Source organism: Pseudoalteromonas sp. SCSIO 43088, assembly GCF_023650795.1.
Taxonomy (GTDB): domain Bacteria; phylum Pseudomonadota; class Gammaproteobacteria; order Enterobacterales; family Alteromonadaceae; genus Pseudoalteromonas; species Pseudoalteromonas shioyasakiensis.
Map to the genome: position 1 here is coordinate 634,384 of NZ_CP072676.1, position 57,671 is coordinate 692,054.

50 protein-coding genes (2 of these 50 only partly in view) are annotated in these 57,671 nt (G+C 41.2%); 35 read left to right on the plus strand and 15 right to left on the minus strand.

Features of this window, described 5'->3' with window-relative positions; all coding sequences use genetic code 11:
* The 5 genes from J8Z28_RS20595 to J8Z28_RS20615 all read left to right on the plus strand — a co-directional run.
* Positions 1-1,987, plus strand: partial view of a tail fiber domain-containing protein gene (locus J8Z28_RS20595; RefSeq protein WP_250660514.1) — the final stretch only. The gene continues 7,013 nt to the left of window position 1, outside the view; only the last 1,987 of its 9,000 coding nucleotides appear in the window; its start codon lies beyond the left edge, outside the window; it ends in the stop codon at positions 1,985-1,987.
* Positions 1,987-3,258, plus strand: coding sequence for a hypothetical protein (locus J8Z28_RS20600; protein WP_250660515.1), 1,272 nt, complete (start codon positions 1,987-1,989; stop codon positions 3,256-3,258). Before J8Z28_RS20595 ends, J8Z28_RS20600 begins: the two co-directional genes overlap by 1 nt.
* Positions 3,259-3,338: 80 nt before the next feature.
* Complete coding sequence (locus tag J8Z28_RS20605) at positions 3,339-3,695, plus strand: hypothetical protein (RefSeq protein WP_250660516.1); 357 nt, start codon at positions 3,339-3,341, stop codon at positions 3,693-3,695.
* Entirely contained in the window at positions 3,695-3,898 is a 204-nt protein-coding gene (locus J8Z28_RS20610) for a hypothetical protein (RefSeq protein WP_250660517.1), read from the plus strand. Before J8Z28_RS20605 ends, J8Z28_RS20610 begins: the two co-directional genes overlap by 1 nt.
* Positions 3,899-4,175: 277 nt before the next feature.
* The gene (locus J8Z28_RS20615; RefSeq protein WP_250660518.1) at positions 4,176-5,363 is read left to right on the plus strand and encodes a tyrosine-type recombinase/integrase; all 1,188 of its coding nucleotides are present in this window, start codon (positions 4,176-4,178) and stop codon (positions 5,361-5,363) included.
* A 182-nt stretch (positions 5,364-5,545) separates the two neighbouring features.
* On the opposite strand, the gene J8Z28_RS20620 is transcribed toward J8Z28_RS20615, so the two are convergent.
* Genes J8Z28_RS20620 through J8Z28_RS20640 form a run of 5 tightly spaced genes read right to left on the minus strand, consistent with a single transcriptional unit; the run spans position 5,546 to position 11,053 of the window.
* Positions 5,546-6,376, minus strand: a complete 831-nt coding sequence (locus tag J8Z28_RS20620) for a hypothetical protein (RefSeq protein ID WP_250660519.1) — start codon at positions 6,374-6,376, stop codon at positions 5,546-5,548.
* A gap of 55 nt (positions 6,377-6,431) precedes the next feature.
* Positions 6,432-7,235: a DUF1338 domain-containing protein gene (locus J8Z28_RS20625; protein WP_130167631.1), complete on the minus strand. Its 804-nt coding sequence runs from the start codon at positions 7,233-7,235 to the stop codon at positions 6,432-6,434.
* A 40-nt stretch (positions 7,236-7,275) separates the two neighbouring features.
* The gene (gene astD, locus J8Z28_RS20630; protein ID WP_250660520.1) at positions 7,276-8,748 is read right to left on the minus strand and encodes a succinylglutamate-semialdehyde dehydrogenase; all 1,473 of its coding nucleotides are present in this window, start codon (positions 8,746-8,748) and stop codon (positions 7,276-7,278) included.
* A gap of 18 nt (positions 8,749-8,766) precedes the next feature.
* A complete protein-coding gene (astA, locus tag J8Z28_RS20635) occupies positions 8,767-9,801 on the minus strand; it encodes an arginine N-succinyltransferase (protein WP_062565696.1) in 1,035 nt (344 codons plus the stop codon).
* A gap of 46 nt (positions 9,802-9,847) precedes the next feature.
* On the minus strand, positions 9,848-11,053 hold the full coding sequence (locus J8Z28_RS20640; RefSeq protein WP_250660521.1) for an aspartate aminotransferase family protein: 1,206 nt from the start codon (positions 11,051-11,053) through the stop codon (positions 9,848-9,850).
* A 204-nt stretch (positions 11,054-11,257) separates the two neighbouring features.
* Between J8Z28_RS20640 and J8Z28_RS20645 the strand changes: the two genes are divergently transcribed.
* Both J8Z28_RS20645 and J8Z28_RS20650 read left to right on the plus strand, forming a co-directional pair.
* Positions 11,258-11,686 carry an Lrp/AsnC family transcriptional regulator gene (locus J8Z28_RS20645; protein WP_054554593.1) on the plus strand — a complete coding sequence of 143 codons (429 nt, stop codon included), beginning with the start codon at positions 11,258-11,260 and terminating at the stop codon, positions 11,684-11,686.
* A gap of 71 nt (positions 11,687-11,757) precedes the next feature.
* Positions 11,758-12,921 carry a transporter substrate-binding domain-containing protein gene (locus J8Z28_RS20650; RefSeq protein ID WP_250660522.1) on the plus strand — a complete coding sequence of 388 codons (1,164 nt, stop codon included), beginning with the start codon at positions 11,758-11,760 and terminating at the stop codon, positions 12,919-12,921.
* Here J8Z28_RS20650 and J8Z28_RS20655 read toward each other — a convergent pair.
* Both J8Z28_RS20655 and J8Z28_RS20660 read right to left on the minus strand, forming a co-directional pair.
* Positions 12,915-13,838 carry a hypothetical protein gene (locus tag J8Z28_RS20655; protein WP_250660523.1) on the minus strand — a complete coding sequence of 308 codons (924 nt, stop codon included), beginning with the start codon at positions 13,836-13,838 and terminating at the stop codon, positions 12,915-12,917. The genes J8Z28_RS20650 and J8Z28_RS20655 overlap by 7 nt on opposite strands.
* A gap of 42 nt (positions 13,839-13,880) precedes the next feature.
* Positions 13,881-15,704: a putative bifunctional diguanylate cyclase/phosphodiesterase gene (locus J8Z28_RS20660; RefSeq protein WP_420331606.1), complete on the minus strand. Its 1,824-nt coding sequence runs from the start codon at positions 15,702-15,704 to the stop codon at positions 13,881-13,883.
* A 1,306-nt stretch (positions 15,705-17,010) separates the two neighbouring features.
* Between J8Z28_RS20660 and J8Z28_RS20665 the strand changes: the two genes are divergently transcribed.
* From J8Z28_RS20665 to rluF, 11 genes are all read left to right on the plus strand, one after another.
* The gene (locus J8Z28_RS20665; RefSeq protein ID WP_054562386.1) at positions 17,011-17,310 is read left to right on the plus strand and encodes an isoamylase early set domain-containing protein; all 300 of its coding nucleotides are present in this window, start codon (positions 17,011-17,013) and stop codon (positions 17,308-17,310) included.
* An 8-nt stretch (positions 17,311-17,318) separates the two neighbouring features.
* Complete coding sequence (gene malQ, locus J8Z28_RS20670; protein WP_250660525.1) at positions 17,319-19,295, plus strand: 4-alpha-glucanotransferase; 1,977 nt, start codon at positions 17,319-17,321, stop codon at positions 19,293-19,295.
* Complete coding sequence (gene glgB / locus J8Z28_RS20675) at positions 19,295-21,532, plus strand: 1,4-alpha-glucan branching protein GlgB (RefSeq protein ID WP_250660526.1); 2,238 nt, start codon at positions 19,295-19,297, stop codon at positions 21,530-21,532. The genes malQ and glgB overlap by 1 nt, the downstream gene beginning before the upstream one ends.
* Positions 21,522-23,579, plus strand: a complete 2,058-nt coding sequence (glgX, locus tag J8Z28_RS20680; RefSeq protein ID WP_250660527.1) for a glycogen debranching protein GlgX — start codon at positions 21,522-21,524, stop codon at positions 23,577-23,579. The genes glgB and glgX overlap by 11 nt, the downstream gene beginning before the upstream one ends.
* Positions 23,572-26,094: a glycogen/starch/alpha-glucan phosphorylase gene (locus tag J8Z28_RS20685; RefSeq protein ID WP_250660528.1), complete on the plus strand. Its 2,523-nt coding sequence runs from the start codon at positions 23,572-23,574 to the stop codon at positions 26,092-26,094. The genes glgX and J8Z28_RS20685 overlap by 8 nt, the downstream gene beginning before the upstream one ends.
* Before the next feature lie 18 nt (positions 26,095-26,112).
* Positions 26,113-27,414 (plus strand): glucose-1-phosphate adenylyltransferase, encoded by a 1,302-nt coding sequence (gene glgC / locus J8Z28_RS20690; protein WP_054562381.1) that lies wholly within the window; start codon positions 26,113-26,115, stop codon positions 27,412-27,414.
* Between the two features lie 123 nt (positions 27,415-27,537).
* Positions 27,538-29,079, plus strand: coding sequence for a glycogen synthase (locus J8Z28_RS20695; RefSeq protein WP_250660529.1), 1,542 nt, complete (start codon positions 27,538-27,540; stop codon positions 29,077-29,079).
* Positions 29,080-29,170: 91 nt separating this feature from the next.
* On the plus strand, positions 29,171-30,385 hold the full coding sequence (locus J8Z28_RS20700) for an EAL and HDOD domain-containing protein (protein WP_054562379.1): 1,215 nt from the start codon (positions 29,171-29,173) through the stop codon (positions 30,383-30,385).
* 7 nt (positions 30,386-30,392) lie between these two features.
* The gene (locus J8Z28_RS20705; protein ID WP_250660530.1) at positions 30,393-31,475 is read left to right on the plus strand and encodes a DUF418 domain-containing protein; all 1,083 of its coding nucleotides are present in this window, start codon (positions 30,393-30,395) and stop codon (positions 31,473-31,475) included.
* Between the two features lie 43 nt (positions 31,476-31,518).
* Positions 31,519-32,610 carry an ABC transporter substrate-binding protein gene (locus tag J8Z28_RS20710; RefSeq protein WP_250660531.1) on the plus strand — a complete coding sequence of 364 codons (1,092 nt, stop codon included), beginning with the start codon at positions 31,519-31,521 and terminating at the stop codon, positions 32,608-32,610.
* Between the two features lie 89 nt (positions 32,611-32,699).
* Positions 32,700-33,644: a 23S rRNA pseudouridine(2604) synthase RluF gene (gene rluF, locus J8Z28_RS20715; protein WP_054551977.1), complete on the plus strand. Its 945-nt coding sequence runs from the start codon at positions 32,700-32,702 to the stop codon at positions 33,642-33,644.
* 73 nt (positions 33,645-33,717) lie between these two features.
* On the opposite strand, the gene J8Z28_RS20720 is transcribed toward rluF, so the two are convergent.
* The 4 genes from J8Z28_RS20720 to J8Z28_RS20735 form a co-directional block, all read right to left on the minus strand.
* Positions 33,718-34,095, minus strand: a complete 378-nt coding sequence (locus J8Z28_RS20720) for a hypothetical protein (protein WP_250660532.1) — start codon at positions 34,093-34,095, stop codon at positions 33,718-33,720.
* Positions 34,096-35,237: 1,142 nt separating this feature from the next.
* A complete protein-coding gene (locus tag J8Z28_RS20725) occupies positions 35,238-36,272 on the minus strand; it encodes an IS110 family RNA-guided transposase (protein ID WP_008113199.1) in 1,035 nt (344 codons plus the stop codon).
* Between the two features lie 492 nt (positions 36,273-36,764).
* Positions 36,765-39,836, minus strand: coding sequence for an efflux RND transporter permease subunit (locus tag J8Z28_RS20730; RefSeq protein WP_062565683.1), 3,072 nt, complete (start codon positions 39,834-39,836; stop codon positions 36,765-36,767).
* On the minus strand, positions 39,836-40,921 hold the full coding sequence (locus J8Z28_RS20735) for an efflux RND transporter periplasmic adaptor subunit (protein ID WP_250660533.1): 1,086 nt from the start codon (positions 40,919-40,921) through the stop codon (positions 39,836-39,838). The genes J8Z28_RS20730 and J8Z28_RS20735 overlap by 1 nt, the downstream gene beginning before the upstream one ends.
* Positions 40,922-41,038: 117 nt before the next feature.
* Between J8Z28_RS20735 and J8Z28_RS20740 the strand changes: the two genes are divergently transcribed.
* Together J8Z28_RS20740 and J8Z28_RS20745 are read left to right on the plus strand one after the other, a co-directional pair.
* Entirely contained in the window at positions 41,039-41,950 is a 912-nt protein-coding gene (locus tag J8Z28_RS20740; RefSeq protein WP_054562369.1) for a LysR family transcriptional regulator, read from the plus strand.
* Positions 41,934-42,242 carry an MGMT family protein gene (locus J8Z28_RS20745; protein ID WP_054562368.1) on the plus strand — a complete coding sequence of 103 codons (309 nt, stop codon included), beginning with the start codon at positions 41,934-41,936 and terminating at the stop codon, positions 42,240-42,242. The genes J8Z28_RS20740 and J8Z28_RS20745 overlap by 17 nt, the downstream gene beginning before the upstream one ends.
* Here the strand turns inward: J8Z28_RS20745 and trhA are convergent.
* On the minus strand, positions 42,239-42,868 hold the full coding sequence (gene trhA / locus J8Z28_RS20750; RefSeq protein WP_062565680.1) for a PAQR family membrane homeostasis protein TrhA: 630 nt from the start codon (positions 42,866-42,868) through the stop codon (positions 42,239-42,241). The genes J8Z28_RS20745 and trhA overlap by 4 nt on opposite strands.
* A 258-nt stretch (positions 42,869-43,126) precedes the next feature.
* On the opposite strand from trhA, the gene J8Z28_RS20755 reads away from it, so the two are divergent.
* The 15 genes from J8Z28_RS20755 (at position 43,127) to J8Z28_RS20825 (ending at position 54,339) form a co-directional block, all read left to right on the plus strand.
* The gene (locus J8Z28_RS20755; RefSeq protein WP_250660534.1) at positions 43,127-43,405 is read left to right on the plus strand and encodes a hypothetical protein; all 279 of its coding nucleotides are present in this window, start codon (positions 43,127-43,129) and stop codon (positions 43,403-43,405) included.
* A 220-nt stretch (positions 43,406-43,625) separates the two neighbouring features.
* On the plus strand, positions 43,626-44,204 hold the full coding sequence (locus tag J8Z28_RS20760) for an LON peptidase substrate-binding domain-containing protein (protein WP_130167624.1): 579 nt from the start codon (positions 43,626-43,628) through the stop codon (positions 44,202-44,204).
* Positions 44,205-44,266: 62 nt separating this feature from the next.
* A complete protein-coding gene (locus tag J8Z28_RS20765; RefSeq protein ID WP_054562364.1) occupies positions 44,267-44,890 on the plus strand; it encodes a sigma-70 family RNA polymerase sigma factor in 624 nt (207 codons plus the stop codon).
* Positions 44,883-45,533, plus strand: coding sequence for a ChrR family anti-sigma-E factor (locus J8Z28_RS20770; protein ID WP_250660535.1), 651 nt, complete (start codon positions 44,883-44,885; stop codon positions 45,531-45,533). The genes J8Z28_RS20765 and J8Z28_RS20770 overlap by 8 nt, the downstream gene beginning before the upstream one ends.
* A 10-nt stretch (positions 45,534-45,543) precedes the next feature.
* Positions 45,544-46,497: a YbgA family protein gene (locus J8Z28_RS20775; RefSeq protein WP_054551988.1), complete on the plus strand. Its 954-nt coding sequence runs from the start codon at positions 45,544-45,546 to the stop codon at positions 46,495-46,497.
* The gene (phrB, locus tag J8Z28_RS20780) at positions 46,497-47,888 is read left to right on the plus strand and encodes a deoxyribodipyrimidine photo-lyase (protein ID WP_250660536.1); all 1,392 of its coding nucleotides are present in this window, start codon (positions 46,497-46,499) and stop codon (positions 47,886-47,888) included. Before J8Z28_RS20775 ends, phrB begins: the two co-directional genes overlap by 1 nt.
* A gap of 1 nt (position 47,889) precedes the next feature.
* Positions 47,890-48,336, plus strand: coding sequence for a nuclear transport factor 2 family protein (locus tag J8Z28_RS20785; protein ID WP_105181833.1), 447 nt, complete (start codon positions 47,890-47,892; stop codon positions 48,334-48,336).
* A complete protein-coding gene (locus J8Z28_RS20790) occupies positions 48,336-49,046 on the plus strand; it encodes an SDR family NAD(P)-dependent oxidoreductase (RefSeq protein WP_054562359.1) in 711 nt (236 codons plus the stop codon). The genes J8Z28_RS20785 and J8Z28_RS20790 overlap by 1 nt, the downstream gene beginning before the upstream one ends.
* Entirely contained in the window at positions 49,043-50,299 is a 1,257-nt protein-coding gene (locus J8Z28_RS20795) for an NAD(P)/FAD-dependent oxidoreductase (RefSeq protein WP_062565676.1), read from the plus strand. Before J8Z28_RS20790 ends, J8Z28_RS20795 begins: the two co-directional genes overlap by 4 nt.
* Complete coding sequence (locus J8Z28_RS20800) at positions 50,292-51,041, plus strand: DUF1365 domain-containing protein (RefSeq protein WP_250660537.1); 750 nt, start codon at positions 50,292-50,294, stop codon at positions 51,039-51,041. Before J8Z28_RS20795 ends, J8Z28_RS20800 begins: the two co-directional genes overlap by 8 nt.
* A gap of 4 nt (positions 51,042-51,045) precedes the next feature.
* On the plus strand, positions 51,046-52,308 hold the full coding sequence (locus J8Z28_RS20805; RefSeq protein ID WP_250660538.1) for an SAM-dependent methyltransferase: 1,263 nt from the start codon (positions 51,046-51,048) through the stop codon (positions 52,306-52,308).
* A complete protein-coding gene (locus tag J8Z28_RS20810) occupies positions 52,286-52,780 on the plus strand; it encodes a DUF2878 family protein (RefSeq protein ID WP_250660539.1) in 495 nt (164 codons plus the stop codon). Before J8Z28_RS20805 ends, J8Z28_RS20810 begins: the two co-directional genes overlap by 23 nt.
* Before the next feature lie 55 nt (positions 52,781-52,835).
* Positions 52,836-53,333, plus strand: a complete 498-nt coding sequence (locus J8Z28_RS20815; protein WP_062565672.1) for a chalcone isomerase family protein — start codon at positions 52,836-52,838, stop codon at positions 53,331-53,333.
* Entirely contained in the window at positions 53,326-53,859 is a 534-nt protein-coding gene (locus tag J8Z28_RS20820; RefSeq protein WP_054562353.1) for a DUF3833 domain-containing protein, read from the plus strand. Before J8Z28_RS20815 ends, J8Z28_RS20820 begins: the two co-directional genes overlap by 8 nt.
* A 204-nt stretch (positions 53,860-54,063) precedes the next feature.
* Positions 54,064-54,339, plus strand: coding sequence for an HU family DNA-binding protein (locus tag J8Z28_RS20825; RefSeq protein ID WP_004586404.1), 276 nt, complete (start codon positions 54,064-54,066; stop codon positions 54,337-54,339).
* An 82-nt stretch (positions 54,340-54,421) separates the two neighbouring features.
* Here the strand turns inward: J8Z28_RS20825 and ilvN are convergent, their stop codons facing one another.
* The 3 genes from ilvN to J8Z28_RS20840 all read right to left on the minus strand — a co-directional run.
* Positions 54,422-54,919 (minus strand): acetolactate synthase small subunit, encoded by a 498-nt coding sequence (ilvN, locus tag J8Z28_RS20830; protein ID WP_054551998.1) that lies wholly within the window; start codon positions 54,917-54,919, stop codon positions 54,422-54,424.
* On the minus strand, positions 54,919-56,643 hold the full coding sequence (locus tag J8Z28_RS20835) for an acetolactate synthase 3 large subunit (RefSeq protein WP_166340826.1): 1,725 nt from the start codon (positions 56,641-56,643) through the stop codon (positions 54,919-54,921). Before J8Z28_RS20835 ends, ilvN begins: the two co-directional genes overlap by 1 nt.
* 784 nt (positions 56,644-57,427) lie before the next feature.
* On the minus strand, positions 57,428-57,671 hold the final stretch of the coding sequence (locus J8Z28_RS20840) for a transposase (RefSeq protein WP_062565670.1). The gene runs 731 nt beyond the window's last position; only the last 244 of its 975 coding nucleotides appear in the window; its start codon lies beyond the right edge, outside the window — the gene reads right to left on this strand; its stop codon occupies positions 57,428-57,430.

The following is a 57,671-nucleotide window of genomic DNA, read 5'->3' on the forward strand; positions in this document are numbered from 1 at the left end:
TGCCGACGCACGTTTCTTATTTAAGTCTGAGACAGCGAAGGCTGCTAGACTGGTAGAGTATGTCGGCACTGTCAAATACGGTCGAAGCGGTCTAACAGCAGCTAACGTTTCTGGTGCTGGCGGTAATGGCGCAGACGGGAATACACTAAACAACCCGACAAGTGATTGGTGGTATCACTTAACGCTTAACCATCAAAACAGCGCAGGCTACTACTTCGATATTGCTTGTTCGTTCCATAACAACGATATTCGCTTCAAACGTGTATCGGGGGGTGTCCACTCGTCATGGTACAAGATTTGGACGTCAGCAGACCAAGGCAGCGGCTCAGGCCTCGATGCTGACAAAGTTGATGGCGTACACCTGTCTGGTCTAGCGCGAATTGGCACTACGAGCGTGCCTGACAACTTCCTATATGTGCAGCGTTCGTCGAACGACAATGCAGCGGCTATGTATGTCAACCAGCGAGGCGACGGCGACATCGCACGATTCGTCAAAGGTACAACAACGACCGCTACTGACGGCGACTATGAAGTTGCGATCACATCGGATGCGTGGGTTGACGCTACTGGCGGTTTTAGGACGGTCGGGGCTATCCATGCCACGTCGCCGCTCAACACTAACGTACAAGTGGCACTTCAATGGAGCAAGACTTCTAACGAGCCTAGGCTTCGTGTCGGCGGCAGTGGCACTGGTGCAGATGCAGCGTTCAATATCCAAACTGTAGGTGATGCGAACTTCCTTCGTGTTGATGGCACAAACGCCTTCATTGGTCGCTCTAAGCACAGAGCTTGGCACACAGGTAACGACTCGACGCTTCGCGGCCTTAAACTCACTAACTATAAGAATATTACTGTCGGCGGCGACGCAAACACTTACTACCCTGTGTTGATCACAGGTAGCGCAAAGTTCATGTTCGGTCACTTCTCGATTAACCGAGGATACGGCGACGTTGCGCCTGACACTTGGAACACAGCGTCGCATAAAGGTGGCCTAACGTTCGACTTTTATTGGTCTGGTGATTCTGGCTGGGGTGGCAACGACCATGACCTTCGAGTTATCCAGTTCTCGGAAACATATTCTACGATGGTCGGCGGCATGGTGCTCGCTACAAGCGGTCTGGTCGTTTGGCTTCGTGGCGGTGGCGCTGTCTACAGGATTCACAGTGAAGCGGGCAATCAGCTCGACGTCACTGCCTATATCGGAACGTACACCGCATCGAACGGCTCAAACTTCCCGCCACGGACGAACACAAACAACGTGCGCGGAGAAATTTTCAGTCGTTGGCCTGTAAGGACAGACGGTAAACTTGCCGTCATCAAAGGTTTGTCAGTCGGCCTAGACAACGAAACTGTCATAAACGGCTCTGACACTTGGTATCGCGCGCATAACGACGAAGGCCTCTACTTCGCAACGTATGGCGGCGGTCTGCACATGACAGACAGCACGTGGATTCGAACTTACAACGGTCGTTCGTTCTACTGCTCTTCGAACATCAAAGCCGCGAAGATGATAGTGGACAGTCCGAACAATGAGGCGCACTTCGAGTTAATCCCGTCTAACAACCGCACGGCTAGATTGTTCTACCGTGGATCGGATGCGCACTTCGGCCTCTACATGCAGGACAATAACAACAACTGGGGCACTAGGGTTCGTTGGTCTGGCGATTCCCGCCGTTGGACGTTCTACGACACTGCGTATGCTCCAGATTTCATTGCAACTTCAGACCGACGTGTGAAAAGCAATATTAAGCCTATAGAGAACGCACTAGAAAAAGTGATGAAACTATCAGGCAACACGTACACGCGCGACGACCTAGACGGTGAAAAGTCGGCTGGTGTTATCGCTCAAGAAGTAGAAGAAGTGCTCCCTGAAGTAGTCAAGGAAAACGAAGGCCTTAAGCGTGTCGCACACAATGGCTTGATTGGCCTACTCGTTGAGGCCGTTAAAGAACTAACAGCAAAAGTAAAAGTATTGGAGGCAAGATAGTGGCAGACACCATCAAGATTCAAGCAAGTCGTGATGGGCTGGTTGATGTTCCGGACAACATCAAAGTAGAGAGAGGGACGAAAGTCCTTTTCTCTAGCACCAGCGCAAGCAGCTCAGTAAACATCACAGGCTTTGAGTCAACATACTGGACTAGTACGCGAAATGCCGTGCTTGAGTTAGGCAAGGATGACACGTACCACATCAAATCAAACGCACCGTACGGCAAAAGTACACTACAGGTAAATGACCCCGTAGACGGCTCAAAACACCCGTTTACGGTCGAGGTTGTCCCGTCAATTGACAAGCCAAACCCGTATTACTTAGGCCCGACTATAACTAGTAGCTACTCAGGCCTTAACGCGAATGAATTTGTCATCAGTCAGGTCTACCGTCTGCAAACGGAGTCGTACACAATAGTACACCTGAGAAGTGATGATCCAGAAGTACGCTTCAGGCTCGTTGAGTACGCGTCTAGCCACCATGAAGAAGACTTCTACGGCAACTGGGTTACAGATTTCTTTATGAACTCAACGTTCCGCAGAAATTTCCAGATAGCATTCCGAGCACCAACGGGATCACTAGAGAGCAAAACGTCTACTGTCCGTATAGGTTCAAGAGTCCACACCGTCACACTGAGCACTAGCACCGAGCTTGTGCCCGCAAACCATCATGTAATCAACTTCGGTCATACTTCTGGGGAGCTTAGCCTACTGGACGTTAAGGGTTTCTTCGGCGGTGCGGGTAATCTGCGTGACTACTTCAGAAAAGGGCGAAATGTACCCGACATGCCCGCCAACTCGGGCATTCCGACGTCAGGCAGTATAAGGCTTACGGACTTCCGAGGGGCAGCGACAGCGTTTTTTATAGCTCTACACCCGAGGGACAGAGACACAAGGCTAATGCTCACCCAGTATGGTGATCAAAGTACCGGTGTAGGCTGGAACATTTGGACGGGGGAGGCCGACGACTGGGACTTAGGTTACAGCAAGTTCATCAAGGACAATGCCGAGTTTAGATACACGCTCGACTACAAGTTCCACAGTGGCTACGGCACGACGAACCCCGTTCAAAAGCCAACACTCAGCTCTATTTCGGGTAGCCCTGGTACTTGGTCGAGTGCTAACAAGTCGGTGCATGTCACAGTGTACGGCAGGAAACGTGAAGAGTTCTTTGTCACATGCACAGTCACAATGTACGCTAGGCACAAGGACTTCCCAACAAAAACGCTGTCTACAAGCGCACAGGTAAAAGTTCGTTGCGTCGGCGTGTAACCAATTAACAGTAGCACTACTATTAATTGTAGTAGTGCCGCGTTATAATCTCAGCTCACAATAACAAAAAGGTAGCAGTAATGTTTACAACAGCATTTACAGACCCACAGGGTACAGCGCACGAAGCAGCAGTATTCCAAGTATTACGTTCAGAGTTCAGCGCGAACACTAGCGAGACATTCACGTACAGCGTTGATGAAGGCCACGGGACAACCCCTGCGGACAGCGCGAACTTCTCGTTGAATTACCGCATGGCTTACTGGCCTACACAAGAAGCGAAGGATTCTGGCAGTGCGCCATATATCCTAATCGACCCAGCTACGTACAGCATGGACTTCGCTGACTACACGTTACCAGTTGATGTGTATAAAGGCTTAACGGCAGAGCAGGCCGCAGAAGAACACTGCAAACGCGAAGTAATTAAGGTGGTTGAGTAATGCAGCAAGAAGTCCAACAGTTACAAGCACAAGTAACACAACTAAAAGCACGTGTTCTTGATTCAATGGACGCAACACGACAAGCAAATGAAGCACTGGGCGCTGTAGCTCAAGCGGTTAACTACCAAGGCCAAGACCTTGAAGGCTTAATCGCCGCAGTTAGCGCACTAGCCCCAAAGACGGAGAGCACTGAGAGTGAGTAAATTCGCAGCGTTCCTTCTTACTCGTTTCATGACGACTAAGTTCTTAACAAAGGTGTTCCTTCTTGCGTCAGAGTATTTGACGACTAAGACAGAGAACAAGTGGGATGACAAGTTACACAAGCTGGCTGAAGAAGCCCTGAAGTAATGCGTTGATCGTACTACAAAAACAAAACCCCCGCTCTTAATTGAACGGGGGCTTTTTTATGCCAATTTTATAGACACGCTGATCCCCGTACTTTAATCTAATAGTGGGGGGTGAATCACATCAGGAGCAACCATGAGTGATTTTGATTTACCCAAGGGTATAACAATGCACAGAGGAAAACTGCGCATCGCTTTTCGCCCACCAAATGAAAAGCAACAATGGAAACGGTCACTAGGAATACCACCAACTAAAGCGAACATCAAGGCCGCAGAGCAAATGCTTAACTCAATTAGGCGTGATATTAGCCTAGGCCAGTTCAATTTAGCTGATTATTTCCCAAATGATCCGAGTCTAAAGAAAGACGAGAAGATGCTATCACATATTTTGCAGAAGCACTTTCTGGACGCTAAAAAAGGCCTTGTAAAAGGCTCAACACACGCTACTTACACCGAAACTGTGTCCGCGCTTATGAACTCTATCGACGATGTAGAGATTGCAAACTTGGACGCCCGAAGATGCAAACTTTTCAGAGAGAAAATAATCAGCAGTTCCGATTCGAGCAAGAGCGTTAACAGCAGATTATGGATTGTCCGCACTGCGGTCACTAGAGCCATTAGTGAACTAGACCTAGACGAGAGTGCAAAAGATCTACTTATGTTCCTGCAACCCGTTGAGTCAAAGTCAAAGGCTATGCGCGTAGGTGAGGAAGATAGCGCTTTGTCGAACAGCAGCGTCTACACAATAGACGAGGCGGAACGAATAGTAAAAGCAACCACAAATGACAACTTAAAGCGATTGCTTGTCTTTATGTTCTGGTCTGGCCTTAGACCGGGGGAAGCAGCCGCACTTGAAAGGAGAGACATATGCCTACCATATATTTACGTGAGGCGAACGTTAACGCAGAGCAAACTGATAGAAACGCCGAAGACTGGCCGAGAGAGGAAGATTTACCTGCCATCTTTCGCGAGATCAGCCTTAGAACTGCAATTGCAAACGCACGATTTCGAGAGGGTTTGGATATCGACAAAGGGTGAGCCATTCACCAGCTCAACAATGTTTCACACATCAACTTGGAGAAGAATACTTGAGAGAGCAGGCGTAGAGTATAAAAAGTTCTACATCACGCGACATAGCTTTGCGAGCTGGATGCTCAAGGCTGGCGAACCTGAAGCCTCTGTCGCAGCACATTTAGGTCACAGCGACCTTTCAATGGTGCGTAAGGTTTATGGGAAATTCATTCCAGATTCTAAACCAGAATGGACCCTCGATGACCCCGCTAAGTTGGAGAAAGTAAAAAAATCAATGCTATCAGTCATTTAGGAGTGGCGGCTATCCAATACACTCTTGGATAGTTGCTCTATCGCCTTGCTACAAACAGAGTTTGTAATGTACTCGGATTGGCTATCATCAAGAAGCGGCGAGATAATAGATCTGCTTTTTTATTTGCGCAAGTATTTTTTAAATATTTTTTGAATTAATTTTGTACAGTAATTAATAGTCACTTAGTTACTGTTTTCAAAGCGTATTCCATAACTTTTTGAATAAATATCAAGCATGGCTTTTGCGTCATCAGGGTGATTACTTTGGCTGTGTAATTGCTGAATATAGGCTGCCATTTCTGCACTTTTCATATAATCATCGATAAGTGCAATGGCACGATAACCCGCCGTGGTCTTACTGCAGGTAAAAAAGCCATTAATAAATTCAGGGTATTCAGCAATACGTCTTGATGTGAGTTGGCTTAGCTCATGAGCAGGAATGTGCGCTTCAAGTGCTTGTTTGTAAGCAACAATGTAATCAATACGCTTATTGAGTAATAGTCGACTTAATTGTAAAAACGCATTTTCTCCATAAATTGCCGCAACGTTGTATTGTTTTTTAGCAAAAACATCATCGAGTTCACGGTAGCTGGTGGAGCCAATAATGCCAAAACTACCTTTGTTTTTGAGAAGCTTAGTGACAGAAATAGGCGCAGAACCTGACTTTAAGGTGCTCTTAAGTGCATAGACTTGACGCTGCATATGCATATAGGAGGGTATTTTAGAAAATACCATGGACTCTGCCCGTTCAGGGGTTTTGATTGCGTTAAAGGTGCAACTGGCCTCATTACTAGATAAGCGCTTCATTAAGCGCGCATGATTGGTAAAGTCGACGTCTATATTGAATTCATCAGCAAGGGCTGGATTGATAACCGCAGCAAGGTGGAGGTTAATACTGAGTTTATCTGCTTCGCTGGCAAAATATGCATGAGACAAAATTGTAAGCTTGGGTTTTTCTGTTGCCTTTGCTGTGTTTAGGGTAAATAGAATTACGATAAACGCAATTAGTCTCATACATTTCCTTGTGTACCAATTCGCTTATTGCGTTAAGCGAATTGGTATGTGCTAATTATCGAGCATTGGTGCTCTCAAAAATTTTGTCAGCTGATGCTGCCACAAAACCTGTGTATAGCTCGCCATCTGGTTTTGCGTAACGCAGAGCGAACTCATAAAAACAACTCGGTACGGCAACAACACCATCGCTAAATTCAACTTCGCTGTCATCAGCAAGGGTTGAAGATTGCTCAAGTAAAACCTCTGGTGAACCTTTGATTTCGCCGCCAGATGTATTTAGCGCAAAACCCGCATCTTTAAGTGCTTGGTTTACACTTTCGATATCATCAAATTTTGCTAATTCATTGATGCTCACAGTAAAGTGATTAGCACGGTAACCCCATGCTGACATCCATGCTGCGTATTCGCTTTCTGCTAGCAGCTTTTTGTAAGTGTCTGAACTTACTTGCCAGTGTGTACCTGAATATAGGAAATTATCCGCTGTTACAGCGTCTTCGTCAATCTGTTCAACCATGTCGTTAACGATAGCTTGTAATTCTTCTGAGCATTGCTCAACAAGTAATTCAGAAATGAAAACTTTAGGTTGCTTAGGATCTGAGTGTTCGAAGTGCTTTGCGTATAGTTTTTTCGCTTCGAAATGGTACTCGCCGCATTCTTTGTAGCCAACAGCTAAAAAGTGCGCAGCTAGTTTTTCTAAACCGATTTTTTCATGGTTAAAAGTACGTAAAGCAATGTGATCGTTGATCACGTCATCTTGTTGTGTAGAGCCAAGTAACTCATGTACTTTTACCGCCGATGGCGTAACTGATAAATAGTTGTCCCATAGGTTTTCAAATAGGGCGTTTACATCTGTGTGCATGTTTAATTCCTTCAATTAAGGCGGCGAGGCCGCCAATCAATTATTCAATAATTAAGCCCGGCGCAAGGGTCTGTGGTAAGTTAACTTTTTCGGCTTCAACAGAAGCAACAGGGTATGCACAGTAGTCAGCAGCGTAATAGGCACTTGCTCTGTGGTTACCACTGGCACCAATACCACCAAATGGTGCAGCGCTTGATGCGCCAGTAATTGGTCGGTTCCAGTTAACGATACCGGCACGAATACGTTTTAAGAAATGCTGGTAGTCATCACTATCATCACTTAATAAACCAGCAGATAAACCAAAAGAGGTGTTATTTGCTTCATTAATCGCACTATCGAAATCTGTATAACGGTAAACCTTGATAAGAGGACCAAAGTGCTCTTCATCAGGCATGTCTTTAACAGCGGTTACATCAATAATACCTGGGCTTACAAAACCTGTACCCGGCTCAAGATGCTTAAGTTCAACAAGAGAAGTTGCTCCCATATCAAGTAACTGCTGCTGAGCTGCAACCATACCTAGTGCTGCTTTTTCGCTGATCATTGCCCCCATAAATGGTTGATCTTCACTAAAGCTGTCGGCTACTTTGATGTTTTTTGTTGCAGCAATTAATTTTTCTAAAATTGCATCGCCATTTGCCGAGTTCTCAATGAATAAACGACGAGAACAGGTACAACGTTGGCCAGAAGTAATGAAACCAGACTGGATAATGTCGTGAACAGCCGCACTTACATCTGCGACATCTTTTACGATCAGTGGGTTATTACCGCCCATCTCTAGAGCTAAGATTTTACCTGGATGACCTGCAAATTGCTTATGTAATAGGTGACCTGTATTTGAGCTACCCGTAAAGAATAAGCCATCAATATCTTGGTGAGATGCAAGAGCAATACCTGTATCTACTTCACCTTGAACAAGGTTGATGACACCGGCTGGTAAGCCTGCTTTTAGCCAAAGCTTTAAAGTGAACTCAGCAACATGAGGCGTTAGTTCTGATGGCTTAAATACAACTGTATTACCCGCTAAAATAGCTGGCACAATATGGCCATTTGGTAAGTGACCCGGGAAGTTATAAGGACCAAACACCGCAACAACACCATGTGGCTTATGACGAATAAACGCTTTGGCGCCAGGCATTGGGTTTTCTGTGGTCCCAGTACGTTCGTGATAGGCTTTAATTGAAATGGCAATCTTACCTGTCATTGCGCCTACTTCGGTACGTGTTTCCCAAAGTGGTTTACCTGTTTCACGGGCGATAATCGTTGCAAACTCTTCGCTGTGCTCTTTAAGCTCTGCTGCAAAGTTTTCAAGAATAGCAATACGCTCTTCAAGGGCCATATCAGCCCAGCCAAGCTGAGCACTGCGAGCAGCTTTGATTGCATCAGCGACTTGTTCAGCAGTGGCTGTTTTACCTTGCCAAACAACCTCGCCATTACTTGGGTTGATTGAACTAAAATCATGACCAAGGCCTGCTTGCCATTGGTTAGCAATAAGTTGAGTTGTTACACTCATTTTAAACTCCTTAAGTGGTTACAAACGGAAGAACCGTGCTGCATCCCCTTGTTTTAATTTAAGTGCATCTGCCACTTCTTGGCTGACGATTAATGTGTGCTTAGCGTGGTTGTAATGAGCATGTTTGGTGAATGTGGCTCTAAAGTCATTCACGCCTTGGTTGCAAATAGCTAATGTATCTGAGCTTTGCTCATTGATATGTGCAAGCTCACCAATGCTGATAGGGCACACTTGTGACTCACGGACACTGCGAATATTGCCAAGCTTTGCTTCAACCGTTGGCCCTGCATCGAATAGGTCAACATAACCACGGTGCTCAAACCCTTCTTTTTCCAAAAGTTTAAGCGCAGGCTTGGTTTTTTCATGAACCTTACCAATCACAGCTTGGGCTTTTTTGCTCAGTAAGTTGGCATAAATAGGGTACTTAGGCATTAACTCGCTGATGAAGACTTTATCGCCTAAACCCACTAAGTGATCAGCTTGTGGGAACTCAATACTAAAAAAGTGCTCTTGTAACCACTGCCAGAAAGGCGAGTGACCGTCTTCATCACTCACACCACGCATTTCTGCGATAATGGTGTCAGCAAAACGTTCGCTGTGTTGGGCCATAAATAAAAAGCGAGAACGTGATAAAAAGCGACCTGTTAAGCCTTTGCGATTTTGCTCCCGTAAGAACAAGGTACAAATTTCAGAGCAACCTGTGTAGTCATTACACATACTCAGAATATCAACCGTGTTATATACGTTGAGAGTAGGTGAATGGTGAACAGTTTTACCTTGGTGGTAATGATACAAAGGAACCGACATACCCACGGCAGCTTCGATAGCCGTTGTGCCGATAACGTCACCCGTTTCACTGTCTTCTAATACAAATAAGTAGGTTTCGTCTTGTGGTTTATTAATATCTTTTGCAAAACTGCGTTCAGCGCGTTCAATTTTTTCTTGTAGTAAATTGTCATCAACCGGTAACGAGGTAAAACCATGACCAGATTCAACAGCAATTTGTTTTAACGCAGCAAAATCATTTGCTGTTATAGGACGTAATACTTGCATTAAGTGCACTCCAATGGCGCATGCTTTGAGCATGCGCCAACTAGGATTAACCGTTTACAACGTCTGCAACCGCTTTTTCAAAGCGAGCTAAACCTTCTTTGATATCCTCTAATGGAATAACTAAAGATGGCGTAAAGCGCACAACGTTTGTACCAGCAACAAGGCTCATTAAACCGTGTTTAGTGCTTGCTACTAGGAAGTCACGTGCACGGCCTTCGAATTTGCTGTTAAGAACCGCACCTAATAATAGACCTTTACCACGTACTTCACTAAATACGTCGTATTTTTCGTTGATTGCTGCAAAGCCATCGCGTAAAAGTTGTTCACGCTCTTTAACACCAGCAAGTACTTCTTCGCTATTCACAGTATCAAAAGCCGCTTCTGCTACAGCACATGCAAGTGGGTTACCACCGTAAGTTGAACCATGTGTGCCTACTTTTAAATGCTCTGCAATGCTAGTTGTTGTGATCATCGCGCCAATTGGGAAACCACCGCCTAACGCTTTTGCTGTAGTTAGGATGTCTGGCGTTACATCTAAACCTTGGTATGCGTATAAATCACCTGTACGGCCAACGCCTGTTTGTACTTCATCAAAAATAAGTAAAGCATTGTGTTTATCACATAATGCGCGAACACCTTTGATAAAATCGCTCGTTGGCGAAATGATGCCGCCTTCACCTTGTAGTGGCTCCATCATCACGGCACATGTGTTGTCGCTGATAAGCGCTTCAAACGCCGCTAAATCGTTATAGTCACAGTGATCGATTGCAGCAGGCTTAGGACCGAAACCATCTGAGTAAGCTGCTTGACCACCTACCGTAACAGTGAAGAATGTACGACCGTGGAATCCTTTGTTAAACGCGATGATTTGGTTCTTTTGTTCGCCGTGTACATCTAATGCCCAGCGACGCGCTAATTTTAATGCTGCTTCGTTAGCTTCTGCACCTGAGTTTGCAAAATATACTTTATCTGCAAATGTAGCGTCAGTTAACTTTTTAGCTAAGCGAAGTGCAGGCTCGTTTGTCATTACGTTTGATAAGTGCCAAATTTTTTCGCCTTGCTCTTTTAGGGCATTGACAAGAGCTGGGTGACAATGGCCTAAACAATTAACGGCAATACCACCTGCAAAATCGATAAATTCTTTACCGTTTTGATCCCAAACACGTGAGCCTTCACCGCGAACAGGAATCACCTCTGATGGGTTGTAGTTTGGTACCATTACGTCGTTAAAAAGTTCTCTTGTTACTTGCATTTGTTGCACCTAAATCTGGCTTAGTATGAAAAAAGTTAAATTGCAAAAAATAGGTCAGTTAAGCCGTTCCTGCCTAATTAAGCACGATGAGATTATTTTTCTTATCTATTTTTCTTATTATCTGGGTTAGGGACTTAAATTTGCAGTGCTATTTTGTGAAAAATGACTAAAATAAAAAGCAAATTAACGAATAGAGTAGTCAAAGTGATAACTTCACAAGATGAAAAACTATTAGCTATCTTAAGAACCAACGCGCGTGCGAGTATTTCTGACCTAGCGAGAGCGCTTAATTTATCGCGCTCAACTGTTCAAAGCAGAATGTTGAAATTAGAAGAAACAGGTGTGATCAAAGGCTACAGCGTAGACTATGGTGACGCCTATTTGAGCCAAATGGTATCGGCCCACGTTTCGATTAAAGTGAAACAAAAACTGACCACCAAAACGAATCTTGAACTAAAGCAGATTGATGCTATTTCACAGCTCTATGCAATTAGTGGTGAATTTGATTTGATTGCTGTTGTGCAAGCGCAAAACCTTGAAAAGTTAAGTCACCTATTAGATGACATAGGTAACTTAGATGGCGTAGAGCGAACAACGTCGTCTGTGATTTTAGAGACAAAGTTTAAGCGTTAACCCTTAATCAGGTAAAACCGCTTCTTTTGTCTATAATAACTGTTACTCGTTAGTTATTTAGGCTTGTATTGATGCTTGCTTCATTATTGCTGTCACTCACTGTAGCTCAGCCTTTTCAGTTAGGTACTAACTTACCAATTAACGCACCACACAACGCAATTACGCATGTTGAATGTATTTTCAAGCAAATCAATGTGCCATTTCACTTGCAGAAGTTACCTTGGTTAAGGGCTAAAAGGGAAGTGCAGCTAAATCGGCTCGATGGTTACTTTACCGCAAACCTGTTATCGCAAATGCAAGAGTATGGTGAGCTTTCTGCCCCGATGTTTTTAGAAAACTGGTACTGGTTTACCCATGCAGATTCAGCTTCAATAGCCGAACACGATCTTCGTTATGGCGTAGTAAGAGGGAGTCATCAGGCGGATTGGTATCAATTAACTAATCGGAAAATTGAAGTCGAAGTCAATACCACCCAAGAGCTTATAAAAGTATTTAAAAAGCAGCGGGTAGATAGAATTTTGCTTGATTTAGAAGAGTTTGAATTCAATGCTGTGCAGTTACAGATAAAGCCGGATGAATACACGCAAACATTCAATCGTTATGTGCCTTTGGGTTTATTTGCAGCAAATAAAACACTCGAGGAGTTTCCTGAGTTTTTAAAAACCTTTAACAGCCACATAAGTAGTTGCTCACAAAGTCCCTTTGTATTGTCAAAAATTGAAAAACTTACTTTAGTGCAAGGGCTTTTAGAAAAAATACAGCAATTAGCGAATTCAGAACAGGTGCAGCAAGCAGTAATTAAAAGTAATCAGCAACCACTCGCGCAGCAAGATCTCGAACAGCTTGATCATCAGTGGGCACAACAAGTTCGTGACAATACACCTATACTTGCCGAGCGCTACTTAAAACTTGAAGGTTCACAATTCTTACAAGTATGGCAAAAGCAGATGCTAGGTGTTATTACAGAAATAATTGTCAGCGATAAACAAGGTAAAAATGTCATTATTAGTGAGGTCACAACTGACTATTGGCAGGGTGATGAAGCCAAATTTTTAAATATGTACCAGCAAGATGATGACTATTACATTGATACAGTGGAGTTTGATGAATCGACTAAACACTTTCAGGTACAGTTTAGCGTGCCTATCTTTGATGAGGAAAATCAGCACATGGGAGTGCTGATATTAGGTGTAGATATCGAAAAAGCGCTCTCTAATAACGCACTTAGTCATTGATTGGTTTTGGGCGCTTTGCGAATGACTTTCTTTTCGACTTCATCGAGCTTTATAACATAGGCATTACCGCCAATGCCTTTAAACTCTTCGTCTGTAAAAACAATTGTGTTGTCATCGTAAAAAGTGATTGCTTCTTTTTGCGTTACGATCCCGAGATCAATACGAGATACATCCCCGGAAAAAAACTTATCACCTTGGTAGTTTTCAAATAACCAAATGCTGGTTGAATCTAGTAGAACTAACTTGGTTCTATCAGGGCTTAGAGCCGCAGAAGTGATCCAACAAAGTTTTTCCATTGTGGTGCAAGTTTGAAACGAATCTATTAATTGTGCATCAAAGTTAGCCGCATGATCGCCAACTTTATACACTTTTGTAATACCATCAAATGGCTCAGTGCGATTTTTAGTAAATAAATAGAGGTGTCGGCCAAGGGCTACAAAGGCCTCCAAATCAAAGTTACGTTGATCTGGTTGAATAGGGCTGCCGTCCATTTCAGGATAAGTGAACTTGATTATCTCTGCTTCTGTGGTGTCGCTTTTGATATCGATAGGGTTTTCTATTTTATAAATAGTTAACCATTTTCTGTCGTTTTTATTATTGCCAAAGTCGCCCAAGAAAAAGTGACCAAATTTGTTTTGTGTCATATCTTCCCAGTCAATGTTTTTAGTATTGGTTACCAAAATTTCTTTTGCTATAGAGCCATCTTCATTAAGACGGTAAAGTTTTGGCTCGTCACCGCTGTCATTAATAGCCCAGAGTCGATTGAACTTATCAAATTCGATACCGGAGATTTCTCTCAGTTTTGGGTCTACCGTTAAACGTTTTTTGCTGTAAAGGGTATAAATAGAAGAGCCGACCAATAATCCAATGATGGTGACTGATAAGATAAAAACTGTAAGTAAGCTTTTTTTTAACATTAACAAGAGAATGGCTTTGAATAATGTCGTTAGTATAACTTACTAAAGCGGTTGCTGTATATTCCAAACCCCTGTTCCAGTAACAGACATAAAGTTAATGTTATCTTGCAATACTTTATGGCCAACATTAACAGACGACTCAGGGTGGCTCACTAGGTAGCCTTGAACACTGTTTATGCCCATCGATTTAACTAGTTCAAATTGAGCGAGTTCTTCAACTCCTTCGGCGACAACTTTAAGGCCGAGTTTTCGGCCAAGTTCACTGACAGAGTGCATTATTTCATTGTATTTAAGGTTGTCGTTAGCTTGCGCAACAAACAGTTTATCAAGTTTGATCACATCGATAGGTAAGTCTGCAAGAGTACTTAACGAGCTAAAACCGGTACCAAAATCATCAATCGCAATGGTGATCCCTTCGCTTCTGAGTTTTTCTAATGATTGAATAATCTTGTTGCTTGCTTTGATTAAGGTTGATTCGGTTATTTCTAGCATCAGCGCTTTTGCAGGCAGCCCCGTTTTAGCAAGCTTCTCCATGACCCATTCATAAATATCGTAGTGCTTTAATTGCACGCCGGATATATTCACAGAAATAGACACTTTCTTCATCCCCGCATTATACCAAGCAGACATTTGCCTACATGATTCCAGCATGATCCAATCACCAAGTTCTAGTATCAGATTAGACTCTTCAGCAATGGGGATAAACTCATCAGGCGTGATTGAGCCTTCAACAGGGTGATCCCAGCGAACTAACGCTTCGAAGTAGTCAATGGCACAATCATCTACATGTACAATAGGTTGAAAAGACAAATGAAAACTGCTGCTAGCAATAGCAAGACGCATTTCTTCTAGCAAGTAATGATAGCGCCTAATCTTTTTACCCATTTCAGGAGAATAGACTTTAAAAATTCCACGACCATCTGTTTTGGCTCGATACATGGCAACATCAGCCATCTGCAGTAATGCTTGTGGAGTGGATGCACTATCTGGGTAAACCGCTATACCTATACTAGCGCTAATTTTGATTAGCTTGTTACCTAAGACAAAATCACGTTCGATTTCGTGCAGTACATTTTGTGCAACCTCTAATGCTTTATCTTTATCATCTTTTAAGTTAATGAAAATCGAGAACTCATCACCACCAAGGCGTGCTAAGTTTTGTTCTAATTGACTAATTGGGGAAATATTACTTATTTTATGGTGGCGTAAAACACTGCTCAAGCGTGTTGCTACTTGAATTAACACATCGTCACCAAAACTGTGACCAAAAGAGTCATTCACCTGTTTGAACCCATCTAAATCTATAAATAGTAAAGCACAGCTGAATTTATCCATCTCAGCAAGTCTCAATTGTTTGGCAAGGTGTTCTATATAGGCATGTCGGTCAATAAGGTGGGTTAACTTATCTTGATAAATACTGACTTCAGATTCACGTGTGTAATTAGTTATATGGGTTGTAAGTGTTTGAAAGTTAGCTTGTAACTGTTCAAGTTCTGTATGCTTGTTTATACCTGACTCACTGGCTAAGTTTAGGCTGTTGAGTAATTCAATTGCTTTAGTATTGAGCATCTTGAGAGTGTATTTCTCATGATTATTTTGAAATCTTAAGTTAACTAACCAACTGATGGCTAATGCTAACAAGATTAAAATGATAATGTTTACCGGTGAGAATAATGTAGTGAGTATAAGATCCGAAGTCATCGCGGTTACGACTGACTCATTTGTTGTATTAATAACAATATAAGAAATATTATTATCGTAAACTAAATGCTGGCCACTTAACACGAGGTTATACCAAGGAGCTGTTACCACTGTAACATCTGTACCTTGGAAGGTATGTAGTTCTAAGCCTTTTGGCGCGTACATCAAATCATTGACCTGTTTAGTCAAGAAGATATTTAAGCCATATATAAAAGCTATTAAAGTTATAATACTTATTGATAAAGTTCGAAGAGCATTGGCCATACATTACTACCATTGTGGTGTCTTTGTTTTACAATAAAACCTCACCAGTTAATACATCGAGTATATTGTTTGTATCTAGATTAGACAAAACCTTTCTCATACTTTGGGGCATGGATGAGTATAGAATGTGAAAATTCATAGTCATTAGTGTTAATACTCTAAAATGTTTTTCTTATGCTAATTAATTGAAGCCTTACTTTTATACTGCATTGTTGCTATTCATCGAGCAAACTTTAGCACTGGTACGATAAAAATGCTTAGGTACTTTCATACTAATAATATTTATGGTTATTGTTTAGCTAAACAATAAGTCACCACTTAGTATTTATTTTATTATCTCTTCTCGCCATGTGTGGAATTTATTATTTTTTCGGCTGGTTGTTAATTATTAAATGTTATATACCGACTTTTGCTATGGCCTGCTAGTTTTATCCGAAACAGGTTTTAACCTAGCTATTCTTGTGGTCAGAAAAAGTGGCTATAACATTACTGAAAAGCAGCACTGTTAATGCTTTCAGGGATTGGTAGTCCGTTCGAATTTACGCTTTTCTACTTATTGTGTTTGTATATGCACTGAGATAATTTTTAAAAACGTTAATTGGGTAGTGCGGGATTAGCGTCTGGTTTATAAAATTAAATTTGCGTTGCGTTTTATCATTTTTCATGTGATAAAAAATTAAAAATCAGTCAAAAATAAAGATTTTATTACCATATTTTTTGTTAATTTATTTAACGAGGATGTACGGTGTAAATCTGTTTTGTCTTGTTTTTATAAATTGTTGGCAGTGTATTTTTGACGAACGAAGTTGTGTTTATTTTAGTATGATTGCTCTAACTTTTCACTTCAATTTTATTCACTTTACCCAATCTAAATTGTTATCTATTTTTTATAAGTTGCGAATAGGGTTGATAAAAAAGGTACTGAAAATAAAGTATATTTTATTATCAACTTGGTTCAGTTATTGCTCGTAATAATACAGCAATATGATTGTTGTAGTTTTTGTGTGTTTTATGCACTATGGTGGTGCGAAAAATATACAGATGCACTGTCATAATGCGTAAATATAGGTTTGGTTTACTAGATTCAAACTTGATGTTTTAGTAAGCAAGTTTAGAAACCTGAAACGCACAGCTTCCGCTGAATGAGTCGTTGAATGCGGTACTGTGGCAAGGATTAATTTACCAATTGGTTGAATTGGAGCCCACTATGCTAAGTAAACGTTTTTTTAAAACTAAAGACGAAACAGAAGTTACCTTTGAATTTCAACACCCTGATGCTGATGATGTGCAATTAGTTGCAGAGTTCACAGATTGGCAGCCAGTGCCAATGAAGTTTAATAAAAAAGAACAAGTATTCAAATGCAAGCAGCGCTTACCGCTTGATCAAGAATTCCACTTCCGTTACTTAATCAATGGCGAAACATGGGACAATGACCACCAAGCAGATGGTTATATTCCTAACGGTTTTGGTACTGATAACAGCATTGTTAATACCCAACGCGCTTAGGTATTTTGATGCAGTCACTTTCGCAGTTATATTACCTGCATGGCATAGGCTATGAATATACTAAATACACTGGTGAGCATGTTATTTTCGATGAAAGTACACGCATGCAGGCACTTAGTTGTTGTGGTGTAGATACTCAGGATACTGATGCAATTAACCAACTTAATTTTGCATTGGATGCAGGTACATGGCTGAATTTGTTGCCTCATACAAGCATTATTGAGGCACACCACCCAATTTTGAAAGTACGAGTTGATGAGCGTTTATTATCACGCTCATGTACTCTAAGCGTGCCTTCGCTTGATATTCATTTTACTTGTGAAAACTTACAAGGTTTAGCTATTCTTGGTGATTATGGTCTAAACGGTATTCGTTATCTTGAACTTGCATTGCCAGTTCCTGAAATGCCAATTGGTTATCATGATGCACTCATTACTGTGGCAGATCAGCAATCTCACAGTCAGCTATGGATCACACCTAAAGAAAGCTTCTCTATTGATGACAAAAAGCGTTTGGGCTTATCCATTCAGCTTTATAGCTTATGCAATGAAGAGGGGTTAGGAATTGGTGACTTCGCTGACTTAACAAAGCTTATTAAAGCAGCCGCGACTAAAAACATGGATTATGTGTTGCTTAATCCACTGCATTTACTGTTTGAACACAGCCCAGAGAGGGCGAGTCCCTATAGTCCAAATAGCCGAGCGTTATTGAACCCGCTGTATATTGCAGTGTCATTATGCGAAGACGCCAAAAATAATAATGCACTTATTAAATTGTTAGCGGATAAACCGCAAACCGATGCGACTTACATTGATTATACATCAGTTAGTGACTTTAAATATCAAGTGTTTAGCTGTTTATATCAACACTTTTGTGAATTTGGCTCAGCAGAGCGAAAACAGCAGTTCACTCGTTTTTGTGAAACCCATAAACACAGTCTTGCAACTATGTTGGTTGGGGACCGTGATTATGCTAGCTATTTACAATGGCAAGCTCACCTTCAATTAAATATCTGCCAGCAAGCTGCCCGTGACAGTGGTATGGCAATTGGCCTTATTAATGACTTAGCCGTTGGCTGTGCAGGTGATGGTAGTGAGTTCAAGAGCCAAAATGAATTATTTGCCGAAAATGCACATGTTGGAGCTCCGCCAGACCCTTGGGCTGAACATGGTCAGAATTGGGGCTTACCGGCACTTAATCCACAAAAGTTAAGTAAAGACAATTTTGCTTTTTATCGCTCACTTATCCGCGCCAATATGGAAGATGTTGGTGGTCTTAGAATTGACCACGTTATGGCGATACGCCGACTTTGGTGGTGTTTTGAAAATAACTCCCAGCAAGATGGTTGTTATGTCTATTATCCCTTTGAACAACTATTAGCAATTCTAAAGATTGAATCTCACCTCAATCAATGTGTGGTGATTGGCGAAGATTTAGGTGTTGTACCTAATGAAGTGCGTGAAGCACTTAAAGCAAGTGCAATCTATTCAAACGGGTTGTTTTACTTTGAAAAGGACCACCAAGGTGAGTTTTTAGCGGCTGAGCATTTTGCTCCTCATAGTCTTTTAATGATAGCCAACCATGACGTACCACCATTTAAAGGCTGGTGGATTGGCCATGATATTACGATTAAACAACAATATGGTTTGCTTGATGATGAGCAAACTCGGGCTCAATTCGATGCGAGAAACATTGAAAAGCATCGTATGCTTAATTTTATCGCACGAGAGTCAAATCAGCATTTATCGTTAGAAACAGATGCCTTTACGGTTTATGAAGCGTTGGCATCCTCATTAGCGGCAGCACCAGCAAAGCTATTTACTATTCAAATAGATGACTTAGATCAGCAAATACTGCCTGTAAATATCCCCGGTACTGATAAAGAGTACCCAAATTGGCGGCGTTTATTGTCGCGTCCAGCGGCGCAGATTATCGAAGCGCAACAGTCATTCTTAGCCAATTTAATTTCGAAAAGGAATCAATAATGCGAAGTCGTGTTCGTCAAGAGCAAAGTGCACAACCTGTTATTTATCAAAAACAAATCGATGCATTAGCCAGTGGTTGTTTTAGAGATCCTTTCAGCTTTCTTGGGGCGCATAAAAGTGGCCCTACAAGCTATGAAATTCGTTGCTTTTTGCCTGGCGCAAGCAGTGTTTCGATTCTGCTTGGCACAGAAAAAATCGTTGCGCAGCAACAAGGTGATAGTCATTTATTTATCGCAAATATCAAATCAAAAACTAAGCCTGACTACCAGCTAGATGTTAGCTATAGCAATGAATTTACTCATCAACAATACGATGAGTACAGCTTTGAAAGCAGCTTAGATGAACAGGCAATGTATCTGTTTAATGAAGGCAGTTTAGAGCATGCGTATCAACATTTTGGTGCACATTTTGTGACTCAACAAGGCGTTGATGGTGTTCGCTTTACAGTGTGGGCGCCGAATGCCAGTAGTGTATCGGTTATTGGTGAATTTAACTATTGGCAGCGTAATCGTCATTTTATGCGTTTTCATCCTGCCAGTGGGGTATGGGAGTTATTTATTCCTGGGCTTAAAGAGCATCAATGCTATAAATTTGCTATCACCACTCTAACAGGAGAAGTGCTTGATAAAGCCGATCCATTTGCGTTTAAGATGCAACAAGCACCGGGTACGGCGTCAGTGCTACAAAAGCTAAAAACAGGTATTCAGCTTTCTGAAAAGGCGTTAGCAAATCGTGCAAAACGAAACAGTATTGATGCGCCTGTTAGTATTTATGAAGTGCATGCGGGTTCTTGGCAAAGACGAGATGATGGCGAGCGCTATCTCACATGGCGTGAACTTGCTGATAATCTTATTCCTTACACAAAAGAGCTCGGTTTTACGCATCTACAATTAATGCCAATCAGCGAGTACCCATTTGATGGTTCTTGGGGTTATCAACCTGTTGGATTGTTTGCCCCGACCAGTCGCTATGGCAGCTTTGAAGATTTTGTTTACTTCGTCGAGCAATGTCACGAAGCCGATATTGGCCTTATTCTTGACTGGGTACCAGGTCATTTCCCAAGTGATCCCCATGGTTTACATCGTTTTGATGGCACCCATCTATACGAACATGCTGATGTTAGGCAAGGTTTTCACCCTGATTGGAATACCTATATCTACAATTATGATCGCGCAGAGGTTCGTAGCTTCCTAATTGCGAATGCAATGTATTGGCTGCATGAATTTGGCATTGATGGTTTACGCGTTGATGCGGTTGCCTCAATGCTTTATCTAGACTATAGCCGTGAAGAAGGGCAGTGGGTTGCAAATCAATACGGTGGCAGAGAAAATTTAGGCGCCATTGAGTGCTTAAAACAAGTCAATATGCGCTGCTATGCAAAAAATCCGGGCATTATGATGGTGGCCGAAGAGTCAACAGCATGGCCAGGTGTTACGCGCCAAGTTGACCATGATGGTTTAGGTTTTGGTTATAAGTGGAACATGGGCTGGATGAACGACAGTTTGCATTATATGCAGCGCGATTCAATTTACCGTTCGCATCACCACCATGAAATGACGTTTTCAATGGTTTACGCCTACAGCGAGAACTACATTCTACCGCTTAGCCACGATGAAGTGGTGCATGGTAAAGGCTCATTAATTGAAAAAATGCCAGGGGATGACTGGCAAAAGTTTGCGAACTTACGTGCATATTATGCCTTTATGTGGGCACATCCAGGTAAAAAATTATTGTTTATGGGGGCAGAAATCGCCCAGCGTAAAGAGTGGAATCACGACCAATCGCTTGATTGGCATTTACTTGAACATATTAGCCACAGAGGCATGCAGCAAACGATTAAAGATTTAAATGCAGTTTACACCAGTACGCCAGCTTTATACGAGCAGGATACAAGCCCAGCGGGTTTTGCGTGGCTTGATAGCAATAATGCTGAGCAAAGTATGTTTAGCTTTATTCGCTATGCAAAAAAAGCTGAAGATTTTGTGGTGGTGATCTGTAATTTAACGCCGCAGGTGTATCACGACTACGTGATTGGTGTGCCAAAAGCTGGTACATATCAAGTTATTTTGAATACCGACAAAGAGGATTATTTTGGTTCCGGCGTTGAAGCAACTAATCATGCAGAGCAAATAATTGTAAGCCAAGCAAAAGAAAGTCATGGCTTTAATCAAAGTATTAGTGTTTCTTTGCCTGGCCTTGCGACAATTTACCTTAAGAAGGTGAGCGATGAGTCATAGTGTCGAACTAGAAGTCGGTGTGAGCTCACCTTTAGGGGCGTCTGTTGTTGGTGAGGGCGTAAACTTTGCTGTGTACGCACCACAAGCACAACATATGTCTCTGTGCTTATTCGATAGCAGCGGTCATTCAGAAATTCTTACCCTTGCGATGCATATGAACGAAGGTGGCATCTGGACACTGAAAGTGAGCCCTTTGAAAAGTGGCGCCTTGTATGGCTTTCGCGCTGATGGTGAATACGCACCCGAAAAAGGACTATTTTTTAATAATCACAAATTGCTGTTAGACCCGTATGCCCGCGATTTGTATGGTGAGTTTACTTGGAGTGAACGTCACTATGGGCAAATGCCTGTAGGAAAGTTAAGTCAGGTTAATAATGCCATTGATATGCCAAAATCACGAGTCCGTGAACTGGCACCTTACACAGGTAAAAAACCGAATCACTGCTGGGGAAAAACGGTTATTTATGAGTGTCATGTGGTTGGTGCAACATGCCGCCACCCTGAGATCCCAAAACCGTTACAAGGTAAATTTTTAGGTTTAAGCCACCCTAGTTTTATTGAACATCTACGTACTATTGGTGTGACTTGCTTAGAGTTATTACCCGTTCATGCTTTTATCAGTGAGCAGTTTTTAACAGCCAAAGGCTTACAAAACTACTGGGGCTACAACACGCTTAACTTCTTTACGCCACATAAAGATTACTTGGTTAATGATGATATTAGTGAGTTTCAAGAAATGGTGGCGGCGCTTCACAAAGCAGATATCGAAGTAATACTCGATGTGGTTTATAACCACACAGCAGAGGCGGGCACAGATGGACCTATCTTGTCGCTACGTGGCTTAGACAATCTAGGTTACTACCGCACCGTTGCTGATAAACCCCAGCATTATATTAATGATACCGGCTGTGGTAACACCGTAAATATTGATTCGCCTCGCTCTTTACAGCTGGTACTTGATAGCTTGCGTTATTGGGTTGAAGTGATGGGGGTCGATGGCTTTCGTTTTGACTTAGCAACCATTTTAGCGCGTAACCCAAATGGCTTTAATCAGGCACATGCGTTTTTCCAAGCGATTAATCAAGACCCAGTACTAAGCCAAGTTAAACTGATTGCAGAGCCGTGGGATATTGGCCCAGGTGGTTACCAATTAGGGGCTTTTCCTGCGCCTTGGCGTGAATGGAATGATAAGTATCGCGATACGATAAGACGCTTTTGGAAACAAGAGCAGGGCGTAATTGGCGAGCTTGCAAAACGTTTACATGGTTCGTTTGACTTGTTTGAGCACAACCTACGTGGGCCACTTAACAGTATTAATTTCATCACCAGTCATGACGGCTTCACGCTTGCTGATTTAGTCAGCTACGAGCATAAACACAACGAAGCTAATGGTGAGCAAAATCGTGATGGCCACAGTGGCAATCACTCATTCAATTGTGGTGTCGAAGGGTTTACCAACGATCCACAAGTGAGCAAATTACGCTTACAACAACAAAAAAATATGCTGTTAACTTTGTTACTTTCTAAAGGCGTGCCTATGCTTTCATTAGGAAGCGAAATGGCACACTCACAAGGCGGTAACAATAACGCCTATTGTCAAAACAATCGCACAAGCTGGCTTGCATGGAAAGACTCACAATTCAGTCATCCTCTAACTCGATTTATTGACGATGTTCTGCGCATTCGCAAGCAGTTCAGTATTTTTAAACATCGCTTTTTTGTTCACGATAATGACCCACGTTATGACGTCGCGTGGTTCACCGAATCAGGCTCCAATATGCAACAAGACGATTGGCATCAAGGTGATCGCCAAGTGTTGATATACAGCCTGACCGACAAGCATACAAATCAAGCTTTATTGATCATATTAAATGCAGGTGCAGAGCCGGTAACTTGCCAACTTCCTAGTTTAGAAAAAGGAAAGTGGCAGTTAGCACTGACCAGCATTCATCCTATGTCAACACAATTTGTTGATAAGGAACACCAGATTGCTGCAATGAGCAGCTGGGTTTTTACCGCCAATTCAGAGGATCTAAATCATGGCTAAAAATGCCGATCAAGTATGTATTGTAAAGGGCTGGCAGGATGCGCCTACAGTTGATGAAAGTACACTAGATGATGACTTATCACGCCATTTTTATTACACCCTTGGGCGTGACAAAGTGGGTAAATCACAGCTGTATTTATACCATGCATTAGCATTAACTATTCGTGACCGATTAGTTGCTCGTTGCCGTGTGACCAAACAGCAAATCCATGAACAAAAACGCCGTAAAACAGCTTACTTATCACTTGAGTTTTTAATGGGGCGTGCTCTTGGTAATGCGATTTTGAACTTAGACTTAGATGAGCAAGTCGCTAAAGCGTTACAAGAATACTGCACAGAGCTCGAGCAAGTTGCTGAGGCTGAGCATGATGCAGGCCTTGGTAATGGTGGTTTAGGGCGCTTAGCTGCATGCTTCTTAGATAGCTGTGCAAGCCTTGCACTACCTGTGGTTGGTTATGGTATTCGCTATGAATACGGCATGTTTAATCAAGCTATTGAAAATGGTCATCAAATTGAACAACCAGATAACTGGCTACGTGAGGGACACCCTTGGGAACTAAGTGCACCTGAGCAATCAAAGCGCGTAAAATTCTTTGGTCATGTTGAAAGTTATACTGATAAATATGGTCGTGAGCACCGTCAATGGCTAGATTCTCATGATGTTTTAGCTGTGCCTTATGATGTGCCAATTCCGGGTTACAAGAATGATATTGTAAATACCTTACGTTTATGGAAATCAGAAGCAACAGACGAATTTGATTTGAGCGAGTTCAATGCGGGTAGTTACTCAGAAGCAGTAGCGCGTAAAAACTTAGCTGAACAAATTACCATGGTTCTTTACCCGAATGACAGCAGTGAGAACGGTAAAGAACTGCGTTTACGTCAGCAGTACTTCTTATCATCAGCGAGCTTACAAGACATTATTGACACTTGGGTTAGCAAACATGGCGAAGACTTCTCTGATTTTGCTGATTACCATGTTTTTCAATTAAACGATACGCACCCTAGTATTGCTGTCGCTGAGCTTATGCGTATTTTGGTTGATGAGTATGAGCTAGATTGGCAAGAAGCTTGGTCTATCACGACTAAGACCATGGCCTATACAAACCACACTTTACTTCCTGAAGCATTAGAGAAGTGGTCAGTATCTTTATTTGCTCGATTATTGCCGCGTATTTTAGAAATTATCTACGAAATCAATGCACGTTTCCTCGCTGAAGTTGCGTTAGCATGGCCAGGTGATGTTGAAAAACAACGTGCGCTGTCGCTTATCGAAGAAGGCCCTGAGCCACAAATTCGCATGGCATATTTAGCGATTGTTGGTAGCTATTCGGTGAATGGTGTAGCTACACTTCACACTGAGCTACTTAAAGCGGGCCTATTCAATGAGTTTTATCAGCTATGGCCAGAGAAGTTTAACAACAAAACCAATGGTGTAACACCTCGTCGCTGGTTAGCACATTGTAATCCTGAGTTGGCTAAACTGCTTAATCAACATATTGGTGATGAATGGGTTGCAGACTTTAGTAAAGTTAGTCAGGTACGTCGTTTATATGACGACCCTAAATTCCATAAACAATGGCAAGCTGTAAAACACAGCAATAAGCAACGCCTTGTTGAGTTAGTGAAAAACCGCTGTGGCGTAGAGTTTGATGCCGAAATGATGTTTGACGTGCAAGTGAAACGTATTCACGAATATAAGCGTCAGCTATTAAACGTATTGCACGTTATTCACCTTTACGACCGTATTCGCCAAGGCGATACAGCAAACATTGTTCCTCGTTGTGTGCTATTGGGCGGCAAAGCTGCACCAGGTTACTACATGGCGAAGAAAATTATTAAATTAATTAATAACGTAGCAGAAGTGATCAACAAAGATCCGCTTGCTAAACCGTATTTAAGAGTTGCTTTTTTACCTAATTACAACGTGACAGCAATGGAAACTATTTGCCCAGCGACGGATTTATCTGAGCAAATTTCTACAGCAGGTAAAGAAGCATCTGGCACAGGTAACATGAAGTTCATGATGAACGGCGCATTGACTATAGGTACGTTAGATGGCGCTAACATCGAAATTCGTGATGCTGTGGGTGCTGACAACTTCTTCTTATTTGGTGCACGTGCAGAGCAAATTGATGATATCAAAGCGCACTATAACCCTGAGCAGATTATTCACCAAACTGACAGCCTCTATAAAGTAATGCAATTACTTGAGAGCGGTCACTTCAATTTGTTTGAGCCTAATTTATTTGACGACATTATTGCGGCGATTAAGAGCCCGCACGATCCATGGTTAGTTGCTCATGATTTTGCCAGCTTTGTAGAAGCGCAAGAGCAAGTTGAACAAGCCTACTTAGACACTGCTCACTGGACCAAAATGAGTATTTTGAATACTGCAGCCAGTGGCATGTTTTCGAGCGATAGAACCATTAGTCAATACAGTGACGACATCTGGCATTTGGAGCCATTACTGGATACTAGTGCACAGCAAAACACACAGAAGAAAAGCAGCTAGCTTAAGACGGAGAGAGTTATGCCAAGTTATGCAAACCGATACATAAGTAGTTTAACAAGAGAAACGTATGCCCTAATTCTTGCCGGTGGTCGCGGCTCACGTTTACATGAATTAACTGACTGGCGTGCTAAACCAGCAGTCTATTTTGGTGGTAAACACCGAATAATCGACTTTCCATTGTCGAATTGTATTAATTCAGGTATTCGTCGAGTTGGTATTGCTACTCAATATAAGTCGCACTCGTTAATTCGTCACGTAAACCGTGCATGGGGTCACTTTAAGAAAGAATTGGGTGAATCTGTAGAGATTTTACCTGCATCTCAGCGATATGGTGACGAGTGGTATTGCGGTACAGCTGATGCGGTATTCCAAAATATGGATATCATCCGTCATGAACTGCCTAAGTATGTCATGATCCTCTCTGGTGACCACGTATATTGTATGGACTACGGTGGTTTGTTGGCAAAACATGTTGAGACAGGTGCTGATATGACGGTTTGTTGTATTGAAGTACCTTGCGAAGAAGCTGCAGATACATTTGGTGTAATGACGGTTGATGAAAGTAATCGTGTCCGTCGTTTTGATGAAAAGCCTGCTGAGCCAACGTCTGTACCGGGTAAACCAGGAACCTGCTTAGCATCAATGGGTAACTATATTTTCAATACTGAGTTCTTATTTGAACAATTGAAAAAAGACGCAGAAACGGAAGGCTCAGGCCGTGATTTCGGTCACGATATCATCCCAGCTATCATCGAAGAGCATAACGTGTTTGCATATCCGTTTAGAGACTCTAACACAGATGGTCAACCATACTGGCGCGATGTGGGTACGCTTGATTCATTCTGGGAAGCTAACATGGAGCTGGTAATGCCAGAGCCTCAGCTTGACCTTTATGATCCAAAATGGCCAATCTGGACTTATCAGGAGCAGTTACCACCTGCTAAGTTTATTTTTGATGATGATGACAGACGTGGAATGGCTGTTGATTCAACAGTTTCGGGTGGCTGTATTATCTCTGGCTCTAAAGTTAAAAAGTCACTGCTGTTCTCGAATGTATATGTTCACTCATTCTGTGAAATTGAAGAGTCTGTGATTTTACCTGGTGCGAAAATACAGCGAAATTGCCGAATTAGGCGTGCTATTATTGACCGTAATTGTGAGATCCCAGCAGGTCTAGAAATTGGCTACGATCACAAAGCTGACAAAGAAAATGGCTTTAGAGTCTCGAAAAAAGGGATTGTGTTGGTAACTCGTGATATGTTGAATGAACTTGCAAAAAAGTTAAAACAACAAGAGCAAGATAATAAACGACTTGCTTAAGCAATCGCGTTAAATGAAAAAGGGAGGGCATGTCCCTCCCTTATTTATATTTGAATAATACCAATTCGCTTAATTAAGTATTATTGCTGATTGGTATAACAGTTTTATGGAGTACTGCAAAGCATGCATTTATTGATGGTAGCTGCAGAGAATGATGCATTACCGAATGCAAAAGTCGGTGGTGTAGCGGATGTTGTTAGAGATTGTCCTAAAGCTTTAGTTGAAAAAGGCCTTAGTGTTGATGTGGTGATCCCTGATTATGGCTTTGATTATTTGGAGCGTCATCACATAGGTGTTGTGCATGTGCCATTTGCAGGTCAAATGCAAAAACTGGATGTGTGGAAGCTCGCTAAAAGTGATGAAGGTGTAACGCAACTGCTTATATCTCATTGGGAATTTAGCCGCCATAATGGTGCTGTTTATTGTAATGATGAACCAGGCCGCCCGTTTGCAACCGATGCAAGTAAGTTTGCTCTTTTCAACGCTGCAGTTTGCGAGGCTTTATTACAAGGGCTTATCCGCACGCCGGATGTTGTGCATTTACATGATTGGCACAGTGCTTGTGTTGCTCTATTACTTAAAACAGATAGCCGCTATAAAAAACTATCGCACTTATTTTTAGCTTACACAGTACATAACCTTGCATTGCAAGGGATACGCCCTTTCAAAGGCGATAGCTCAAGCCTAGAAGCCTGGTTCCCAAGTCTAGGTTATAACGGCGAAAGGTTATGCGATCCGCGTTATTTTGATTGTTTTAACCCAATGCGCAGCGCAATTAATCTAGTGGATAAAGTTCATCTTGTATCGCCAACTTATTGCCAAGAAGTATTGCGCCCTAGTGATGCAGAAAAAGGCTTCTTTGGTGGTGAGGGGCTTGAAGCTGACCTACAAGCTGCTTATGAACAAGGCCGCGTAGTGGGCATTCTTAATGGTTGCGAATACCCTGGAATGAAGCTTGAGGACATTAGTTTAGCGAGCCTTTATCAACATGCCGAAAATGCATTATTTCAATGGATGGCAAAAAGTCCGGTCTTAGATTCAAGCTATTACATAGCGCATCAACGCTTACTTAAATTTAAAAAAACTCAGCCGTTTTCAGGGCCATTAGTAACCAGTGTGGGACGTTTAACGGACCAAAAAGCACTGTTACTTCGCCAGCCTTTTGATAAAGGACTGGTGTTAGATGAGTTGTGTCAGCGCTTAAAACAACATAACGGCTATATGATTATTTTAGGCTCAGGGGATGCTGAACTTGAGCAAATTATGACATCGGTTATGGCTCGCCAAGAAAACCTGCTATTTTTAAAAGGGTACGCACATTTTGTTGGCGAATACATGTATCACTTAGGCGATTTATTTTTAATGCCAAGTTCGTTTGAGCCATGTGGTATCAGTCAGATGTTAGCAATGCGAGCAGGTCAGCCATGTTTAGTCCACGGTGTTGGCGGTTTGCGTGATACGGTAGAGCATCATGTGAGTGGTTTTAGTTTCCAAGGTGAGAGTTTAGCATCACAAAGCTACGAACTTGTTACTAGTTTTAGCGATGCGCTTGAGCTTAAAAGATCACAACCAGAACAATGGTGTGCAATATGTGAACAGGCTAAAAATGCCCGTTTTACGTGGCAATCCGTTGCAGAAGGCTATTTATCAGGCTTATATCAATAAAAAATGCGTGATTCATGGTAATTAAGTGACTTTTTTGTCAATTTCAGCTATTAATTACTTAGTGTGAGATAAAATATAAAAAGTAGGTAAAGTGGCTGTATTTGTTGCTAGGCAAGCGGTCTTTAATCGTCGTCAACAAGTTGTCGCCTATGAGCTACTATTTAGAGATAGTTTAAAAAATAGTTTTCCTGATGTGTCAGAGAGTACGGCAACGGCTCGGCTGATTATGGAAAACCAGCTCAATTTAGGTACTCGGCATATTACGTCGGGCAAAAAAGCATTAATTAATATAGGTCCAGAGTCTTTGAAGCTGGACCTTTGTGCGTTTTTGCCAACTCAAGATGTGGTGATTGAGTTACTCGAAACTATGGAACCTACCGACGAAAATTACGAATATTGTCGCGAGCTTTTTCACAACAACTACAAGTTGGCACTGGATGATTTTGTTTACCAACCTGAGTGGGATCGCTTTTTAAAACTTATTCGTCTTATCAAGTTTGATGTTCAGCAAACACCCTTTGAAGAAATTGCCCCTGTTGTAAATAAGCTTAAAAAACATAAAAAAATAAAGCTTTTGGCAGAAAAGCTTGAAACAGCCGATGATTACGACAAAGCCTATAAAATGGGCTTTGATTTCTTTCAAGGTTATTTCTTTGCTAAACCCAAAATGATTCAGCATCGCGATATTGATTACAACTACGCGCTGGTATTATCAATTTATGCTGAAGTCATGCGCCCAGATCCAAATATAAGTGAAATTGCGGGCTTGTTCTCGTTAGATACCGCACTTGCTTATAAATTGCTGCGCTTAATTAATAGCGGCGTGTTTCCTATTAAAAGCAAAATTGGCTCTCTAAAACAAGCGCTTGTATATTTAGGCCATGAACGACTGAAAAAGTTTGTTAGCCTAATTATTACTGCCCACAGTGCCCAGTCAAAACCAGCCGAGCTTACTCGGCTTTGTGTTGTTAGAGCGCGCTTTTGCGAATTAATAGCGCAGCGTGTTGCTAAGCAACAAACAGGTGAGGCATTTTTAACGGGACTGTTTTCGTTGCTCGATGCCATATTAGATCAGCCAATGGAAAAGCTATTGGATCGATTGCCGTTTCCTGACGAAATTCATGCTGCTCTCATGCAAGAAAAAAATATCCTCTATTACATACTAGAAACCGTCAAAGCTTACGAAACTGGCAGTTGGTGGGCACTTGAACAGGCTGTTGCCTATTTAAGTATTGAAAGTGCTGACCTTCCCAAGATATACGAAAATGCGGTAAATTGGAGCGATAGCTGCAGACAGAACCTATAAGGGATTTATGCGCAATATAAATATGGATGTTTTACGGGGTATTGCAGTACTCGGCTTGATGTTTATGAACATCTACACTTTTGCTGTGTTCGAGTACGATTATACCCCAAGTGCTACGCCACCATTTTCAGATTCACTAATATACATTTTTAATACTGCTTTTATTGATGGACGCTTTAGGAGCCTTTTTTGCTTGTTATTTGGTGCGTCTTTAGTTATTCAATGGCAGCTTTGGCAAAGCGTCGAGAAGCAACATAAGCGACTAAAAGTTTTGGCTTTTATAGGCCTTGCCCATGGTTTTTTATTGTGGGCTGGCGATATTTTGTTTATTTATTCTTGTGCAGGCTGGTTAACGCTTAAATTTAGCCAGCAAGATGACGAAAAAATACTGCGAATGGGCATGTTGTTCTTAGTTCTCGGTGCCTTTATTTCATTTTTACTTGCCTTTGTAGAGCCTGAGTTTAACCCTGTAACGAGAAGCTCTGAGAGTTTTTTAATGGCATATGACGCGGCTTATTCTTCATATTTTGCAGGATTCGTGAGTAACTTTTTGATTTTTATAATAATGCTTATTGCTGTGCCACTCATCACAATGTGGATGGCTGCAGGGTTAATGCTGGTGGGCGTTTATTTATATAAACAAGGGGTATTTGTTCAAGGTTTAACACACTCTCAGCTTAAGTTGATTACTGCTGCAGCGATAAGTTTAACGGCTCTAAGGTTGATGATAGAGCCTGACCAAAGTGTATTCATGTACGCGATTGCTGAACCGATTAATTGGCTTGCTGCTTTAGCTATGGCCATTTGTTATTGCCACATCATTGTGAAAATAGTTAAAAACTCCCCCAGTAACTGGTTGCTGCTACAGCAAGCTGGTCGCATGTCATTAACGCTGTATCTAATGCAAACAGTAATTTTTATCCTGTTTTTTAAAGTCGCATACCCTACTGCAGCACTTAATTTTGATCGCATAGATTATTGGTTGGTTATTGCTATTGTGCTTGTTTTTCAATTGTTTTTTTGTAAAGTGTATAGTCAGTACTTTACACATGGTCCGTGTGAATTAATTTGGCGGAAATTGTCTAGATAATTCCTCGTATACTACAATCAAAGAAAAACAAAGCGGAGTGGTAATGCGAGTTTGCTTGTTGGTTTTTACATTCCTTTGCTGTTCACCACTTTATGCTGGCGAGCAATTCTCTGTGCTGTTAGTTAACCCCTCAGTTAAAACTGATTTGTTTTGGCAAAAAGTGACTAATGTGATGCAGGTTGCTGCCAAGCAAAATAATGTTTCTCTCACAACAATTTATGGCGGTGGAAATCGCCACATTCAATTAGCCGAACTCAAACAATACCTGCAATATAAGCCCAAACCTGATTACGCAATTTTAATCAATTACCCAGGTGGTGCAGAGCAGTCAATGAGCTTGCTTGAGCAACATAAAGTGAATTTTATCACCCTTGAAGAAACGATTGTTGGCGTAGAGCGTGACGAAGTGGGTAAACCCCGTCAGCGCTTTAAGTATTGGTTAGGTGAAGTATTTCACGATAACTTCAAAGCGGGTGAGCAACTTGGCAAAGCCTTACTTGATGAGGCGATTAATACAAAACAAACGCCTCACTTTGTTGCGATTAATGGTCATTATGGCACAGAGTCTGACACCCGTAGTGACGGCCTTGTCCATTATTTACGAAAACAAGATGTTGAGCTTGAGCAAGTTGTGTATGCCAGTTGGAATAAGCAAGAAGCCGAGAATAAAGTGAGCCGATTATTACAACGATACCCAGATACGAATGTGATTTGGTGCGCCTCTGATTTAATGGCGCAAGGTGCCCTAGAAGCAGTAAAAGGTAAAAAAGATAAAACCTATTTCATTGGTGGCATTGATTGGCTTGATGATAATTTAGACTTAATAGAACAACAAAAACTCACAGCCAGTGTTGGCGGGCATTTTATGATGGGAGCATGGGCTTTAATTAGCGTGGTCGATCATCATAATGGCAACCCTTATTGGCAAAATCACGATGAGATTAAGTTTCAGCTTGGGGTGATCACAAAGCACAATATTCAAAGTTACAGCTGGCTAAGAAACATCAAAGATTGGTCGGTTATCCCTTTTGAAACCTTCTTACTGCAAAACAGCAAAAGCACTGAGTACGCCTTCGATTTTGATACGCTACATAGTTTATTGAGCGAAAAGCCCAAAAACGCAGCGCAACACTAAAAGTGTAGTCAAAGAGCCTAGATTCTACCTAGCTTGGTAAAGGCTTCTGGTATAAACTAGCGGCTTTAAAATCCAGACAGAAGTGTGCCATGACAGAGTTAAAGCGATTAAATAAATTTATCAGTGAAACAGGTTTTTGTTCACGCCGTGAGGCAGATAAATATATTGAAGAAGGTCGTGTTACTGTTAACGGCAACTTGCCTGAAATGGGCGTAAAAGTTAGTGACGCCGATGATGTACTTATTGATGGCAAACCTTTAAAAGCAAAGCCTAAGCTGGTTTATATTGCCTATAACAAACCTGTTGGCATTACTTGTACAACAGAGCGAAAAATTCAAAGCAATATTGTTAAAGCCGTTAATTACCCAGAGCGTATTTTCCCAATCGGACGCTTGGATAGACCTTCAGAAGGCTTAATTTTCTTAACTAACGAAGGCGACATCGTTAATAAAATTCTTCGCGCTGGTAATAATCATGAAAAAGAATACGTAGTGACCGTTGATAAACCACTTAATCGCCAGTTCGTGAATAAGATGGCAAACGGTATTCCTATCCTCGATACCGTTACTAAAAAGTGTAAGGTTAAACAAACTGGCCCACAGCAATTTACTATAGTGCTAACACAAGGCTTAAACCGCCAAATACGTCGTATGTGTGAATATTTAGGTTATGAAGTGGTGACTCTAAAGCGCACGAGAATTATGAACGTGACCCTAAAGGGTTTAAAAGTAGGGCAGTGGCGTCACTTAACCGAACAAGAAATGGCTGAGATCAATAACTCAATTGCTGACTCAGGTAAAACCGAAGAGCGTTCGATTGATGAAAACAAACAGCCAACGCAAGCTCGTGCTAAGCAAAAGCCACGTAATGAAGAAGAAAAAAAGCGCGACTTTTCTAAATACGTGAAAAAAGCACGCAATGATGCCAAGCAAGGTCAATCAAGATCAAAAGCTGGCAATCCACACTCATCAAAACCAAATCAAACTAAGCGTAGCAGTACTAAACGCACAGGCACATTAAGTCTGAAAAAGTAAGCTTCAGAGTATAGAACCCTGACTAGTATTTACTCGTAATCTTCAGGGTTCTTTAATGATGTATAGTGCAACCTTAGCCTTTATTAGGGGCAATGGCATCAGCTTCAAGACGGTCTCTTTTCTGTTGAAATTCTTTTTTAGTGAGTTTTTTCGCGATAATATCGATAAGTTGATGTTTTCTTACAAAGAACAGCTCTTTTGTATTGTCATCTTCAAATAGTAATAGTGCTACTTTATTGTTTTTAACGCTTGCTTCAACCAATTTGAATCCATTCACAATTAAGTTAGGTCTAAAATACAGAGCAATTTGACTGTTTTGTGGAAAGTCGTAATGAGATTCAACAGTGGGGCTTGAAACAGAATCACACCCGAGTTCAAAATCGGGTGATTGTTGCCCTTCACAAATAATCATTAAATAGACACCCACTTTAGATAACAAAAAGTCCACCATAAATGGACATCCATATTAATGTTAATCATTAAACAGACACCCACTTTAAACAAACCTTTTGGCAGCTAAGAGCATACTTGCTAAGGTACTCTCACTGATAGGTTGACTTATTTAATAAAGCTGGTGCTATTCTAGGTAGTTAGTGTTGATATTTGGATAGGCTGTACTGGTTTTATCTGCATAGCATTTTTTAAAAGGTTTTGATGGTTTGAATCAGGTGAAAAAATAAATGTTATTTACTTTTCTTGTAATCTCATTTTTGGGATTTATATATTTTAAGTTATTTGCGAGGAAAATAAGTGGGCTTGCGACTTGGCTATTTTATATTTCTACCGTCATTTTTGGCGTCTTTTCGATGAATGCTTTCATGCAGAGTGAAGAAATGTTTTACCTTGGAGTTTTCTCTTTTTTTATCTTCGTAATTACTATTTATTTGATGAGTATGAGAATAAAAAATAAGTAGAAGCGTATCTTTCCATTTCCCATTTGTTACCTTTTAAAAAGCTATCAAGCACAGTTAACCTCAGTAGAACTGATGAGCTCTTGCTGACATTTGCAGTACAATCAGTGCTATTAAGTTAAATAGACACCCACTTTATTCACAATCATAACTAGACCAACATAAATGGACACCCACTTTAAATGGACATCCACTTTAAATGGACATCCACTTTAAAAGTAACTAGACACCCACCTTAAATAACATTAAAAGTAACTAGACATATATGGACGCTCCCTTGAAGTCAAGACGAGCTAATGTATAAACATCAAAATTGATGCCTTTATTTTATTATCATGTATCTCATATCACAGTAATGATGCGTCACAAGCTTGCTGAAAAGCAAAGGTACTGACATATATTCGAGCTATGGTGTCATGGTTATCATGCGCCATGCTCCTAATGAGCTTCGTACCAAGGGACCTAAAAAATATTCACCCAAACGAGATTTAATCTCGTGTCTTTATCTGGTTAACCTTGGTTAGCGTGCGCTTTTTGTTTCATTATAAGTGAAGTACATACAGGATAAGCGTATGTTACGACTTAAGTGCCCAAACACCCACTCAGGTTTTAAAACCTATGTCATAACCAGGCTGTCTTAAGTCGTAAACTCGGGTGTGATTGGTGTGTAAAATACGCATAATTAAGCATCCTTTTGTGTATTCTGCACATACTGAGGAGAGTAGAGAGTTTGCTTGGTCAGCAATATCCACATCAGTCGAGCCAATCTGTGTGCGGTGGCGACCACCACACAATTAAAGTGTTTTTTCTCGCGCAACTGGTTTATCCACTGGCTTAGCGCATCTGTTTTATGGTGGCTTCTGGCGATAAGGGCGCGAGCACCGTGAATAAGTTGTTTTCGCAGGTAACTGTTACCTCGCTTAGTAATACCAGACATTTTACTTTTATCGCCTGACGCGTATTGTTTTGGAGTTAATCCTAGCCAGACGCCCAGCTCTTTTGCATTTTTAAATGCCTGACCGTTCCCGATTGACGCTGCATAGGCCGAGGCATTGAGTACACCCACGCCAGGAATAGAGTGAAGTATTTTAGCGTTTGTATCCCGTTCAACGTGTGCAGTAAGCATCGCTTCAATGGCTTTAATGCGTTTAACAAGGGTTTTGTACTCAGTGTAAATATCACTCACCATTATGCGCAGCTGAGGGCGAAGCTCAGAATCACTTTCTAAGGCAATTATCCCTTGCTCTAATGCCTTCATACCGACAGGAAATACATACCCAAAATCGACCAATAAACCGCGTAACTGGTTGGTTGCAGCAATCCTGTTTTGCAGAAGTCGCTCACGTATCTTATGGAGCATGAGTATTTCTTGCTGAGCTTCGGTTTTAATAGGAACGAATTTAATATGAGGGCGTAAGCTTGCTTCATAGATAGCAAGGGCATCGTTACTGTCGTTTTTATTACCGCGAACAAAGGGGGTAACGTGTTGTGCAGGGATAAGGTCAACGGTATGACCGTAAGACGAAAATACTCTTCCCCAGTAGTGGGAAGAATAACAGGCTTCCATCACCACGCGGCACGGAGGGGTATTCGCCATGAAGGCGTTGAGTTTAGCTCTGTTTAAACGTTTATTGCATTCTCTTTTATAGTTAGAATTAAAGCCAGCGACTTGGAATACATTTTTTGCCAAATCAATTGATAATGTGCTAATTTTCATGACGGACGTTCCCTTTTAACTGAGTGTGAGTTAACCAGTTTGGCGCATTGACGCCGTTTAGGGGAGCGTCCATCTCATCACCCACCTTAAATAACAAAAAATTATGCTAGACACAGGCGAGCTATCGGCATTCGACTTTACCGAGAATTATAAATAAGTTAATAATTGATAGCTGACCAATTTTGCACGACTAATAAACAGGGTTATCAATGGCTAGCTTTCAAAATGTATTTATCTTTATCGCATCCCTATTGTTTGTTGGTTATGGGGTGTTGGGATTACTAACGAATAAAATTCGTGTAGGTAGCCGAAGTTATACAGGGAGCATTAGCACCATCCATAAGCACCAAGAACCAGTGCGTTTTTATTTTTGGTGTTGCTTATTTTTATTTGCTGGCTGTGGAGGATTTTATTACCTTTTAAAATAATAGGTAATAAAGAAAAAGCCCTAACAGTTTGCTGATAGGGCTTTTGGTTGAGAGTCAATCTGTATTAATTAGCGTGACGCTGTTTAGGTACTTTGATTTTAAACAGCATGGTATAGAGCACAGGCACAACAATTAGTGTCAGCACTGTCGCAAAACCAAGACCAAACATAATGGTTACCGCCATTGACTGGAAGAACACGTCAAATAGCAGTGGGATCATGCCTAAAATGGTGGTAATTGCAGCCATCGCTACAGGGCGAACACGGCTTACACCTGAGTCGAATACTGCTTTGTAAGGGTCTTTACCACTATCGAGTTCAAGATTAATTTGATCAACTAATACAATGCCGTTTTTAATGAGCATACCGCTTAAGCTCAGTAAGCCAAGCAGGGCCATAAAGCTAAATGCTGCATTCATTAGTAATAAACCAGCTGATACACCCACAATGGCTAGTGGCACTGTTGCCCAAATCACTAAAGGCTTTTTAACTGAATTGAACAGCAATACAGTTATAGCGAACATGGCTAAGTAACCAAGAGGTAATGAACCGAAAATAGCTTTTTGCGCATCTGTTGACGATTCATATTCGCCGCCCCATTGCAACTCATAGCCACGAGGTAGTTCAATAGCTTCAATGTCTTTGCGAACACGTGCAAAGAGCTTCGCTGGAGTTTCATCGCCAATGACATCGTGGTCGGCCATTACAGTGATGGTACGCTTACGATCACGTCGCATGATCAAGCTGTCTTCCCACTCAACAACAAAGTCATCAACCACTTGTGTCACCGGTACAAACACACCTAACACTGGGCTGTAAATTTGTAAGTCTCGCAGGCTTTCAACGTTTAAGCGCTCTTCAGCAGGCGATCGAGCAATAATTGGCAGCATTTGTGTGCCGTCTTTATAAACGCCCACTTGTTTACCCGATAAGCTAGTTAACAGCAGCTGATCAAGGTCAGATTTAGCAATCCCTAAACGACGGGCTTTTTGCTCGTTAAATTGCGGACGAATTAACTTTGAGCGAGCACGCCAATCGTCACGAATATTAAATGCTCCCGCATCTTGATGCAGAATATCTTTCGCCTCTTTTGCTAACTGGCGAAGTACAACAGGATCTGCACCAGAAAAACGCGCTTCAATTTTTGCATCTGTTGATGGGCCAATTTCCATACGTTTAACTTTAAGCTGAGCATCAAGTACATGTTCGTGTTGGTAATCGCGTACTTTTTTGATCATGGTTGTAACAGCTTCGCGGTCTTTTACTCGAATAATCAATTGCCCATAAGCTGGGTATGATTTTTCAGGTGCGTAAGTCAGCATGAAACGCGGTGCACCTTGACCAACCGTTGTGGTTATTTCTTCAACTAATGGGTCGGCTTGTAAGAATTTTTCGAGCTTTGCAACACCATCCATAGTGGTATGAATATCAGCGCCTTGCGTATGCCAATAATCAACATAAAACATAGGAGTATTCGATGCAGGAAAGAACGACTGCTTGATAAATTTAAAGCCATAAACTGAGCTAACAAGCAGGATCACCATCAGCAGTAGCGTGGTTTTACGGTACCGCATTGCTGTATGTAACACGCCTTTATAAACATTAAAAATAACACCTTGATAAGGGTCTTCATCGTGATGCGGCTGTTTTTCAGTGGCTTGCTTAAACATTAAATCAGCGAAGAAAGGCGTTAAAGTAATAGCTGTGATCCAGCTTAGTAACAATGAAATAAACAACACCCAGAACAAGCTGCCAGCAAACTCACCACTGGCATCTGAACTCAAGCCAATCGGCGCAAAGGCAGTAATAGCAATAACCGTAGCCCCCAGTAATGGCCACTTGGTTTGATTAACAATATTAGTCGCCGCTTGCAGTTTTGTTTGTCCGCGCTTGAGGTTAATTAATATACCTTCGGTAACCACAATGGCATTATCTACCAGCATCCCTAAGGCAATGATTAAAGCACCAAGCGAAATTCGCTGTAAATCAATGGCAAATAACTTCATGAAAATGAAGGTACCTAATACGGTCAGTAGGAGTATTACACCAATCAATACGCCGCTCTTAAAGCCCATAAAGACTAAAAGCACAATAATAACAATGGCAACGGCTTCAAGTAGGCTGATAATAAAGCCACTTACTGACTTTTCTACTTCAGCAGGTTGGTTATAAACGCTGTTTATTTCCATACCATGTGGTCGTTGATATTCTAGTGACGCTAAATGGGCATCAATATTTGCGCCTACATCAACAACGTTAACGCCGGTGCTAAATGACACGCCTACCAGTAATGCTTGCTGTTGGTTATAGCGAATAATATTGTTAGGGACTTCGGCGTACTCACGAAAAACGGTAGCAACATCACCTAAGTAAATAAGCTCATTTTCACCTGGCTTAGAAATTAATAGGTTTTCGAGCTCTTTTACGTCTTTAAATTCACCGGTTGGGTGTAAGCGAATTGATTCATCGCCAACGCGTACTTTACCTGCGTTCGACACGCTATTTTGAGTTTGTAAAAGCTGGTAAATACGATTAGGCGAAATACCTAATTGGGCAAGTTTGCGGGTTGAAATCTCAACCATTACTTGTGCTTGTTGCTCACCACCCACAGTTACTTTACTAACGCCATCAACCAAAACAAGCTCACGTTTTAAGTAATCAACGTAATCTTTAAGCTCATCGTAAGAATAACCATCGCCAGTGACTGCATACATCACCCCGTATACATCGCCAAAGTCATCCATAATCTTGCTTGGATAAACACCAGAGGGCATCGACGATGCTTGATCGTTAATTTTGCGACGCAGTTCGTCCCATATTTGACGTAAGTCTTGTTTACGGTAATTGCTTTTCATCTCGACGGTAATTTGCGATTTACCCGGTGATGAAATACTGGTTACGTAATCAACATACGGTAGCTGTTGAATTGCATTTTCAATAGGGAAGGTGACTTCTTCTTCAACCTGCTGTGGTGACGCGCCCGGATAAAGGGTGATCACCATGGCTTTTTTTAGGGTGAATTCAGGATCTTCTAGTTGTCCTAAGCCAAAGTAAGCGACCGTTCCCCCAATCAGTAGAAACAGCGCGAACATCCAGCTAATGACTTTTCTTTCAATAGCGAGTGCAGCAAAGCTCATTATAAGCCTCGCTCTTTTTGCCATGGACGCACTTTCATGCCTTCTTCTAAAAAGTGCACGCCAGCAGCCACAACGATTTGGCCTTCTTTAATACCTGAAAGTACTTCAATGCCATCACGATGTAACTGGCCAACTTCAACAGCTTGCTTGTGCACTAAACCGGTGTTTTCGTCATAAAGCCACACATAGCTGTTATCGTTTTCAGACTCAGTAGGCTCAGAGAATACCGCCTCAACTGGCAGTAGTGTATATGGTGACTGTGAGCTGGTGATTTTGCTTAAATCTATATCAACGCGGCCAGTCATACCGGCAAGTAGATTAAAATCTTCTGGCACAGGTAAAGAAAACACAACTTTATACGTTAAAGTAATTGGGTCGGCTTGGGTATCAAACTCTTTAACTGTTAATTGATATGACTTGTTTGGGTAACCATCAAATACAACATCAGGTTGGTAGTGAACGTCTTTATCGATGCGTGCAATGAGTTTTTCGGGTACTTGAATAACCACGTCCATTAAGTCGCGGGTTTCAAGGCGAAGGATATTTTGTTTTGCTTGAATATTTTCAAAGTTTTTCACAAATACCTTTGCTACAGTACCTGCGAATGGCGCGCGTAATTCGCTATTATCGAGGTTGGTTTTGGCAATTTTAAGCGCTGACTCAGCAACCTGTTTATTGGCAAGGGCTTGGTCTAACTCAGATTGACTGGCAATAGAGCGGTTAAAAAGCTTTTGCACACGCTCAAGTTGAGACGCTGCAAGTTCAAAACGTGCTTTGCGTTCTTCGTACTGCAATTGAAAATCTTCAGGATCCAGTTTTGCTAAAAGCTCTCCTTTTTCAACGTGTTGGCCCGCAAGAGCAGGGAACTCAAGTAACTCACCATTTACTCTAAAAGCGAGATAGGAACCTTGGTTAGCAACCACTTCAGCAGGAAAGCTGCGAATGCTTTGCTCTGAATTATTACCAATATTAAAAAGTTTAACAGGACGTACTACCGGCTCTGCTTCATCTTGCTGTGCTTGCTCTGAACATGCCACAAGAAGCAAAAACATGCTGCTCATTAACGCGGCGGTTGCCAATCTCATTGTCTTCTCCATAGATAAGAAAGCATAAATTTGCTGCAGGATACGCTGCAAAGATATAAAATAAAAATTATTAAATTTTAGAAACAGCATAAATTTTATTTATATAGTTTGCCATTAATGAATTTAAATCAATTAATCATTCTAGATGCTATTGTGCAAAGCACTAGTTTGAGCCAAGCTGCACTTAAATTGCATAAGACTCAACCAGCGCTCACGTTAGCTATTAAGAAGCTAGAATCAGAGCTAGGGTTTGAGTTACTAGACCGAAGCCAATACAGGTTACATTTAACTGAGAAGGGCCGTATTTTTTATCGTGAGGCCAAGCAATTACTTAATGCAAACAGTGAGTTAAGCTCACTTGCTAAAGAGCTGGCACTAGGTAATGAAGCCAATTATAAAATTTGTTACGAGCAACTTTGCCATCAAAATAGTTATAACCAAGTGATCAGCCAAACCTTCAAACGTTTTGCTAGTACTGAGTTTAGTATTTCTTCAGGTAAGCGCTTTGTATCTCTAGAGCAGGTTAATAGTCATCAGGCTGATTTAGGAATTGGCCCTTGGTTTGATTTGTTTCATGCAACAGGGGATCTCGAAAGTTTACCGATTGGTAAATTTGATATAGGTATAGTTAGCGCGCCTGATGTAGTGCCAAGTGAAATCAGTTTTGCAGATATTCAAAATTACCCGTGTTTAGCCATGTTTGAAAGTGACTTGAGTTTTGACAGTGATAGGCTTTCTTATACGCTAGGCTCTGCGTTAATGAAAATTGACGATATAACCAGTGTTAAGTCGTTTTTGCTCTCTGGTGCGGGCTGGGCAATGATCAGTTTGCAACATTGCCAAGCGGAAATCGATGCTGGTTTATTACAACAAATTAAAATTATCGATCGTGAACACCAGTTTGGCGCAGAAATTCGTGTATTTAGACAGCACTCAGTTCATCATGGCCCTGTTGCAAGAGCTATTTGGCAAGATTTTAGCGAGGTCAGTAAACAGTATTTGGAGTCGAGTCGTGCAGCAGGCAACTAAAGAAGATTTAATTTATACCATTATTTGCGCCATTCCTGAGGGGAAAGTTGCCAGTTATGGGCAAGTAGCAAAGCTTGCGGGATACCCTAATAACTCAAGGTTAGTGGGGCGGTTATTAAAAGTGATGCCCGAGGGCTCAAGCATTCCATGGCATCGGGTGGTTAATAGCCAAGGTAAAATATCGTTTCCAGAAGGCAGCAATAAACACCTTGAGCAACGACAAAAACTACTCAGTGAAGGTGTTACTTTTAATAAGGCTAAAATTAATATGCGCCTGCATCAATGGGACTAATAAACATACAAACTAATTGATAAGTAGTGACAAACACAGCCAACTAGCACAAATACATGCCAAATTGCATGGCTGTAATGGCGGGTTTTAGCGCTATAAAATACAGTGCCTAAACTGTAGGCAATCCCGCCAGCTAGCAGCCACCATAAAGCGCTTAAATCAAGGTTCAAATAAAGTGGATAAACAAGTGCTAATGCAAACCAGCCCATTAATAAATAGGTAGCGAGCGAGACTTTTTTATTCGTGTTTTTGACCAGTAATTTATATGCAACACCACCAAGCGCTAAAGACCAAATAAACACTAAAGCAGCAATTGCCCAAGCCCCAGATAACGAAATGACCAAATAAGGCGTGTAGGTACCTGCAATAAGCAAGTAAATCGCACAGTGGTCACATTTTTTATAAATGGCTCGTATACGCTCTCTGGTACTGGCGTGATATAAGGTCGAGGCTAAAAATAATACCAGTAGGCTTGAGCCATATACGATGGCACTTACCGTAGCTGACACAGCTTTAGATTGTGAAACTAAGTCCCACAGTACATATACCGCAAACAGGACTCCCATGCCGTGAGTAAGCACGTTAAGTTGTTCTTCTTGGCGTGAATAAGGGAGTTGCTCTGTCATATCTATCTACTAAAAATGAGTGAATAAAACAGTTTCAGTGTACAAGTGTGCGCTGAAATTGGCAATGCTTATTTTTTCACTAAATGTTGGTCAAAACATTTAAATCCATTGGTTTTATTAACCAACTCTGAATAAGGTTAAAAAACCAATAAATAATTAAAATATTAAAAATCAATAATTTAAAATTTATTTTCAGGGTGGCACAACCTTTGATTAAGTAATTACGACTAATTACTTAAAGAGACAAGGAATACCACTATGAATAACTCACTTAAATTAACTACTGCTGTGTTACTTGTATTAGGGTCAACTCAAGCAAGTGCTACTGACTTTGAATTAGATATCAGCAACACAATTACACAATCTGTTAAAAGCTATGTTCAACAAGCGAGTAACGAGCTGAAGGAAAGCGTAATGAACAGCATTGAGTTTGATGCTCAAAAGTTACTAGATACTTACATGAGTGAAGATGCAATTGCTTCGAAAGAAGAAGAGTTAAAAGTTGCTCAAGCTCCTAAAGCAACAAACAAGCAGTAAGGAAACAAGACAATGAGTAGTGAAATCAGCTTATTTTTACTTATGGTTGCACCGGTTTTGAGTTTACTCAGTGCATATGCATCTATCGAATTATTTCGTAACGTTGCACAATGGTTCAACTTCTAAGGTACAAAGTAGATATTAAGATTTCATGAAATATTGATCGGCGGATTAAAAGCGCACGTAATTAAAGGCATGTGGTTTTAGAATAGTAGACTTTATGAAGCGTGCGATTTTTCCTTTACCGGTTTTTATTTTACCTGAAGGGTTCACCAAGCTAAGAATTTTTGAGCAGCGTTACTTAACGATGGTCAAAGAAGCTGTACAAGATAACACTGGTTTTGTGCTGTGCACTTACCAACACGATACAGATCTTAACTTGCCCGAAATTGGTTGTTTAGTGCAAATAACCGACTTCAATCAAGATGATAATGGTCAATTATTAATTGATGTTTATGCTGAGCATGCAGTGTCTATGCATAACGCTTTTCAGGATAAGCAGCAACTTCGACATGCTGACATCGAAATAATTACGTCACCTTCATGGTACGTAAGCACGCCAATTAATGACGAAAACACTTTATTGAGTGACACACTTCGTGCTGTATTTGCAAATCAGCCGGATTTAGCAGGCCTATACAAAGCCCCACAATTCGATAACCTTACTTGGGTTGTTGCCCGCTGGCTTGAAATTTTGCCTATATCGTTAGTTAAAAAACAACAACTTGCTTATAAATCTAACTTTGAAAACTTGCTAAGTTTCCTCCATACTCTAATCAACAACGAATTTACTGATTAATGTGATCTAACATCAACTTTTTGCCGTATTACTTCTAACGACAATAATTGGATGACATAAAGATGGTAAGTCAACAACTTCAAACAGGTTGTAAACCTAACACAGGTCAATACTCTGCCATGCCAGATACTCCAAGCAAAGAGCTTGCTGATGCTTTATTTGCTGTTGCTGAGCACCGTGATAAACGTGCGTTTGCAATACTTTTCCAATATTTCTCACCAAAAATTAAACGTTTTGGAATAAAGCAGTTCGGTTCTGAAGCACAAGCGATGGAATTAGTTCAAGAAACACTAACCTCAGTTTGGCGTAAAGCACACCTTTACCATAAAGAAAAAGGTGCAGCGACAACTTGGGTATACACAGTAATGCGTAATGCCTCTTTCGATATGCTAAGAAAAATGAAGAGTAGTAAAGAAGAGTGCATTAGTGAAGATATCTGGCCATTGATTGATGAAGCCGAGCCCGGCCAGCACGAATTTAGTGACCACTTAGAAGATAAACAGATCAAACAATACCTTGATAAATTACCGCTTGCGCAACGTGAAGTTGTGCGCGGGGTGTACTTTCAAGACATGTCGCAAGAACAACTTGCAGAACATTTAAATATTCCCGTAGGCACAGTGAAATCTCGTCTTCGCTTAGCCTTGCAGAAGTTACGCAATGAAATGGGAGATCACCATGATTAAGCACCATCCTAGCAACGAATTACTTGCCAAATTCAGTGAAGGTAATCTACCTGCCACTTTGAGTGTTGCAGTCGCTATTCATGTTGAAATGTGCCCTGTGTGTCAAAAAGAACTCGCTGCGCTTGAAGCAAAAAACGCTGACAATGCATTTACTGAATCAGCTACCGACTTGGATGATATGTTCGATAAAACACTTTTTGATGCCATCATCGCTGATGAATCAATTGATGAAGTGTACGAGCAAGAACAGGTATCGGTTGATGTTAAAGATAAAACCTACACTTTACCTAGAGCACTTACGCGTATTGGTCACAGTAACTTTATGCAAATAGGTAAACTTGCTCGCTCTCGCATAGATTTAGACGACGGCCCATTACGAGCAAGTCTACTGCACATTGATGCGGGTGGTGAAATACCTGAGCACACACATACGGGTTTTGAGCTCACTTTATTATTAGATGGGGAGTTTAGTGATGAAGACGGACACTATGTACCAGGTGACTTTATGATGTTAGATGGTCGCCACAATCACACGCCAAAAACAATTGAAGGGTGCTTGTGCTTTACAGTTGTTAGTAGTGCCCTACACTTCAATAAAGGTATTAGTAAATTACTAAATCCAATTGGTAATCTAATCTATTAGTAGAGTTTATATGCAGCAATCGACAATTAAAATTGGTTTAAGCGCCTGCTTAGCAGGCGACAAGGTTCGCTTTGACAGCGGCCACAAAAAATCTAATTTTTGCATGGATGAGTTGGCTAACCATGTTGAATATAAAAAGTTTTGTCCTGAAGTAGCAGTAGGTCTGCCAATCCCTCGACCAACGATCCGCCAAGTGCGTGTTGGCGATACTATTAAAGTGTGCCGCCCTGATGGTACTGGCGATGTTGGCCCTAAATTAACTGAATACGGCAAACGAGTGGCAACAGAGCAAACTGCAGAATTAAGCGGCTTTGTGTTTTGCGCGAAAAGTCCTAGTTGCGGTATGGAACGTATTAAAATTTATAACGAAGCGGGTACTGGCAATACTTCAGAAGGTGTGGGTTTTTTTGCAGAGCAAATAATGGCACATAACCCATTGTTACCATGTGAAGAAAACGGTCGTTTAAATGATATGCATCTTCGCGAAAACTTTGTAATGCGTGTTTATACCTATAAGCACTGGCAAACATTAAGCGAGCAACCACTCACAGTACATAGATTGACTCAGTTTCATGCCCAATATAAGTACTTATTGATGGCACATAACTACGAAGCTTACCGTAGCTTAGGAAATCTGCTTGGCACTTTTGATGGCGAAGATATCCAAACTTTGGCTGATGAATACATTTTAGGGTTAATGACAGCCCTTAAAAAACCAGCTTCACGTAAAAATAACGCTAATACATTAATGCACTTGCAAGGTTATTTTAAAAAATCGCTTTCTAAGATTGAAAAGCAAGAACTACGTGATGCCATCGATGAATATCGCCAAGGCTTGGTGCCACTATACGTACCACTTACGCTAATTAAGCATCATTTAAAAGTGCACCCAAACGAGTATCTTGCTAAGCAAGTGTATCTTGACCCCTATCCGAACGAATTAAAACTACGCTACGGAATTTAATGAATACATTATTTTGGTTTAGGCGCGATCTGCGCCTTTTTAATAACGACGCTTTGTATCAGGCTATCGAAAATGGTTGCCGAAATGCGGTATTTTTTATTACTGAAAAGCAATGGCAAAAGCATGATGTGGCTGCTATTCAGTTAGATTTATTGAAGCTTAGGCTTAGCTTCTTGGGGGAGCTTTTAGCTAGCAAAGGTATTGAATTACATATTATTGATGCAGCTGATTACGCCGGTTGTGTTGAAAAGTTAGCGTCATTTTGCGAGCAACATCAAGTAAAAAATGTATACGCCAACAACGAATATGAGCTTAATGAAGTAAACCGAGATAAAGCCTTTTTACAGCACGCTGATAGTAAAGGGATTGCTTTTTACGCATACGATGGCGATGTAATTGCGCCACCGGGAAGCATCAAAAATCAAAGCGGCGAAATGTTTAAAGTATTCACGCCATTTAAAAATGCATGGCTAAAAGTTTATCAAGACACCAACTTTTATTTTGCTGAGCCGCCACAGATGTTCGAACCCATTGAGTGGCAGCCAAGTGAGTTATTAGCCTCAGACGGCAAGTCAGAAAAGTGGCCTGTCGATGATGAAACGCTCAGCCACGTTTGCGCGCGCTTTATTGAAGAGAAGCTAGCAACATATCAAGACCAGCGTGATATCCCAAGCATTAAAGGCACCTCAGGTTTAAGCCCTTACTTAGCACTTGGCATTATCAGCGTTCATCAATTATTGGCACTGATCCAACAGCGCCACCCAGATGTACTACGCAGCAGTAAAAGTAACTTATTTTGTTGGGTTAATGAGTTGATTTGGCGTGAATTTTACCGCCATCTTATCGCGATTTATCCAAACCTAAATAAATACGATAACTTTAATGAGAAATACAACGCCGTGAAGTGGCGTGATGATGAAAGCGACTTTAAGGCATGGTGTGAAGGTAAAACAGGCTACCCATTAGTTGATGCTGCAATGAGGCAGCTTCTGCAAACTGGCTGGATGCATAACCGTTTACGCATGGTGGTCGCGAGCTTTTTAACTAAGCACTTATTAATTGATTGGCGTAAAGGCGAGCGCTTTTTTATGCAGCATCTTATAGACGGCGACCTTGCCTCTAACAACGGTGGCTGGCAATGGGCTGCAAGTACGGGATGTGATGCTCAGCCGTATTTTCGAATTTTTAATCCTATCACCCAAAGCGAGCGATTTGATCCAGATGGTGAATTTATCCGTAAATATTTACCAGAGCTGGAAAAAATACCTGCTAAACAAATCCATTTTCCGCATGATTATTTAGCGAAACAGGGTAAGTCGAGCAGTTATTGGCCAGCAATTGTTGATCATAAAGCCGCGCGAGAGCGAGCGCTAAACGCATTTAAGGTGTGACATGGACAAGGCGATCCTTGATAGGTTTATTGATGTTTATCAATCACTCAATAAAGACAATTTACAGTTATTGGATGAAATTTATCATCCTGATATTCAGTTTGCAGATCCCTTGCATGCGGTAAATGGTCTTGGGGAGCTGCGTGACTATTTTAAAAACCTTTATGCCAATGTGCTTTCTTGCGAATTCGCTATCGAAGACAGCTATGTGACTGAAAATATTCAGAGCAAAGATGACATCGCGTTTATTTATTGGACCATGCATTATCGCCATCCAAAGCTCAATAAAGGCCAAGCAATCTCGGTTGCGGGTCATAGCCGTTTAAAATTTGCTGGCGATAAGATAATCAATCATCGCGATTATTTTGACGTAGGCGCTATGCTTTACAGGCATATTCCAGTACTCGGCTCAGCTGTGAAATACATCGACAAAAGAGCGAGTGCATAATGACGACATTAATTACAGGTGCTACCTCAGGTATTGGCGAGTCATTAGCAAAGCTTTATGCAGACAATAATGAACAGGTCATTGCATGCGGTAGAAATACAGAAAAGCTTGCTAAATTGAGCCAGCATCAAAATATAGAGTCTTGCCAGTTTGACGCAACCGACCTTCAAGATATTCGTTCGAGCACAGTCGCCTATACACAATTTGACCGGGTTATTCTAAATGCTGGCAATTGTGAATATATTGATGATGCTCGTAATTTTGATAGCAGTTTGTTCGAACGTGTGATCACCACTAATCTACTCAGTATGGGCTATTGCCTTGAGGCATTACTACCAAAAATAAAGCCCGGTGGTCAGCTGGTGATCGTAAGCTCTAGTGTGACTTATTTACCCTTACCGCGCAGCCAAGCTTATGGCGCGTCTAAAGCCGGTGTAAGTTATTTAGCTAATAGCTTAGCGGTTGATTTAAAAGATATCGATGTCACTTTAGTTCACCCAGGTTTTGTTAAAACGCCGCTTACAGACAAAAATGACTTTCCTATGCCTATGGCTGTGAGTGCAGAAAAAGCGGCAAATTATATTTATAAAGGGGTCGCGAAAAGGCGCAAAGAAGTGCACTTTCCGCACCGTTTTACCTTCATTTTAAAATTTTTAAGAATGCTTCCTACGCCACTTTGGCTGAAGCTTGCAAAAGGATTATCACGTTGAAAAAAGTGGCTGTTATTGGATCTGGCATAGCGGGTTTAAGCTGTGCGCACCTATTGCATAAGCACTACGATGTAACCGTATTTGAGAAAAACGACTACATAGGTGGCCATACTGCAACCATAGACGTAAAAGTTGATGGCGTTGAGTACGCTGTTGATACTGGCTTTATTGTCTTTAACGACCGAACTTACCCATATTTTGAAAAGCTACTTAAGCGCTTGGGCGTTGAGCGTCAGAAAACCCAAATGAGCTTTAGTGTGCATAACGAACAAACAGGCTTTGAATATAACGGTCATACTTTTTGGAGTTTGTTCGCACAAAAACGCAATATCTTTCGCCCTAAATTCTGGAAACTTTTGAAAGACATTGTTCGCTTTAATGATGTGTGTAAATCATTACATGCTGAAAAAAATTATAAAGAAAATCAAACTCTAGGTGAGTTTTTAGACGAGCATGATTTTAACGAGTTCTTCCGTTTTCATTATATCTTGCCGATGGGCGCTGCTATTTGGTCAACAAGCATTAAAGAAATGGCGGAAGTTGGCGTAGAGTTTTTTGTTAAGTTCTTTTATAACCACGGTTTGTTGGATATCACGAATCGCCCGCAGTGGTATGTTATTCCGGGTGGCTCTCGCGAATACATTAAACCTATGATCCAAGGTTTTGCTGATAAAATTCGTTTAAATAGTAATATCAGCTCGGTATCTCGAAAAGATGATAGTGTGCATGTCCATTTCGATGATGGCCATAGTGAAACATTCGACAAAGTTGTGTTTGCTTGCCATTCAGATCAAGCTTTAAAGCTGTTATTAGATCCGACTGAAGACGAAAAAAGTGTTCTATCAGCGATACCTTATACGGCTAATTCAGTGGTACTACACACTGATACTACACTGCTACCAAAACGCAAAGCAGCATGGGCGAGCTGGAATTATCTGTTAAATAACAACACAGACAAAGCTGCTGTTGTGACTTATCAGATGAATATTTTGCAAGGCATTAAGAGCGACACGCAATTTTGTGTCACGCTTAATCACCTTGAAGGCATTAAAAAAGACAAAATTCTGCGTGAGTTTACTTATCATCATCCGGTATTTAATAAACAGTCGATTGCCGCTCAGCAGCAAAAGTCTCTTATTGACGGTAAAAATAATAGCTACTTTTGCGGTGCGTACTGGTACAACGGCTTCCACGAAGACGGTGTAAGAAGTGCTGTAAATGTGGCAAAGCAACTCGGAGTCGAGTTTGAATAGCGCCATATATGTAGGTGATGTTCGCCACAGGCGCTTTGCCGTCAAAGAGCATCACTTTAAGTACCCGCTTTATATGATGTGGGTTGATTTAGCTAAGCCTGATGAACTTAATGGTGTTCACCCTTGGCTTGGCTTAAGTGGTTTCAAGGCGCTTAAATTTAATCAGAGCGACTATTTTAATTATCAAACCGATATGCAGCTGCCACTCAAACAGCGTGCACTTAATAAAATTAAAGAGCTTGGCATTGACGATGAATTTACCCATGTTTTTATGCTCGGACAGGTGCGCTGTTTAGGAATTTATTTTAGCCCGGTTAACTTTTTCTTCTTTCAAACTAGTCATGGCGATTTCACTCACATGCTTGCTGAAGTCAGCAACACACCTTGGAATGAACGTCATTATTATGTCGTACCCCTTGAAAAAAAAGTGAACTTTAAAAAGGTTTTCTCCGTATCACCTTTCATGAACTTAGATATGAACTATCATTGGCATATTAGAATGAATTCTGATAACACCATGATTCATATTGAAAATAAAAAAGACGACACTCTTTTGTTTGATGCAACCCTGCGTTTGCAAAAGCACCCTCTCACGAAAGAGCAGGTTGGTGCCGTGCTTAAACAGTTTCCGGCCATGACGTTAAGTATTTTTAAAGGTATTTACCTTCATGCTTTGAAGTTGTTTTGCAAACGTGTGCCATTTATTGGCCACTCGGGCAAACAAGAGAATTCAACTAGGTGATGTGATGGAAAAAGTATCAAATTTAACACAAGCCCAAACGACCGGCTGGATGACAAAGCTTTATAAAAAACTGGTAATAGGTGCATTCAACAGTATTAATGTCGGTTGCATTACCCTAAAAGAGGGTAATCAAAAAGAGCAATTCGGTGACATTACAAGTGATTTACATGCAACCGTCACGGTAAATGATGCTGCTATGTATAAGTCATTTGCGTTATCTGGCAGTGTGGGTGCCGGAGAGGCTTATATTCTCGGCTATTGGGATTGTGACAACCTCACTAAACTTATTGAAATATTTGCCCTTAATCAAGATCAGCTAGATGCATTCGAGAAAAAATTCGCTTTCTTAAGTGGCATTGCGCACCGAGTTAATCACATTAAAAATAAAAACTCAGCAAGCGGTTCAAAAAAGAACATTGCGGCGCACTATGATTTAGGCAACGATTTATACAGTGCATTTTTAAGTGACGAAATGTTGTATTCATGTGCTGTTTACCCGTCAAAACAAGCTAGCCTTGAACAGGCCCAAGAGCACAAACTATCATTGATTTGTGAGCAGGTTGATTTACAACCAGGTGATTCGGTGATTGAGATTGGCACAGGGTGGGGCGCCTTTGCGATTTATGCAGCAACACATTTTGATTGCCATGTAACGACGACCACCATTTCTGATGAGCAACATGCCTATGTTGAACAAAAGGTTAAAGAGCTTAACCTTGAGCATAAAATTACTTTATTAAAGCAGGATTACCGCCTCTTAGAGGGCAAGTACGATAAGCTTGTATCAATTGAAATGATTGAAGCTGTCGGTCATGAGTATTTGCCTGGCTTTTTTGCAAAATGTCAGTCTTTATTAAAAGACAATGGTGCCATGCTTATTCAAGCAATCACCATAGCTGATCAGCGTTACAGCCATTACCTTAAAAATTCCGATTTCATTCAGCAGTACATTTTCCCAGGTGGCTGTTTGCCTTGTTTAGATGAAATGAATAAGCAAATAAAGCAGCAAACAGACATGGTTGTGCATAGTGTAAAAGATATTGGTGTTCACTATGCAAGAACACTGGCTGATTGGCGCGAGCGCTTTGTCGCTAGCTGGCCTGAAATAGATAAAGTCAAATTTGACCAGCGATTCTATCGTTTATGGTTATTTTATTTAGCTTACTGTGAAGGTGCGTTTAGAACCCGTGCTATCAGTACCGTTCATTTAGTTGCCCGTAAACCTCGTTTTGGCCATTCTGGCGATGATATCGCGCTCGATTATTAATTTTGCTCTGTTTCAAGGAGTCTGGTTTATGGCCTTACTCCTTGAGCATAACTCTCTGATACCCGCTTTAGCTGTTGTCGCTTTGATGATTTATCTATCAAAGCAACGCCAGCAAGATAGTTGGCTACTCTTATGTGGCTTGCCTCTCGCACTGGTCTATGAATGGCTTGCCAGCAGCTTAAATTTACTTGCCTTTAAAGTAAGCCCTTTTCCTCTATGGCTTGCTGTACTTTGGGCTGCACTGCTTTTAACCATTAATACTTCGATGCAATTCCTACAAAAGCTGCCTTGGTATATTGCTTGGGGTGTTTGCGCTTTATTTGCTCCTGCTAGTTACTACGCTGGAATGCGCTTTGGAGTGCTTAATACTGAGCTCGTTCTTTGGCAGTTTTGGTTGGTTTATGGTTTGGGTTGGGCAAGTATGTTTATGGCTATAATCGCTATAAATAAGCGATTTTTAGCGGCTAAATGATCAGTTTTAGGTGGTTTTTCGTAGTGTTTAACAACACAACTTTAAGGATTATTTGATGAAAAAATCACTTAATTTAAGTTTATTTGCTGCGTTATTGTTCTCTGCGGGCGTGTATGCAAATGGCTTTAAAACGGTGGGCCAAGCGAAAATGGAGTATCTGTTTTGGGATGTTTATAACGCGAAATTAGAGACCCCATCGGGTTCGTATCAGTTTGGCCAACACCCCAGCAAACTTACACTCACCTATTTGCGGGATTTCGATGCGAAAGATATCGTCAAAGCAACCAACGAGCAATGGCAACATTTAAAGCTTAATGACATGGTAGGTGCTTACGATAAACAATTATTAACTCTTTGGCCTGATATCAAAAAAAACGATTCGTTGTCGTTTCAAACCAACGAGCAAGGGATCGGTACTTTTTACTTTAATGATAAAAAGCTAGGTCGGATCGATGATAACAGATTCGCTGACAACTTCTTAGCAATTTGGCTAAGCGCCGACACGTCTGAACCATCACTTCGTAAACAGCTTATTGGAGGGAAACATGATTAAGCTCAAAGCACTCTTTATTTTCGCTATGGTACTGTTAATTACCAGCTGCTCTGCGCCTGATGTTGATTATTATCAAGGAACAGAGCCTAAGTTTGACTTTAAGCAGTTTTTTAGTGGTGAGCTCAAAGCCTACGGCGTTGTGCAAGACCACAAGGGTGAGTTAACACGTAAGCTGGTTGTTGACATGCAAGCATCTTGGAACGGCAATCAGGGAGTGATTGACGAGCAATTTGTTTATGATGATGGCGAAACGCAAACGCGTGTTTGGTACATTACCATTAATGATGATGGCAGTATCACAGGGACAGCATCAGATGTGATTGGCGAAGCAAAGGGTGAGAGCAATGGAAGCGTGTTCCATTGGACATATTCTGTCGAGCTTCCATATGATGGTAGTACTTTAGTGGTAAATTTCGATGATTGGATGTACTTGGTAACACAATCACGCTTGATAAACCGTACCGCTATTGATAAGTTTGGCTTTGAGGTCGGGGAAGTTACCTTGGTTATCGAGAAAATTGAATGATGGTTTAGCTATCATAAAATTTTGTGATGGAAGTTAAATTAAGTCTTTATTAATACTGATATCACTAACCTTGTGATTGATAGTTAAATAGTAGTCATTTTTGAATAAATTACGTAAAAATAGCAATTTGCTGTTGCTAACTTCTCAAAAATGCATAAAGATAGGTTTTGCGAAGGCAAAATAATAACGAATAGGAATCTAACAATGAATAAAGCTCAATTAGTTGAAAAAATTGCTACTGATGCAGAAATCTCAAAAGCGGCAGCAACTCGTGCACTAGATGCATTCACTGGCGCAGTTACTAGCTCTCTTAAAGAAGGTAACTCAGTAGCATTAGTTGGTTTCGGTACTTTCTCAGTAAAAGAGCGCGCAGCGCGTACTGGCCGTAACCCACAAACTGGTGCAGAAATCCAAATCGCAGCAGCAACTATCCCAAGCTTTAAAGCGGGTAAAGGTCTTAAAGACCAAGTTAATCCTTAATAGGGTAACTTACTAATTATTGAAAAAAGGGCTTATAGCCCTTTTTTTGTATCTGGAGTTTTGTCGCGCTAGCGAAAAAGGCTTATGCCTTTAACGCTTTATCACCACGACCAATACCAACCGCACCTGAACGTACAACTTCAATAATGTCTGATTCATGACGCAAAGTATCAAGGAAGGATTCAATTTTTTCTGTGCTCGCTACAAGCTGTAATGTGTAACTGTGGCGACCCATATCTAAAATAGCTCCTTGGAACACATCAGCAACACGCGTTACCGCTGCACGAGTGGTTTCATCTTGGGCGAAAACTTTCACCAATAATAGCTCACGCTCGATATGTGCCATTTCGGTTAAGTCAATAATCTTTAGAACATCTACCAGTTTGTTAACTTGCTTAGTAATTTGCTCAACGATGCGATCATCACCCATGGTTGTAATGGTAATACGCGAAAGAGAATGATCGTCAGTCGTGCCAACAGTCAAGCTATCGATGTTGTAAGCGCGCTGTGAAAATAAGCCTACAATGCGCGATAACGAGCCAGGTTCGTTTTCTAATAAGATTGATAAAATACGGCGCATTATGCTTTTACTCCTTTACGTAACCACATATCATCGACTGCCCCTAGCTTGATTTGCATAGGGTAAACATGTTCTTTTTCATCTACACAGATATCTAAAAATACCAGTCTGTCGTTTATAGACATGGCTTTTTCAATAGCAGGCTGAAGCTCATCAATATGATCAACGCGAATACCTACGTGGCCATAGCTTTCTACTAATTTTACAAAATCAGGAAGTGATTCCATGTAAGAAGATGAGTGACGACCTGAATACATCATATCTTGCCATTGACGTACCATGCCCAGTGAGCGGTTATTCAACGACACAACTTTCACAGCTAAATTGTATTGTAAGCAAGTTGATAGCTCTTGAATGTTCATCTGTATTGAACCATCACCCGTCACACAGATAGACTCTTTATCAGGGAAAGCAAGCTTAACGCCCATTGCTGCAGGTAAACCAAAGCCCATGGTGCCTAAGCCACCAGAGTTGATCCATTGGCGAGGGTGTTTAAACGGATAATACTGAGCTGCAAACATTTGATGCTGACCTACGTCAGAGCTAATGTAAGCATCACCATTGGTTGCTTTGTAAATTGCCTCTATAACGGCTTGTGGTTTGATTTTATCGCCATCTGTGCTGTAGCTTAGGCATTTTTGTTCACGCCAGCTAATAATTTGACGCCACCAGTCTTCTTGTGCCGAACGATCAATTGAAATAGGGCTCTTATCAATCGCCGTTTGTAACTGCTCAAGCACTGTTTTCAAGCAGCCAACAACCGGGATGTGCGCTTTAATTGTTTTAGAAATAGAGGTTGGGTCAACATCAACATGAACGATAGTGGCATTGGGGCAGAACTTTTTAACGTTATTTGTTACCCGATCATCGAATCGAGCGCCTAAAGCTAAAATAACATCAGCATTTGCCATGGCTTTATTTGCCTCAAGGCTACCATGCATACCTAACATACCAATAAAGTTAGGGTGAGTACCGCTGATACCACCTAGGCCCATTAAGGTGTTAGTGATTGGCGCATTTAATGATTCAACCAAGTGAGTTAGTTGCTCAGAGGTATTTGATAGAATAATGCCGCCACCTGAGTAAATAACCAGTTTTTTAGCTTCTAAAATTGCGCTAACCGCTTTGCGAATTTGTTTTGAGTGGCCTTTAGTGTTCGGGTTATAAGTTCGAAGCTCAGTTGTTTTTGGAAATTCGAATGGGAACTTTAACTCTGGATTAAGCATATCTTTAGGTAATTCAACCACAACCGGGCCAGGGCGGCCTGTGCTGGCTAAGTAGAATGCTTTAGCTAAGATTGTTGGAATATCTTTTGCGCTACGACAGTTATAGCTGTGCTTTACGATAGGGCGAGAACAACCAACAATATCAGTTTCTTGGAATGCATCATCACCAATTAAACCAGTAGGAACTTGGCCAGATAACACCACCATTGGGATAGAGTCCATGTATGCTGTTGCGATACCTGTTACACAGTTTGTAGCGCCAGGGCCAGAAGTTGCTAGCACCACACCGACTTCACCGGTAGCCCGGGCATAACCATCAGCCATATGAGTAGCTGCTTGTTCGTGACGTACTAAGATATGTTCAATATCTTCTTGTTGAAATAACGCGTCATATAAATCAAGAACAGACCCGCCAGGGTAGCCAAAAATATACTTAACATTCAATTCTTTAAGTGCCCGAACAACTAGTTCGGATCCATTATATTCAGTTGTACTCATCCTCATTCCTCTGTGTGTGCAAGCATAAATGCATAAAAAAACCCCCGCATAGGGCGGGGGTTTTTTAAAAAGCGTGCTTTCACCTTTTAATAGCCTCCCGCTGGGCTTGTAACTAAGACCAGTACGAGAACGTTGACGACTAAAAGGTGACGGCGAATATTCATTATCTTTTATTTTCTTTTAAAAAATGCACAGCCGACTAGATGGCTGCTGTTTAAAAAATGTTAGGAGTATTTTTAAGCGTTTTGGAAACTGATGTCAACCGCAAATGTGGCTTTTTGCATTAATTTTTCTATATTTGAGTTTTTTGATATTTTTGTTGCATCTAGATGCTTAGTTGTCATTATTTTGGGGTGTAACTATGCATTGAATTGTTCGTGTGGCAAATTACTAACTATACCAATAGATAATGCATTTACGTTACTGCCTTGCATAACTTAGCTACTATCAGAATCGGATTCTTTTTTATAATTAGACACCCACTTTAACACCTCGCTACAATAAGGTTTGGTTAATTTTTAAAAGACAGCCAACTTAAATATTTAACCAGACACCCATCTTATTTTTAATAAGAATCAGCTAAAGATAGATGTGAATTATTCAGAACAAGTTGAATTGCTATAAGAATGGTGATTTTTTATTGTTATCAATTAAATTTCAGCCTTATGTGCTGAGTTAATTTTTTAGTTTTACACACTGGTCAGCGCTAGTCGCAGTAGTCGTTATGCCTCTAGAATTAAAAGGATTGGATTTGTAAAATTGACTTCTAGTGTCGAATGCGTAACTAAGTAAATAAGGCTAAGCTATTAGTTATAGAGCTTCTTCGTTTTCGTTTCATATGATTAGTATAAGCTGTGATTGCTTGTTCTTTACCTGCAGTATTTTTAAACGAGCGGGTAAAGGAAGTGGTGAGTGTGAGCCAGTTTTCAGTACAAATGTTTAACCTTTCAAGTATTGGTAATGCCTTTTCTGGGATTTTCCCTGGCTTATCTTCTCGTATTGACCGCCCAGTCCAATCAACAAGTTGC

Excerpts from the sequence above, each read along its gene's own strand:
- J8Z28_RS20605 (WP_250660516.1), top strand. The coding sequence starts at position 3,339 with ATGTTTACAACAGCATTTACAGACCCACAGGGTACAGCGCACGAAGCA.
- J8Z28_RS20610 (WP_250660517.1), top strand. The coding sequence starts at position 3,695 with ATGCAGCAAGAAGTCCAACAGTTACAAGCACAAGTAACACAACTAAAA.
- J8Z28_RS20615 (WP_250660518.1), top strand. The coding sequence starts at position 4,176 with ATGAGTGATTTTGATTTACCCAAGGGTATAACAATGCACAGAGGAAAA.
- J8Z28_RS20620 (WP_250660519.1), bottom strand. The coding sequence starts at position 6,376 with ATGAGACTAATTGCGTTTATCGTAATTCTATTTACCCTAAACACAGCA.
- J8Z28_RS20625 (WP_130167631.1), bottom strand. The coding sequence starts at position 7,235 with ATGCACACAGATGTAAACGCCCTATTTGAAAACCTATGGGACAACTAT.
- astD (WP_250660520.1), bottom strand. The coding sequence starts at position 8,748 with ATGAGTGTAACAACTCAACTTATTGCTAACCAATGGCAAGCAGGCCTT.
- astA (WP_062565696.1), bottom strand. The coding sequence starts at position 9,801 with ATGCAAGTATTACGTCCTATAACAGCAAATGATTTTGCTGCGTTAAAA.
- J8Z28_RS20640 (WP_250660521.1), bottom strand. The coding sequence starts at position 11,053 with ATGCAAGTAACAAGAGAACTTTTTAACGACGTAATGGTACCAAACTAC.
- J8Z28_RS20650 (WP_250660522.1), top strand. The coding sequence starts at position 11,758 with ATGCTTGCTTCATTATTGCTGTCACTCACTGTAGCTCAGCCTTTTCAG.
- J8Z28_RS20655 (WP_250660523.1), bottom strand. The coding sequence starts at position 13,838 with ATGTTAAAAAAAAGCTTACTTACAGTTTTTATCTTATCAGTCACCATC.
- J8Z28_RS20660 (WP_420331606.1), bottom strand. The coding sequence starts at position 15,704 with ATGTACGCGCCAAAAGGCTTAGAACTACATACCTTCCAAGGTACAGAT.
- J8Z28_RS20665 (WP_054562386.1), top strand. The coding sequence starts at position 17,011 with ATGCTAAGTAAACGTTTTTTTAAAACTAAAGACGAAACAGAAGTTACC.
- malQ (WP_250660525.1), top strand. The coding sequence starts at position 17,319 with ATGCAGTCACTTTCGCAGTTATATTACCTGCATGGCATAGGCTATGAA.
- glgB (WP_250660526.1), top strand. The coding sequence starts at position 19,295 with ATGCGAAGTCGTGTTCGTCAAGAGCAAAGTGCACAACCTGTTATTTAT.
- glgX (WP_250660527.1), top strand. The coding sequence starts at position 21,522 with ATGAGTCATAGTGTCGAACTAGAAGTCGGTGTGAGCTCACCTTTAGGG.
- J8Z28_RS20685 (WP_250660528.1), top strand. The coding sequence starts at position 23,572 with ATGGCTAAAAATGCCGATCAAGTATGTATTGTAAAGGGCTGGCAGGAT.
- glgC (WP_054562381.1), top strand. The coding sequence starts at position 26,113 with ATGCCAAGTTATGCAAACCGATACATAAGTAGTTTAACAAGAGAAACG.
- J8Z28_RS20695 (WP_250660529.1), top strand. The coding sequence starts at position 27,538 with ATGCATTTATTGATGGTAGCTGCAGAGAATGATGCATTACCGAATGCA.
- J8Z28_RS20705 (WP_250660530.1), top strand. The coding sequence starts at position 30,393 with ATGCGCAATATAAATATGGATGTTTTACGGGGTATTGCAGTACTCGGC.
- J8Z28_RS20710 (WP_250660531.1), top strand. The coding sequence starts at position 31,519 with ATGCGAGTTTGCTTGTTGGTTTTTACATTCCTTTGCTGTTCACCACTT.
- rluF (WP_054551977.1), top strand. The coding sequence starts at position 32,700 with ATGACAGAGTTAAAGCGATTAAATAAATTTATCAGTGAAACAGGTTTT.
- J8Z28_RS20720 (WP_250660532.1), bottom strand. The coding sequence starts at position 34,095 with ATGGTGGACTTTTTGTTATCTAAAGTGGGTGTCTATTTAATGATTATT.
- J8Z28_RS20725 (WP_008113199.1), bottom strand. The coding sequence starts at position 36,272 with ATGAAAATTAGCACATTATCAATTGATTTGGCAAAAAATGTATTCCAA.
- J8Z28_RS20730 (WP_062565683.1), bottom strand. The coding sequence starts at position 39,836 with ATGAGCTTTGCTGCACTCGCTATTGAAAGAAAAGTCATTAGCTGGATG.
- J8Z28_RS20735 (WP_250660533.1), bottom strand. The coding sequence starts at position 40,921 with ATGAGATTGGCAACCGCCGCGTTAATGAGCAGCATGTTTTTGCTTCTT.
- J8Z28_RS20740 (WP_054562369.1), top strand. The coding sequence starts at position 41,039 with ATGAATTTAAATCAATTAATCATTCTAGATGCTATTGTGCAAAGCACT.
- trhA (WP_062565680.1), bottom strand. The coding sequence starts at position 42,868 with ATGACAGAGCAACTCCCTTATTCACGCCAAGAAGAACAACTTAACGTG.
- J8Z28_RS20755 (WP_250660534.1), top strand. The coding sequence starts at position 43,127 with ATGAATAACTCACTTAAATTAACTACTGCTGTGTTACTTGTATTAGGG.
- J8Z28_RS20760 (WP_130167624.1), top strand. The coding sequence starts at position 43,626 with ATGAAGCGTGCGATTTTTCCTTTACCGGTTTTTATTTTACCTGAAGGG.
- J8Z28_RS20765 (WP_054562364.1), top strand. The coding sequence starts at position 44,267 with ATGGTAAGTCAACAACTTCAAACAGGTTGTAAACCTAACACAGGTCAA.
- J8Z28_RS20770 (WP_250660535.1), top strand. The coding sequence starts at position 44,883 with ATGATTAAGCACCATCCTAGCAACGAATTACTTGCCAAATTCAGTGAA.
- J8Z28_RS20775 (WP_054551988.1), top strand. The coding sequence starts at position 45,544 with ATGCAGCAATCGACAATTAAAATTGGTTTAAGCGCCTGCTTAGCAGGC.
- phrB (WP_250660536.1), top strand. The coding sequence starts at position 46,497 with ATGAATACATTATTTTGGTTTAGGCGCGATCTGCGCCTTTTTAATAAC.
- J8Z28_RS20785 (WP_105181833.1), top strand. The coding sequence starts at position 47,890 with ATGGACAAGGCGATCCTTGATAGGTTTATTGATGTTTATCAATCACTC.
- J8Z28_RS20790 (WP_054562359.1), top strand. The coding sequence starts at position 48,336 with ATGACGACATTAATTACAGGTGCTACCTCAGGTATTGGCGAGTCATTA.
- J8Z28_RS20805 (WP_250660538.1), top strand. The coding sequence starts at position 51,046 with ATGGAAAAAGTATCAAATTTAACACAAGCCCAAACGACCGGCTGGATG.
- J8Z28_RS20810 (WP_250660539.1), top strand. The coding sequence starts at position 52,286 with ATGATATCGCGCTCGATTATTAATTTTGCTCTGTTTCAAGGAGTCTGG.
- J8Z28_RS20815 (WP_062565672.1), top strand. The coding sequence starts at position 52,836 with ATGAAAAAATCACTTAATTTAAGTTTATTTGCTGCGTTATTGTTCTCT.
- J8Z28_RS20820 (WP_054562353.1), top strand. The coding sequence starts at position 53,326 with ATGATTAAGCTCAAAGCACTCTTTATTTTCGCTATGGTACTGTTAATT.
- J8Z28_RS20825 (WP_004586404.1), top strand. The coding sequence starts at position 54,064 with ATGAATAAAGCTCAATTAGTTGAAAAAATTGCTACTGATGCAGAAATC.
- ilvN (WP_054551998.1), bottom strand. The coding sequence starts at position 54,919 with ATGCGCCGTATTTTATCAATCTTATTAGAAAACGAACCTGGCTCGTTA.
- J8Z28_RS20835 (WP_166340826.1), bottom strand. The coding sequence starts at position 56,643 with ATGAGTACAACTGAATATAATGGATCCGAACTAGTTGTTCGGGCACTT.